Source organism: Methylosinus sp. R-45379 (genome assembly GCF_001644125.1).
GTDB lineage: Bacteria > Pseudomonadota > Alphaproteobacteria > Rhizobiales > Beijerinckiaceae > Methylosinus.
The window spans coordinates 1-56,154 of the sequence record NZ_LUUM01000268.1; the positions used below are offsets into that span (position 1 = coordinate 1).

Below are 56,154 nucleotides of genomic sequence, written 5' to 3' on the forward strand. Positions count from 1 at the left end.
AGGTGGGACAGGTGGGACAAGCGAAGCGAATACATGCGTTTAGCGCGTCCCACCTCTTCTTTTCTCGAATGAAGAGGTGGGACAGGTGGGACAGTCGGCGACGGAGGGCGAAATGGTCGAGCGCTGGTATGTGGTCGAAGCCTACGAGGGGAAGGATGAAGAGGTCGCGCTGCGGCTTTGCGCTGCTGGCTTCAAGATGCTGCGGCCTGTGGACGTCAAGCGCTCTCATGTGCGGGAGAAGCTGGCGAGGTCCGGCCGTCATGTGCGGCGCGTGACGAAGCGCCCGCGCTTCGGCCGCTACGTATTCCTGCGGGCGGAGCTCGACGGCGAGCAAGGCGCTTGCACCATCCGCGCGGTGAAGGACATGCGCGGCGTGTTCGGGTTTTTGGAGAGTGGCGAGCGGCCGTCGCCCGTGCCGGATGCGATGATCGACTTCTATCGCGAGTTCAATCCGGGCGCCGCGAGCGAGACGGAGATCGCGCGCTATGGCGCTGGCGATCGCGTGCGTATTCTCGTCGGGCCGTTCGAGGGGCTCGTTGCGGTTGTCGAGGGCGTTGACAAGATCGGCTTGCTGCGCGTACTGCTCGACATATTCGGCCGTCCGACGCCTTTACCGATCGAAGTCGGACATGTGGAGCTTGTGGAGCAGGGCCGACGGCCTCCGATCAAGTCCGCATCCAAGCGCTGCGCCAATCGCGAATTGGCGCAAATGGCGTAGCTATCCCTGTATCAATGCATCGATATCGCCCCATCCCCTCCGCCATGGCGGCGGGTCCTTCCCGCCCGATCCCAAGACGGGCAGGCAGGGGTGCGGGGGTGGGGATGTATTCGGTATTTTGAACAGGGTTGACGTTGTCGACAGTTGACGATGCAAACCGATCTTTTGACAACCTCAGTTGACGACCGAGACTGGGCGAGCCTTTCTGATCTGGCTCGCAGTCGAGGCGTCTCGCGCCAGGCGATCTCGAAGCGCGTGAAGTCGTTGTCCGACCAGCTACCGATGCGCGGTGAGGGAAAAGCCCTCCGTGTGCATCGCCCTACCTTCGATGAGCTTACGGCGGCGAGCTATGATCCGGCGCAGGACCTGCGCAATCGGCACAATAAGGCCGAGGTCTCCGACGCTCCGGCGAGCATTCGGCAAAGCGCAGCAAAACCGTCTGCCTATGACGACGCCTCGACTCGCGAGAAGAACGCGAAAGCGGAACTCGCCGAAATGGAGCTGATGCGTCGTCGCGGGGAGCTCGTCCCGGTCCGCGACATCGAAACCGCTGCGATCGAGACTGCGACCGCGATTGCGCAGTCGATCGCAGTATTCAAATCGAAATGCGGTCGCTTCTACGCCGTCGCAGTTCAGGGCGGACAAGAAGCGCTCCGAGTCGAGATGACCTCCGCTCTCGACGAGACGCTCGGCCAGATCGCCGAGAAAATGGCCATTCTCGCCGCCCGAGATCAGGATCGCACCTGAAGATGAAAAACGGCTACGCCTCCGCACTGGCCATCATCGCTGGCGCGATCGCCGAGGCTCTCACGCCGGCGACGACGATCACGCCGTCGCAATGGGGCGCAGCCAATCTCTTCCTCGTAGAAGGTCCGCGCGCCGGACAGCTGTGGGATCCTGCGCAGAGCCCTGCTGTCTGCGCGGTCATCGACACGGTGTTTTGCGGCCCTCATACAAAGGGCGCTGTGCGAAAATCAGCGCAGGTCGGCTTCACCGAGGGGATCAAGGCGATCGAGGGCTGGATAGCTTGCGAAAGCCCAGCGCGCACGCTTCACGTGTTGCCCACGACTCAAGACGCGCGCGACTACAATCGTGAAAAACTGCAACCGGCCATCGATGCCTCCCCGGCGCTCGCGAGGCGCGTGCTCGACATCTCCAAGCGCCAGAAGCAGGGCTCGAGCGCGCTCTTCAAGGCCTTCCCCGGCGGCTCGATCGCAATAACGGGCGCGAATTCCGCTTCGGCGCTACAGATGCGCACGATCAAGTTCGCGCTCTGCGACGAGATCGACCAATGGCCAAAGGATCTCGCCGGCCAGGGCTCCCCGATGACAATGGTCGACGATCGACAGATCGCCTTCCACGCGACGGGCGATTATCGCAAGCTCGTCGGCGGCACGCCGACGCTGGAAGGCGAGTCCCTCGTCGACGAGGAGTTCGAGAACGGCGATCAGCGCTATCAGCGTCTGCCTTGTCCGCATTGTGGCGAACGTATCCGCCTCGTCTTCGGTGGCTATGCGGACGGAATGGGCACAGGCCTTCGCTTCAACCGAAGCGCTCCATTCGACGCGCATTATATCTGCCAGCAGTGTGGCGTGCGTATCGAGCACTACCAAAAAGAACAGATGATCGTCTCGGCGATGCACCTGCCGGATTACGGTTTTATCGCCGAAAAGCCGGAGCCGGGGCGCTATCCATCGTGGCACATAGACGCGATTTCCTCGCTCTTCACGACATGGGACAAGATTGCAGAAACTTTCGTCAACGCCGGAGATGATCCGCAGAAGCTCAAGGGCTTCTTCAATCGCTGGCTTGGCGTCACCTACAAGGAAGAGTCCGGCGCTCCCGATTGGGAGGTCCTCTTCAAGCGCCGCGAGCTTTACGCCGAGCGCGTCATTCCGGCCGATGCTCTGCTCTGCGTCATGGGCGTCGATGTCCAGAAGCGCGGCCTCTATGTCGAGATTACCGGCTGGACGGCGGATCGCCGCAGCTACACTCTGCTCGCCATCTACCTCACCGCGGGCACGATCGAGAAGCCCGGCGACACGTCCGATCCGGACGATCCGTGCTGGACGCGCCTCTCCGAGCTGCACGAGACGCCGCTCAAAGACGCCTTCGGCGGAACGCGGCGCCTCGATGCGACCGGCGTAGATTGCCGCTACAATGCGCCAGTCGTCTATGACTGGGTCCGCCGTCACCATGGCGCCTATGCGGTGCGAACCGAGGAAGGATGGGGTCGCCCGGCGCTCGGCGCGCCGCAGCTCGTCGATTTCGACTGGCGCGGTAAGCGCATCCGTAAGGGCGTTCAGCAATGGAAGGCCGGCTCCTATAATCTCAAGAGCCGCTTCTATGCCTATCTCAATCGCGAGACGAGCATAGACGTCGATAGCCAGATCGCCGCGCCCGCCGGATACTGTCACTTCGGCAGCTTTCTGTTCGAGAATTACTTCCGGCAGATCACCTCCGAATATGTCGGGACCGACAAAGCCGGCAATCGCATCTGGAAGGCCAATGGCGACAATCATTGGCTCGATTGCCGCATCATCGCCATGGCGCTCGCTTTCGGCGCGCCGACCTTCGACATCGGCAATCGACCGCCGGAGTTCTGGCGCGCGCTGGCGCATGAGCGCGGCGCTCCAGAGAGCGTGATCGCGCCGCTGCTGCGCGCGGCCGAGGCCATAGGCGTCGCCGCGGAGATTGCGGCGGAAATAGAATCTACAACGGAGCCGCAGAGCGAGCGCGAGCCGCCCGCGAGCGAGTCCGATTGGTCCTATGGCGGAGGCAGCTGGCTGTGAGCATGACCTCGGAGCAGATCACGGCGGCGATCGGCGCGCTCGAAGTGGCGCTCGCATCGGGCGAGCTGACGATCGAATATAGCGGCCGCCGTGTGACCTATCGCTCGACGACGGAGCTCGTCGCAGCGCTCGATTACTTCCGCCGCGCCCAGCTCGGCGTTCCAGCCTCGGGCCCGGCGCCGGCGAGCGCCGACCGCGGAACATATGCGGCTTTCGAGCGGGATTGAACGTGACCTTCCGCCCCACATTCTTCGATCGCGCGCTGCTCGCCGTCGCGCCTATGGCCGGCTTGCGCCGGCTCCATGCGCGCGCTGCCGCCTATGAGTTGACGCGCGCCTTCGATGGCGCATCGCGCGATCGGCGGCTCGGCAATTGGCGCACGCCCTCGACCGGGCCGAACGCCGAGGCCGGGCCAGCGCGCCAGGCGCTGCGCGATCGGGCGCGGGATTTGGTGCGCAACAATAAGACGGTCGCCGCGGCAGAGCTGCAATTCCGGGGTCAGACGGTCGGCACGGGGATCAATCCGCGCGCCGTCGACTCGCGCAAGACGATGCGCGCCCGCGCCAATGACGCTTGGAAGCGTTTCGTCGACAATTGCGACCCGGAGCGCCAGCAGGATTTCCACGGGATCATGTCGACGACCGCGGGGTCGCTCTTCGTAGACGGCGAATGCCTGCATCTTTGGCTTCCCGACGAGAATGGCGTGCCCTCGTCGCAGATTCGCGTGCTCGAGGCGGATCATCTCGACGAGAGCCGCACGGCGCTGGCGCAAACGCAAAACGACCGGACCGCGGAAGGCATAATATTCGACAATTGGGGCCGCAGGCTCGCCTATTGGCTCTACCCCGTGCACCCGGGCGAGACCAATGTCATCCGCATCCCGGGGCAGTCGACGCGCATCGAGGCGCGCGATGTGGATCATTACTTCCATATTCAGCGGCCCGGCCAGATTCGGGGCGTATCCTGGCTCGCGCCGAGCATGATGTCGCTGCGGGGTCTCGACGACGTCAATGAGGCGATCATCTGGCGCAAACGGATCGAAGCCTGCATCGGCGTGCTCATTCGTTCGCCGGAGACACAGGGCTCGGTCCCAGTTCTCGGCAGGCAGGAAGCGAAAAACGGCCGCACCGAAGAGACGCTCTCGCCCGGCAAGATATTGCGCATGGGGCCCGGCGAGGACGCCATAGCGTTCCAGCCGTCGACGAGCGGCGACACGATCGATTTCATCCGCTCGCAGCTCTATGCATTCTGCGCGACGACGCCGATCCCCTATCACGCCGTCACCGGCGATGTGAGCCAGGCCAATTATTCGAGCCTGCGCGCCGCGACGCTCGCGGGCCATGTGCTGCTCGACATGCTGCAATGGCTCACGCTGGCGCCGCGCATTCGCCGCGGCTGGGGGCGTGTGATGGAGCGAGAAGCCGCCCTCACCGGCGATCGGCGATTTATCCAGGTCGGCTGCGAGCTCGCCATGCCGGTGCGGTCTTGGGTCGATCCGCTCAAGGAAATAGCCGCCAAGGTGATGGAAGTCAGAGCCGGCCTGCAGAGCATGCCGGACGCGCTCGCAGAGCGCGGGCTGAATTGGGAAGATCAGCTCGCCGAGCTCGAAGCCTTCCTGAAAGCGCTCGACGCGGGCGGAATCGTGCTCGACACGGATCCGCGGCGCATCAATCACGCCGGCGCCGCGCAGGCGGTCGCCGATGCCGCTCTGGCGGACCCCGCCTCCTCCACCAAGAACTGAAGGCCTCTCACATGCCGCAGATGTTCCGTGGCGCGTCCGCGCCGGCGGCCCCGCCGCAATTTCAGCCCGGCGAGAGCTTCGCCCGCGAGTTGCGTTTTGCGAGCGCGGCGTCGAGCTATGATCCAGAATCGCATACGGTCGAAGGCGTCTTCGCGGCGGGCTCCGCCGTGCGGCGTTTTGGTTTCGTCGAGGTCCTCAATATGGACCCGAGCGCCGTCGATCTGTCGCGCGTCGCGCAGCAGCAATGCAAGCTGCTCAACTCGCATAATTCCTATGACATCGGAAATATTCTCGGTGTCGTCGAGGAAGCTCGCATCGAGGGCGGCCGGCTCGTCGGACGCGTGCGCTTCGCGCAGACGCCGCAAGGCCAGCTCGCCGAGGGGATGGTGGCGCGCGACGAGCTAAACGGCTTTTCGGTGGGCTATTCGATCACGCGCTGGGTCATGGTGCAGGAGGACGATACGGGCCTCCAGACCTGGCGCGCCGACCAATGGACTTTGCTGGAAGTGTCGCTCTGCGCCACTCCGGCCGACCCGGCATCGTCGACGCGGGGCGTCGAGCCGAGCGCATCTCACCCGCGAGAAGAGGAAGACGATATGACTCGATCCGCTGCACCGGCGGCCCCTGCGGCGGCCGTCGAGAATCCTGCTCCGCCGGCGGCTGCGCCCGCCGCTCACGAGAACCGCTCCGCGCCTCCGGCACCGTCGCCCGCCGCAACGCCCGCCGCCGCTCCGGCGCAGACGCCGGCGGAGCGCGCCGCTCCTACCGGTCTCACCGGCCAGCAGGCGATTCTGCTCGCGCAGCGCGCCGAATATTTCGGCCAGCGCGAGCTCGCCGAGCGAATGATCGGCGAAGGCCTCGCCGAGCAGCCGATCATGGATGCGGTGATGGCCGCCGCTCGCGCGGCGGCGCAGGCCAGCGGCGGCAATCATCACATCGGCGGTCCGCGCGCGACGATCGGGCGTGATGAGAGCGAGACGCGCCGCCTCGGCATGGAGGATGCGCTCGCCATTCGCCTCGGCGAGAATGCGCAGCCGAACGAAGCGGCGCGGCAATATATGGATGCGCGCGACCTCGTCGATCTCGCGGCGGATCGAATCGACGTGCGCCGCGTCCCGCATGACTTCGCCGCTCGCGAGGATCTGCTGCGCCGCGCGCTGCAATCGACGTCGGATTTCCCGATCCTGCTCGAGAATGCGCTGAACCGCGCCTTGCGCGCCCGTTATGTCGTCGCCGAGCCGACCTATCGCCGCATTGCCCAGCAGCGCACCTATGTCGATTTCCGCGACCATATCTCCGTTCGCGACGGCGATTTCCCGCAGCTCAAGGAGGTAAAGGAAACCGGCGAGCTGCAGGCGGGAACCTTCAGCGAGTCGAAGGAAAAGACGGCGGTCAAGGCATATGGCGTGCGCGTCGGCTTCTCTCGCCAGCTGCTCGTCAATGATAATCTCGGATCGATTCAGCGTGTGCTCAACAGCCGCGCCACCGCCGTCGCGCGCTTCGAGGAAGAGACCTTCTACGCCATGATGCTTTCGGCGACGGGCGCTGGCCCGACGCTGATCGAAACGGGTCGCGCCGTCTTCAACACGACCGATAAGACGCTGGCCGCCGCTGCTGGGGCGATCGGCAATCCCACGCTCGGAATCGGCCGTGCGGCTCTGCGCGGAATGAAGACGAAAGATGGCACGCTGCTCAATATCGCGCCCTCTATCCTTCTCGTGGGGCCGGACAAGGAAACCGAAGCGCAGGGCGTGCTCTCGCCGCTCTATGCGGCGGTCGCGGCGAATGTGCCGATTTTTCAGAATCAGTTGTCTCTCCTCGTCTCGGCGCAGATCACCGGAAACCCCTGGTATCTATTCGCCGATCCCGCCATGGGCGCGAATTTCGAATGGGGTCTCCTCGAAGGCTATGCAGCGCCGCGAATGCGCATAGACGAACCTTTCGGCCGGCAGGGGATGGAGGTTTCTCTCGAGCACGATTTCGGCTGCGGCGCCATCGACTATCGGTTCGGCTTCCGCAACGCGGGGCTGTAACGCTCGACAAAGCAGCAAGGCCGCGCACGCGCGGCCCTCCCCAGCTTCGGAAGGATCATGACATGGCGAAGAATTTTGTGCAGCCCGGCTGCAGCCTTACTCTCCTCGCGCCTTACGACATCACTTCTGGCAAGGGCGCGCTCATCGGCGCTATTTTCGGCGTTGCGCAATTCGATGCGCTTTCGGGAGTGGATTGCGTATTCACGACTGATGGCGTGTGGGAGCTGACCAAAGTCTCCGCGCAGGCGTGGGCGATCGGCCAGAAAATCTATTGGGACGCCGCCGCGAAAAACTGCACCACGGTCGCGGCTGGAAACGCCTTCATCGGCGCGGCGACGGCCGTCGCGGCCAATCCGAGCGCGACCGGCTATGTGCGGCTGAACGAAGTGGCCTCGGCCGGCGTCGGCGAGCCCGTAGGCGTTTCGATGGCGGCCGCCGCTGGCGGCGCGAATGTGACCGAGGTCACGATCACGGCGAAGGACGCTGCGGGCAACACGGTCGCGGCGCCGTATAATTTCGATCTCTGGCTTTCGGACGATGCCGCCGGCGCGGGACTGACTGCGACGACGGCCTCCGGTGCGGTCGGCGCGAAGACGTCGAGCGGAGCTGACCTCGCCGCCTACACCGCGAAGAAAGCGTTGCGCGTCCAGACGCTGGCCACCGGCGTCTATATTCTCTCGATCACCGATACGGCGAAGACGGCTTTCAAGGTCTGCGCGCAGATCGGCGGCCGCACGATCGTCGGCATGACGCTCGCCGCCGGCAATTACGGCTGATCGGCGCAGGCTCATGTCCTTTGTGTCGCTCGCCGCGCGCGCGCTCGAGGCGAATTTCCGGCTCTGGGGACGGGACGCGATCTATCGTCCCGCCCCTGGCTCCTCCGTTGGCGTTCCCTGCCGCATCATCGTCGATCGCTCGTCGGATGCGGCAGAGATCGGCGCGGCGAATTTCGTCGCCAAGCGCGCCCGCGTCGAGGTTCGGCGGCTGCAGGTGGCCTCGCCAGCGAAATCTGGCGTCTTCGAGGCCGCCGCTGTCGTCGAAAACGCTCAAACGCTGGTCGCAGGCGAGACCTTCACAATCGTCGCGGCGCCACGCTGCGAAGATGACGACGCAGCCGTCTGGACATGTCTCTGCGACCCCTCGGGGCCTTTGTGAGAGCGCATCATGGCCGATCTGATAGATCTGCAAGCAGATCAAAGCGGGTTCGCTGTCGGCGCCGTGAAGGCGGAGCTGGCGCGCAAGCTGCGTCGCGCTGTTTCTGGGACGGGTCGCGACACGCTCGCGGCGACAAAAGACGATACGAAATCGGCGTTCTCTCTGCGCACACAAAGCCGCAGATCGCCTTTCTCGCGTCTCGCCAATGCATGGAAGCTCCGCGTCTATCCCAATGACGCGCGAAGCGACACGCTCTCGCCAACTGCGCTCGTCTATACCAAGGCGCCCGAGATCATATCCGCGCATGAGTTGGGTGTGACGATCGCGCCGAAATACGCGAGCTTCCTGGCCTTCCCGACGATCGAAGCCGCACGCTACGGAAGGCGCATTTTCGCGGCCATGCTCACGCCTGCCGTATGGATGAAGGAAAACCGCGTGCCGCTGCGCTTCGTCCCCATGCCTTACGGCGGCGTCCTCATCGCCGATCTCTTTCGCGTCTGGACACGCAAGAATGGTCGCAACAAGAAAGCGCGTCTCGCCGTGTTTCGGCGCGAGCGGCCGCAGGTCATGTTCGTCCTCATTCGGCAGGCGACGTTGCGCAAGCGCCTGCACGTCGCGGAGATCGCGCGGCGCATGGGCGGCTCGCTGCGCGTTGCGATAGAGCGAGAGGTTTCCGCCTCGTGACTGCGACAGAAGCCGCGCTGCAAGCGCTCATCGCCGCTCTCGATTCCTCGCCGGGCCTGCCGACCGTGCGTCGCTCGGCGCTGCTCGACGACACGCTCGAATCCGTCGATAGCGAGGATATCGTTTCCACCGCTCTCGTGCTGCAAGATGGCGACGCCGAGACGGAAAATGGCGAGCTGTGTATCGGCTTCGCTGGAAATCGTTTTGCGCTCGTCCATCACGCCGAGTTGGAATGGATCGTGGCGTCGAATGACGCAACGCTGCTCGGATCCACGTTCGACGCCGGCCTAGAGGCGATTGCGGCGGCGATCTCCGCCGATCGCACGCTCGGCGGCGCCGTTCTGCTCGCCGATCTCCGCCGGCCTCCGGAGCGCGGCCTACGGCCGCTCGGCGCGCGCACCGCGAAAACCGCCTCAATCATCGTCACGCTCGAATTCACTTCGTCGCAGCCGTTCTGAGGAGCTGAAAATGTCGGATCAATCGGACGCGCCGGAAAACCCGGCGCCTATCAGTGAAGCTCCGCCCAAACGCACCTTCGTCGTCATCCTCGGCGATGCGGAGGCGGCGGGCCGCCGCGGCGCTGTCGTCAATCTGGACGGTTCGGCCGCGCTTACGCTCATCGGCAATGGCGCGGCGCGTCTCGCGAGCGCGGATGACCTCGCCATCGCCTATCCTGCAGCAATCCCGGAGGTATGATCCATGTCCACGACGGCGATCGGCAAAGGCCGGCTGACCAAACTGCTGTTTTCCGACGCCGGCTCCTTCGGGACGTTCGCGTCGACCGGCTTCAAGCCCACGGTCTATTACACGCATACCCTCATGCAGAAGCGCCCGCTCGAAGACAATCCCCTCATCGGCGCGGGCCTCAACAATGGCAATGACGCGGCGGCGCCCTTGCAGGGCCTGCCCGATCTCTCGGGCGATATCGTCGTGCCGGTCGATCTCGCCCATTTCGGCTATTGGCTGAAACTGCTCCTCGGCGCTCCGACGTCGACAGGCTCGACCAATCTCTCGCACGCCTTCGCGTCGGGCGCGGCGACGCTCCCGACGCGCGATATCGAAATCGAAATGGGCTCGTCGGATTTCTGGCAATATATGTCGCTCGGCGCGAAATCGCTGGCGCTCGATATCAGCGATCAGCCGGGGCAGCAGCGCGCGACGGTCTCCCTGCTCGGCAAGAAGCGCACGCTCGCCTCCAGCACCGGCGCCGGCACGCCCGCCTCCATCGCCGCCCAAGACCCGCTCGCCGCGGCGATCGGCCAGCTGCTCATCGATGACGTCGCGGCGGGCTCTATTTTGTCGGCGCGGCTCAATTACGACACGGGCGCGCAGATCGAACGCTATGTGGACGCGGATGATTTCGCATCGGCGATCATTCTCGCCGACGACGCCAAATTCACCGGCGAAATCCGCGTGCGCTACTCGGGCCAGACGCTGGAATCCATCGCCGACGCGATGACGGCGAAGAAGCTCGAATTCAAATGGTCGAAGGGCTCGAATAATGCCCTCTCCATCGTCGCCGGAGCCGCCTATCTCGAGCCGGCGGGCGCGGCCATTCAAGGTCCTGGCGGCGTCGAGGCGAGCTACGCCTTCCGCGCCTCGCAGACGTCGGCCGCCGCCATGTTGGCCGTCACCCTCAAAAACCAGATCGCGAGCTACTGACATGCTGAATATTTCGACCACTGCGAAAAATGATCCGGTCCGCGTGCCCCTCGGCGGCGCTGCGGCGCTTTTTGTGCGGCGCGCGCTGGGGAGCGATGAGCAGGCGGCGGAGGCCGCAGCCTATCGGCTCGTGGCGGCCCTTCGTGGCGCCGGCGACGAACCAGGCCTCGCTGAATATGGGCTCACGATCGATGACGAGGCTGCGACGTCCGACGCCGAGAACGACTATCTCGGCTTCAAAAATGTCGAGCTGGCGATGCGGACCGTCTCCGCGGTCGAGGGCGTGGCGATCGACGGCGAGAACGCTCCAACTCCAAGCCGTCGCCTCTTTGCTCTGCTGTTCCGGGAGCCGCGCTGCCTTCGCGCGTTCCTTTCGATTGCCGGCGCCGATCTGTATGAGCGGAACCGACTGGGAAACGGGTCCGCGAGCTCGCAGCCTGGCGCGCCTCCGGCGGCGTAGATTACTGCCGGCGCTGCCGATCTCTCGCCCTCCCCTGCGCCTCTGGTAAGCGCGGCGACGACGGTAACTTCTGCCCAGAGCGAGAGCACGGCGAGCTGACGCCGCTGTCGCGCCGCGCGCTCGACGCGGCGTTGCTGCCCGGAAATTGGCGTCGAGCGGGATTCGCCGGCCAAATCTGCGGGCTGGACTATAGCGGCGCGCTGGTCTTTCTGCCGGCTCCGCCGAGCCGCGACGATTTCCTCTACTTCCTGCAATGCGCCGAGGCCGGCCTGCTGAAGGCCGCCTCGGAATCCGCGGATGGTGTGAATGGCGACTGACACGGTTGCAATTCGGCTGACGTCGCAGGGCGGCGATCAGATCATGCGCGCGCTGGAGCAGATCGGCGCGGCGGCGCAGACGCAGTTTCGCCGCGCTGCCGAGGAAGCGCGGAATTTCTCGCGCGAGGCCTCCAGTCTCGCCCGCAATCCCGTCTCGCAGACGCCATTTCAGATCGCCGCCAATTCCTTCGCTGGAATGGGCGGCGGCTCTGATTATGCGGCGCGCGCCGCCGATATCGCCGCCTATGGCGCCGAGCTGGACCGCGTGCGCGCGAAATTCTCGCCGCTCTATGCGGTCGAGCGCCAGCATGTCGCCGTGCTGCGCGAGATCGACGAGGCCGCGCGATCGGGCGCTCTCAGCCATGTCGAGGCGGCGTCGGCTGCCGATCGCCTGGCGGCGGCCTATGAGCGCCAGCGCGCCGCAGCCGTTGCGCAGCTCCAGGCGCCGCTCAACGATCGTCTCAGCGTGCGCGACGATTTCGACAGCGAGCGCCGCGCCGCCGATATCTCCGCCTATGGAGCCGAGCTGGACCGGCTGCGGGCGAAATATGCGCCGCTCTACGCCGCCCAGCGCCAATACAAGGATTCGCTCGACGAAATTCGCAAGGCGGCCCGCGCCGGAGCGCTCTCGCAGCAAGAGGCCGCCGCCGCGATAGAGCGGGTCAAGCGCGCCTTCGCCGAAAAAGTCCCGGACCTCGTCGGAGGCCCGTCTGCACCGACAATCGACCCGATGATCGCGAGCCTGACGCAATGGAGCGCCGAGGCTGGCACCATGTCCGGAAGGCTCGACGCGTGGTCGCGAGCTAATCGCGTGGCCGCCTCCGACGTCGACGCACACGCCAAGAGCGTCGGCCTCGCCCGCCACGAATGGATCAATCTTTCGCGTCAGTTTCAGGATGTCGGCGTCTCGCTCGCCGGCGGCCAAGCGCCGCTCACCGTCCTGATTCAGCAGGGCTCGCAGATCGCCGACGTATTCTCGTCGAGCCGAGGCGGCGCTGGCGCGACGTTGAAAGAATTCGGCGCGACGGCGCTGCGCATTGCCACGTCGCCCCTCACTCTGCTGACCGTGGGATTGGGCGCCGCGTCTTACGCCGTCCATCAATTCGCGCAGCAGAATGTCGCCCTAGAGCGCTCGCTCAATGGCGTCGGCCGTCTCTCCGGAGCCTCGGTCGGCGATTTGCGGCAGCTGGCGAATGGGGCGGCTTCCTCGGGGCAGCTGTCGCTGTCGCAGGCGCTCGGCGGCGCGACGACTTTCGCCGGCGCCGGAATCGGCGTCGAGAACATGCCGCGCCTGCTCGCCGATTCGCAGCGCTTCGCCCATGCCTTCGGCCTCGACCTCGACGCTGCCCAGCAGGAAATCGCCCAGATCGTCGGCGGCGAAGGCCTCGCGGCGATGGAGAAGCGCTTCGGCCCGATCTCCTTCGGCGTCAAAGAGATGGTTCGCAGCCTCGAGGCGACGGGCCATTATTCGGAAGCCGCGGCGCTGAAGACGCGCCTCTTCGACGAGGAGACGCAAAAGGCCAAGGATTCCGCGACCGCGCTGCAAAAGACCTGGGAGGATATCAAAAGGCTCTTCGATGGCGCCGGAAATTGGGTCGGCCGCGTCATTGCTCCGACAGATGAGCAGGAACTCGATCGGCTGAAGAAAGTGCGGGCCGCCATGGACGCCAAGCCGGGCGGAATTGCCGGTCTGCTCGGCATGGCGCCGCTTGGTCATTCGCCTTATCTCGATCAGCAGATCACGGAATATGAGCGAAAAATCGCGGAACGCGACGACAATGCCGCGCGTGAGCGGCGCTCTCTCGAGCTCAATCGCCTTTCGGATCGCGCCGGCTCAATCATCGACGAGCGCAACCCGGACCTCGGGCAGCTGCGAGGCCTGCGCGAGTCGCGCGATGCGCTGCAAAAGCTGCTCGGCTCGGATGACGGCCTCGCCAAGCTCGGCGATCGCGCTGGGGAGGCGCGCAAGACGCTTGCCGATCTCGAGACGCAAATCGGCTCCTGGCGCGGTGCGCTCGATCGTATGCGCGAGGATTCCGCGCTGCAGGTGCGCGAGATCATGGCCCGCACCTTCGCCGAGCGGGAGTCCGTGGCGATGGATCGCGCGCGCCTGCAAGTGCTGCGCGAGAGTGGCGACGCTGCACGGGCGAGCGTCGCTGCCGAAACAGAGCGCGCGCGTCTGCTCGCCGAGAGCGCGCGCAAGGTGGACGATTACACGCGCGCCTCGCGCGATCAGCTGCAATTGGCCGGCATGACGAGCTACGAGCGCGGCCGTCAGCAAATTTTGAACGATGCGCGCGACTTCCGGCGGGAAAATCTTCCAGCGGCGGCGGCTCCCATGGCGCGGGAATTCGACGTCGCAGCAGCTGCGGCGCGAAAGGTCTCGGAGGCTTTCCAAGGCCTCGCGGGGGCGATCGGCGGAAAGATCGGGGCGCAGCTTCCGATCTTTGCCAGAGCTGGCGCTGGGGGGCTCGCGCTCGCCGGCGAAGCGGCCCCCTATGCGGCGATTATGAGCGCCGAGGGAACAAGCCGTTTCGGAGATCCTTACAATGTCTCGCTCGGCTATCGCCGCTCCCCCAGGCCTTTGACGACAATGACGATGGATGAGGCCATCGCCTGGGGCGAGGAGATCGCGCGCCAGGAAATGAGCCGCACAGGCCTATCGCGCCGCGAAGTCTCGTCGGCCAAAGGCGCATTCCAGATCGTCAATTCGACGCAGCGCGACGCAATGCGCGCGCTCGGCCTTTCAGGCTCCGATCAATTTTCCGCCGAAAATCAAAACAAAATGGCGGACTGGATCATGAAGACGCAGGGCATCGGCGCATGGAAAGGCTTCGACCGCCCTGGCGTCGCTGCGCCCGCGACCGACGACCTCGGCCGCAAATATGACGCTGGCGTCGCCGATCGGCTGAAGGCCTATGACGTCGAGCAAATCGACAATCGCCTGCGCGACGCCAATAATGGTCTGCGCGAGCAAAATTCGCTGCTCGATGCGCAGCGCGAATTTTTGACGGCTGACAACGCCACGCTTTCCGGGGTCATCGAGTCGCAAAAGCAGCTCAATTACTTCACGACGCAGCGCATCACGATCGATGATGATCTGAAACGTAAGATAGCGGAAGTCGGCGAGGCGGAGGCGGAACGCGCGCGCAAGGAAGAGGAGCTATCTCAGGCCAAGCGGCGCTATACGGAAGACCTGGACTTTGCCCGCAATGGCGTCTCCGGCACGCTGTCGAGCGTCGCTAAGGCGGCGGCCAATGGCCAGGACGTCGGCAAAGCGGCGCTGCAATCACTCACACGCCTTCGCGACAATGCGATCGACATGGTTACGGGGCGTTTCACCGAGGATCTGCTCGGTCGCACAGGCACGACGAATGGGGGCATTCTCGGCGGGCTGCTCGGCTTCGGCTCCAAGCAGAATGTCGCGACCATGCAGGTTCAGGCGGCCAATGTGATGATCGGCGGCGGCGTCGGCGGCCTGCCGATCGGGGGCGGAAGTGGCGGGCTCTTCGGCGGGCTGTTCGGAAACAATAATTTCGCTGGCCAGCCTGCCGGCGCAATCGGACCATTCCCGCAGGCCGAAGGCGGCGGCTTCTTCAGCTCGCTGTTCTCCAGCATCGGAGGGCTGTTCGGCTTCGCCGATGGCGGCGTGATGACGTCCCGCGGCCCTCTGCCGCTGCGGCGCTATGCGGACGGCGGCGTGGCCTCATCGCCGCAACTCGCAATGTTCGGCGAGGGCTCTGGCCCCGAGGCCTATGTCCCCCTCAAAAACGGGGCGATTCCGGTTCGGCTCGCGCAGCCTCGCGCGACGCCGATCAGCGGGGCCTATCGGAGCGGAGTGACGGTCAACGTCACCAATAATCGCGGCCACGACACGGATGTTTCAGTGGAGCGGATGAGCGACGGCGATATCAACGTGCTCATCAATCACAAGATTTCCGGCGCGTTGCAGAACTATAGCCGAAATATTCTCGACATTGTGCAAGATCGGCAAAATCGCGCATGACACCTATCGATCCGGCGCTTCCCCGCTGGCCGCGAGAGCTTGCGCCTGCGGGCGTCGAGCCAATAGTGGAGGCTCCATTCCTGCAAGGGCCTCGTCCCGCCATCGGCGCCGCGCCGCGCGTGCGCAACGACTCCGGGGCTTGGGTGTTCCGTCTCGTCGACATGACCTTGCACGATTGGAAAATCCTCGCCTATCGGGCAATTCTGCTGCGCATCATGGCGACGAGCGGCGCGCTCTATCTGCCCTTGTGGGATTGGCGGCGCGCGCCGGTGTCGCCATTGCCCGGCGTCGGCTTTTCCGACGGCGCGGACTTTTCCGATTCCTCGCTTTTCGCATCGGCCGCGCCGGCGGGATTGGTCGCGGCGGCGGCCGAGCAAATGACGACGCGCTTTCGCATGACGCCGCCGAGCAGCGCGAATCTTTCCGCAGGCCAATTCATCGGGCTCGGCGAGCGCGGCTATGGAATATTCGATCTAGAGGATATTGCCGGCGGCGATGACAAAATGGTCTCGATATGGCCTCCGCTACGCGAAGCGTTGGCGGTCGGCGACGAGGTCGAGCTCTATGATCCGGTGATCCGCGTGCGCGTCGATATTACGCAAGCGCGCACGTCGCTCGGGGCGCTCAACCTCGGCCGGCGCGGCGTCGTCACACTCGAATTCGTCGAGGATAGCTGGTGATGATGGAGTTCGATGACTGGCTCGCCATGCAGGATAAGCATGCGACGCCGCATATGACGCTCGGCTTCACCTTTTATTTCAAGAGCGAGACGATGCATGTGTGGCCCGGGCGATATTCGCTCGACGCCGGCAGCCGCGTTTTTCTCGGCGCCAACGCCACAGGCGCCATCGGCTCGATCAGCAATCTCGAATTCGGCTATGGACGCCCGAAAGAGACGACGACGCTCGTCATGTCCGGGCTCGACCAACGCTATTTCGCGCTCGCCGAAAACCAGGATTCGGAAGTGCGTGGGCGCAAGGCCGAAATATTCATCCTTGCTTTCGGGACTGGCGTTCTCGGCGAGGAATGGAAGCTCGCCGCTGTGAGCCTCGAGGCGACGCGCGAAATGGACAAGCTATCCTCGTCCCTGAACCACGACGAGGGAACGTCGACGATCACGCTCACCATGCAGCCGCTCGGCTCTATGCGCTGGCGGCCCGCGCATGGCCTCATCACCGATGAAGATCAACGCGCGAGATTTCCGGGCGACCGAGGACTCGAGCGCGTGGGGCTGGTGCAATATTCGCGACCGCTCGATTTCTCCTGACGCCGCCGGCGACGTGCTCGCCTTTTTCGAGGCCTACCCGCTTCGTCCGGACACTCTTTGCAGCGAGCCCGTCGCGGACTGCCTGCGGGCGCGGGGCGTCGTTGTCCCCTTCTCTCGCCGGCGGCAGGCCGCGCTCTGGCGCCGAGGCATGCTGCTCGGCGCTCACGCCGCTGCCAGAGCGCTCGGCGCTCGCGAAATCACGCCGAGCGACGCCTCAGAGGGTGATGTGGCGCTCATCGCTCAGCGCGACCAGGCGCCCGCGCTGGCCATGCGTGCGCGCCATGCCTATGTCGCCGCCTCTTTCGGGCGTCTGCTCATTATTTGCGAGCCCGTCGTGCTCGCCACATGGAGAATCGGCTGAAATGCCGCAGCTGCTCGTTCCATTGATCGCCGGCTCGATCGTCACGGCGTTCGGCGCCGGCGCGGCCGTGATCGTGCCGATCATCGGCGCGTCGATCGCGGAGATTGCGGCCTCGGTCATCGTCACCGGCGCGCTCGCCGGCGCCGCGTTGGCGCTTACGCCGCGCCATCGCCAGCAGGGCCAGCTGCCGCAAGTGCCGCCATCGCAGACGATGATGACGCGCGCCTCGCCTGTCGCCAATCGCTTCTATGGCTTCGGGCTCGTTTCGGACGGCGGCGACTTCACGGTCTACGAGCTGGAAAATGGATGGCTCGGCATGGCCGCCGTCGTCGATTGTGGTCCGATCGATGGCATAGAGGCGTGGTACTGCGACAATGAGCTGTTGCCGCTCTCCTCCGGCCCTGCAGCCTATGCCTATGGCGCGCCAATAACGGGGATTGGAAGCGTCGACTTCGGCGAAGGCGTGCAGTGGCCGCACTCCGGAATCAAATATACGCAGCGTTTTTCCTACATCTATTGGCAGGGCCAGGTGCAGCAGCTGCCGATCGGCTGGGCTCCGAGCGTCTTCGTCGAGTTTCGAACCGCGACCGCCGCCGGAAGGCCCTCGACGCTTTTGCGCGAGTTCTTCGGCGATCATCCGCTCGGCGTGCGGCCCGATTACGCCTCGACCGTCATCAATTGGGGCGCCGACCATAAATGCTGCGGCCTCTCGATGGCCTATATGGTGGCGACGAAATATCAGACGATCGACCGCTTCAAAGTCTACCCCGAAGGCTTCCCGAAGTGGCGTTACGTTCGGCGCGCGGCGCTCGCTTATGATCCGCGCGACCCCGAGCAATCCTTCGCAGATAAGTCCACGTGGAAATATTCGCGCAATCCGGCGATCTGCCGCGCCTGGCACCGCACGCATGAGGCGGGCTTCCGCAACACGGAAGATGAGATCGACTGGGATAGTTTCGCTGTCGCGGCCGATCGCTGCGATCAGCCCACGCTAGATTTCTACGGCGACAATGAGCCTTGGGCGCGCTGCGACATGCAGTTCAACACAGCGGAGGAGCGTCGCGCCGTCGAGGATCGCATCGATATCTCTTGTGATGGATTCTTCTATCAGAACGAATATGGGAAATGGGCTTATCTGATCTATGACGATCAAGAGCCGGACGTCGTTTTCACCATGCGTGACATCTCCGCAGTCATGCGCGACCCGTCTGGCGGCGCTTATTCGACCTCATCCAAATTCGTCGGCATTTATGTCGAGCCGCGAATGAATTTCCAGAACAATGACGCGCCGGCGGTATTCGATGACGCCGCCTACGCCGACATTGGCGAGCAGGTGTCGCAGCTTCAGCACGAAGCGATACAGAGCTTCTCGCAGAGCTTTCGCCTCGCACATCGCACGATGCGCCGCGTCAATTGCCTTTCCAAGCGCACGATCATCGGAGGCTGGTCTCTGCTTCGGGCAAGGCGCAAGCTCGTCGTTCGTTTCGATTGCCCGGAGATCGGACTTGTCGGAAAGTTTTGGATCGATGGGCCGCTCGATATGACCCCGCAGCTCCATCGCGTCACGTTGAAAGTGATCGGCCTCGCCGATGATGCGTTCAGCAATGTCTCTCCGCCGAATGATCCTGTGAATCCGACTGTGGCCGTGCCTGTTCCGGCCGGACCCGCGATCGACAAGGCGGACACGCCGACGCTTTCGGAGGTGACGGTCGCGGGCCAGAAATTCATCCAAATGTCGATCTCCGATCCGGGGAACGACACGCTTATCCCGCATTTCCACTATCGCCGCGTGACGACGCCGGAAAGCGCGTGGTCGATCGCGGACACTGTCCTCGGCCGCTGGGAGCGCGAAACCGATGCGCTCGTGCTGGGGACCTATCAGGTCGAGGCCTGGCTCTCGTCTCCCTATGGCGAAGTCAGCCCGATTTCGGACATGGCGACGATCGTCGTCTCCTGACCGTCCCCTCTTTTCCTTGTCGCCTCCATAATCCGAGGATCGCATGTCGACGCGCGAACAAACCGCCAATCAGGTGTTCCGGGATTACAAAACCGATGGCGTCCCGTCGAGCGGGCCGCACGAGCCGCGGAAGCCGGAAATCCGCGCCTACGAAAATCTGCTCAACGCAGCGATCGATATGGCGCTCTCGGGGCAGGTCACCGCGTTTCTGCCTCACGAGACGGCCGCGGCGCTGAACGCCGACCTTGCGCATGCGGCCGACGCCTACGCGGTTGTCTTCGCGGATTCGACCGGCGCCAATAATGGCGTCTATAAAAAAATCGGCGCGTCCGGCTCTGGCAGCTGGTCGCAGATTTCGAGCTTTGTTCTCGGATATGTGTCGCCGCTCGCGCTCGGCTCTGTGTCGCTGGTCACGGATCCGTCGAATATAGTGGTGTCGATCACAGGCCCAGTCACAGCGCCGATGCTCAATTTGGCGCTGTTCCGCGGGACGAAAATTTGGCCGATGAACAATGCGGCGCCGTCGCATGCCATTGGCGTCGACGGCGACTTTGCGATCGATATCGCGACTTATGCTGTTTACGGGCCAAAGACCAGCGGAGTGTGGCCTGCCCCTATCACTACAGCCGCTGCCGCTGCAGTAGCCGCCCAGGGGAGCGCCGCTACTTCAGCGAGCTTGGCGAACGCAGCGGCGTTGAGCGCCGCAGCGTCAGAATCGATGGCGGAGCTGGTCGCGGCCTACGCATCGGCGGCCGGGATTGCAGGCGTCTTCCTGTCAAAATCCGATGCGGATTCGGGCGTCGCTCCCTTCGCAAATGGCCAATTCATCGAGGTCTTGGTCGATGAAACGCACGGCGACGCGCGCACGATCTATAAGAAGGTCGCAGGATCGTTGTCGTATCAAGTGACGATTAGCCAGTATCTCGACAATAGATATCCGATAGTGCTCACCCCAGAACAATTTGCCAGCGCCATGGTCGACCCGACGGATTGGGGTCCGGCTTTCACGGCGGCTTACGCAACAGCAGAAACGACCAGGGACGGAGCGCACTCCGCCGTGGAGATATCGCTTAAGCCCGGTAAGTCCTATCGAATAAAAACACCCGTCACCGTGAAAGAATACGTCGCGGTGGCCGGTAATGGAGCCATTATCAAGGGACCGATCGTTGGCGCGGAGGTTATATCTGCATCGAACAGCCCCGCAGTCCCCGCGGCGAATGATGTCGCGGGCCAAACTGCAGGTGCATGCTTCATCGACGGACTTACGGACGGAACAGTCTACGGGCTCAAGTTTAAAAACCTGCATGTGCAAGGATTCCGGTATGGCATGTGCTCGACGGCGCTGAGCTGGACTGGCCCCGTTTTTGAGGATGTCTTTTTTGAAAATTGCAATATTGGGTTCTTCCCCTACCAGGGCTCTATGGGCGCCGTGTTCAAACGATCGCAGTCTGGCGGGCCTGCAGGTGGAACGACATTTGTCGGCGGAGCTACCTGTTTCGATGCGACGCACCCGTTTAAAAATCGTGACAATTATTTTGTCGATGGACTTTTCTACGATAGCGACGGTGTCCGAGACGAGTCGCATCGCAACCCGACATTTGACGCATGGTTTAGCGCGGCGGTCTTTCGGCCCGGGGCCACGTCTGTGACGGCAGGCGGCAACTTCGTTTATCCGTGGAGCGATGAGGCCTCCGTTTCGGTTTCCGGTCGCAACATTTTTGCGCCGCAGCGCAATAATCGCGGCCAATACGGCTGGCATATAGGTTCGGCGACAGCTACGGTTGGCGATTTCGGTTTCGCAAACATCGCCAATCCACAGTTCTGCTCGATTGCGAACATCGGAGGCGAGTTATTGTTTTCGGCCGGCCCGGAGGCGGTGCTCTATGTGCCGTTGACGGGAGTTGGGCCACTGGAGTCTGAGTTCAGGAACATCGACGCTACGTCGGTTACAAACACTGCTTCGGCTGCTATCCAAGTAGTTGCGGCGCCCGGCGCGCCGACTAGCAACTTCACCGGGACCCGCATCAGTGGCGGCATCATTGGAGCGGAGCATTTTGGCGCTCTCGATCCGCAGGCCATAGACAGATATCGAGGACGCTACGACGCGCCAATTTGCACGCTCCCGCTTGCGGCGATCACCTCGACGACGGTGTCTCCATCTGCCAATAAGACTTATTATTTTCGATTGGATCGCGGCGGGCAGGTCAGCAATTTCGGCATCCACTTCGTCAATTCTGTCGGAAACTTCTCGCTAGCGATCCACCGGAATATTGGCACTGACGTCGACGCAAAGCCAGGCGCTCCGCTTTATCTGACTGGATCGCAAGCAGTGTCTGTCGGGTTTCATCAAATTTCGATGGGTGCGACATACACGCCGCGGGAGGGTGATTGGGTGTCGGTCTCGTTCGACAACGCGGGCACGCAGGTCGTGGGCATGGCGTTTAATCTCTTGGATTCAGGACTATGCCTCGGCGCATGTGGATATGAAAGCGGGTTCAAGACGTCGTCGTGGACCCCAAACCCGGCATATGGCCTGGCGATCGTGCCGGCAATCACGCTCTTTTGAGAGGGAGTCCCATGCTCAGTCTCAGGCTATCTCTGCCGTCTGTGGCCACGCTTTCTCAGGGCGTGCGGCTGGCCTACTGGGATGCTCTCACGGTCTCCGCGCTCCCGTCGTGGCTGACGCTCACCCGCGCGACGACGGGGACCTATTTCGACGCCTCGGCCGTGATGCAGAGCGCGGCGATCAATGCAGCGAGGTTCGACCATAATCCGTTGACGGGCGCGGCGCTCGGTGTCCTATGCGAGTCGAGTCGGACAAACTTGATGGCGAATTCCGATGAGCCTGGGTCCTGGACCCCGTCATATCAGAATGCGACCAAGGGGAGCGTGATCGTCGGCCCCAATGGAGCGACGAGCGCACGGAGGATCACTTTTGGCGCTGCGGATTATTTCTATGGCCGCACGAGCGCGAGCTATGCGCCTGCGGCTTATACGGGCAGTGTTCATGTGCGTTCGGCCGGCAAATCATCTATCTGTGTCCGCATAGACGCTACCGCTAATGGGTCAAACGATTTCAGGGCGCAGGTCGCCATCGCCTCCGCGTGGGTTCGACCGGCGCGGACGTTCGCGCTGGCGGCGACAGATACGATCGATCTAGGATTCGACAATAGGGTCGGCAACGGTGGCGACGGAATAGCCGGCGCGCTCGACGCGTTCGGCGGTCAAATCGAGGCCGGCGCATTCGCGAGCTCATATATACCGACATCTGGTGTGCCGGTTACGCGTGCTGCCGATGCGCTCTCTATCGCCGCCGGCTACTCCGGCAATCCAATCATCGTCGAGACGCAGAGCGTCGCGACAGGGGCGCTCTCTCGCACGCTCTACAATCCCGGCTCGGGCATTTCGGCGCTCGCCGATGTGTGGCTGCGCAAGGCGGCGGTCTACAGGATTGGCGCGCCAGCCGGCGTGCTCAACGCGATCGTCGCGGGAGGCGCGTGGTGACAGATTATCTCGCATGGGCGGCCGATGAGGCCGCGATGATCGCCGCCTTCGAGCTGCTCGGTGTATGGCGCGATGGCGCGCTGGTGACGACGGGCCGCTCGACCGCGGGGGCGACATGGGCGATCGACTATTTCCGCGACTGGCCCGCACCGACGGGCGAGACGACGCCTGGGCTCGGCGGAGAGCTTGTGCCGGTCATGGCCGCCAAGCCGGGCGTCTATGCGCTGCTCCGCTGGCTGCCGGCGGATGGCGAGGGGTCGCCTCCGCCGCCGCCGGGGATCACGTTGACGACGCCGCTCCCGGACGATTGCCCGCGTCGCTGGGCTGACTGAAGCGACGTTCCCTCAATGGATTAAATTGGTTGTCCAGCCGTAGTTTTCCTCAAGCTGTCACTCGCCAGGCTCCGACCAAATTCGATTGTTGGTTTTTCCAAGAAGATGTAGGAGAGCGAAGCCAATGCAAGAACGAATAATCCCATCAACGGCAGAACGATAACAAAGGCCAATGTGTCTAAGGAGTTCAGTAAGCCAAGCTTCTTGGACATGTAAAAGGTCGACCAAAGAACAAGTCCGTGGATCAGATATATGCCATAGCTTATGTCTCCCATCCAAATTGCCGCTCGTGTCTTGAGTAGGCCGAAAATCGACAAGCCACCAACTGCTGCGAGAAAGAAAAACAGGGTCACGGCGATGGCAATCGCGTTACCGCTATCGGTCATAAAGCCCAAAATCACGAGCGAGAGAGCCGCCGCAATATGGAACGGTCGCGACGAAATCAACAGCCGTCCTGTATGGTTCTCATAGGTGAAGGCCGCTATAATGCCGCACAGGAAATGCGCCAGACAAAGCGGGCCGCCGTGCAAACCGCCACGCAACTGGCCGAAGGCGACGAGTCCGATCAGAGATATAAAATAGAAGACCAGCAACCGATTGCGAGACAACACTCTCGAGGTCAAGAATATCAAGGGCAACCCGACGACATAGAATATCCACTCAAAACGAAGTGACCAGTTCACGCCCGCTATGAGCGTCCAGCTATTTTCCATGCCGTTGATTCCCGGTCGGCCGAAGCAGACGAATGCGAGCCATTGACCAAATTCCATCAGGAATTCTGATGGCGGCACATGAAGCTGGAAGCCTGATAGGGCAAACACCGCTGCAAACACAACCACAACGACGACGGCGTAAAGAGGTGTGAGCCTTGCGACGCGCGAGATGTAAAGTGCTTGCCACCTGACGGTGGGAGCAGAACATTTTTCTGTAAACAGGAAGCCTGTGATCATAAAAAACAGGGCGACGGTCGATTGTCCGAGCTGGTTTAAAACAGGGTTTTCACTCCACTGCCAGGTTCCGGTATTGAAATAGACGAAGCCAACAATTGAGTGATGAGCCATAACGCCAAATGCAAGCAATCCGCGAAGCCCGTCTAAGGAGACATATCTATTACCCGATTGAGTAGACGCAAGTCTGACGGATTTAGATGCTCTACACAAAATATTAGAAGACATCACCATAATTGCATAAAAAAATACAAACAACAAAAACATATAAAGAGATGACGCGTATACATCGCTAATGATTTTCATAATTCGATAGCCTTCATATTTAACTCAGTTTCTCGACCGAAGAAATTAAGACACTCCCATCATAAATGCAAGCCGCCATCAACCCACACGCCCAACAACGGAAGCTGCGAAAGGTGAACCATGTCCGTCGACCATTTCAACGCTCATGCGCAGGGCCTCTCGAGCCCCGCGACGAAGCATTTCACGCTCGTCGCGTCGGACGCTAACGACCTCGCGGTGATCCCGCGCGCGGTCTACGTCAATGTCGGCGGCGTCGCGGTGATCCGGGACGTCGCCGGAACCGAGATCGCCTACAACGTCAACCAGGGCCAGGTGCTCCCCTTCCGCGGCGTGCGGCTCCTCTCCACCGGCACGACGGCCACGCTCATCGGGTGGGAGTGACCCTTTTTCAGTTTGTGGGGGTCGAACTCGTGCAAATTCTGCATGGGTCGGCGCGATCGAAGTAACGCGCGCGCCATAGCGTCTTTCAAATCGCATCGCTGAATTCCTCGCTCCGCTCACGCGCCGCGTGAGCGCTATCGCGCGCCTATGCGCGCTCTTACCAAAGGTGAAACATGACGAATTTTTCCGGCGTGGCGCGGCGGATGTCCGCGCTCGACATCGAACAGGCGGCGGGCAAGATCGGATGCGAAGTCGCCGCATTGCGTGCGGTTCTCGCGGTCGAGAGCCGCGGCTCCGGGTTCGACGCGAAGAAGCGGCCGATCATTCTTTTCGAGCCGCATGTGTTTTGGCGAAACCTCACACCCAACGATCAGCGCCTGGACGCGTGGCGAGCCGGACTCGCCTATGAGAAGTGGGGCACGAAGCCCTACGCGAAAACGAGCGATGGCAATTATGATCGCCTCGCCCGCGCCATCGCGATCGATGAAGAGTGCGCCTATCGCGCCGTCTCGATCGGTCTCGGTCAGGTGCTCGGCGAGAATTACGACGCCGCCGGCTATCCGAGCGCGCGCGCGATGTTTGCGGCGGCCACGGAAAGCGAGGCGGCGCAGCTCGGGCAGATGATCGGTTTCATCGAACACAATCACCTCGACGACGAGTTGCGGCGCAAGGACTGGAAGGGCTTCGCACGCGGCTACAATGGGCCGGGGCAAGTCGAAAAATATTCCGGGCTGCTCGCCAAGGCTTACCAGAAATGGGCGAAGGTCGCCGCCGTGCCGCGCGAACAGACGACGGCGAAAGAGCTTCGCGCCTCCGGCTCGCGGACGATCGCCGGCGCCGATCGCGCGCAGCAGGGCGTTTCTGGCGTCGTGGTGACGGGCGGCGCTGCAGCCGGTCTCGAAGCCGCGCCAGCCGTGCTCGATAAGCTACAGGAGGCGGCGACGGCGCTGCAAAGCAACGTCGGCGTGCTGGAGGTCCTGCAGACATACTGGAGGCCCTTGGCCGCGATCACGCTCATCGCCTTGATGGCCTATTTCGTCTGGCGCGCCTGGCGCGGAGCGTCGCTGGTCAAGGCGGCGCGCGTCGACGACGCCGCCTCCGGCCTCAATATCGGGAGGTGAGCGCCATGCTCGAAATCGTCAAAACCGCGGCCGAGATCATCGGAGAATTGGTTGCGATCGGCCTCGCCGTCTGCATAGGCGGCCTGCTGCTCTACGTCGGATGGCTCGCCATCCGCCGTAAGTCGATCAATTGAGGGCGCGCCATGCCGATCCTCGCCCTCCTCCCCATGCTGCTCAAAGGCGCGCTCGACGCGCTCTCGGCGGCGGTCCGCACGCCGATCGGCGCGGCGGCGCTCGCCGTCGGCCTCACCTGGCTCGTCGTCGGCCATAATGAGCGGGCCGCCTGCTCGGCCCGTGCGGATGCGCTCCGCCTCGAGCTCCAACGCGCCGCCGATGCGGAACATGCACGGCGGGAATCTGCGATCGGCGCGGCCGAGGCCGCCGGCCGCGCCGAATCAGAGGGTCTCGCTCGCAAAAATCTCGATCTCGAAATCAGACTGAAGGAAGCCGCCGATGCGTCCGCCGCTCATGATCGCCGCCCTTGCCTCGATGCTGCTGACGTCATGCGCCTCGACCGGCTCGCCCGATAGCAGCCGGACCGAGCCCGTGCGCGAGCTGGCTACGAAGGAAGCCAACGCGCCCGGCGATCTCGACAAGCCCTGCGAGCGCCCGACCAGGCTGCCGCCGCGCGCGCTCGCCGCCGGCGAGGTCGAGCGCCTGTGGGGGCGCGACCGAGTGGCTCTGGTGAGCTGCGGCGATCGCCATGCGGCGAATGTTCGGTGGCGTGAGCGTCGGGATTTGGGGCTGGCAGGCGAATCGAAGTGAGGGCTGGACGGTGGCGCATGGCGAGGGGGATATGATCGGAATGCTCGATCGCGCGAAAGATTGGCTATTGCCGCTGGCAAGCGGGGCGACGCCGGCGGCCATCTTTGGATGGCTGGCGGGGCGCAAAAAGGCCGAGGCGGAAACGGCCAAAGTCGCCGCCGACGCAACCAAGGCGACGGCGGAGGCCTCCAAGGCGGAAGCCGAGGCCGATGCAGTCTATGCGGGCATTTTGAATGAGCGTTTCAAAGCGTTGATCGATGGCTATGAAAAGCGGATCGCCGATCTCACGGCCGAGGTCCACGGCCTGCGGGACGAGGTCAAGGCCTTGCGCCAGGTGCTCGACAGTCGCACGCGCGCCGAGGCCGAAGACGCCCGTCGGCGGGCGGGCCTCGCCGGCGGCGCGGCGGCGGTCTCAGCCGATGGCGATGTTCGAGATCTCGGCCGCATAGTCTGACGTTCCCGCCGAGCCGAAATCGAAAGCCCCGCTGGTCCGCCGGCGGGGCTTTTTTCTGTCTCGGGCCGACCGGAACAAGAGCAGAATCCCTGCGGGACTTTCTGCGGGACTTTTTGCGCCGCTGCGGGATTTTCGGGCGGTTATGTTCCGCTTTCGTGCGGAACGCCCAGCCTCTTCATTGGTCAGAATAACGCTATATTTCAAGCGCTTATATGGTCGGAGTGGCGGGATTCGAACCCACGACCCCTTGTCCCCCAGACAAGTGCGCTAACCGGGCTGCGCTACACTCCGATGGTCGCCCTTATAGAGGCCGGCGAAGCCGCTGGCAACGCATGACAGCGCAGAAGTAGCGAGGAATTCACCGCCGCGTCAGCTCCAGCATGCGCCGGCATTCGGCGAGATCGGCCAGAGCCTGCCGCAGCAGCCGCTCATCCTGCGGGCGCAGGCCGGCGGCCGGCGCCTCGGAAAGGCGCACGGCGGGCAGCGTCAGCATGGGCGGCGGCTCGCGCGCGGCCAGCGCGACCAGAGAGGTGGAGGCTCTCGGCGCTTCCTCCTCATCGATTTCCGACGCGTGAAAGGCGGATGGCGGCTTCGCCCGCGTCGGCGATTCGCCATAAGAGAAGAGCGGAGCCTCGGCCGCGTGCGGCTCGGGCTCGTCGAAATCGCCGCGCTCCGGCCCGGCGCCGCCGCGGGCGCTCTCGATCACCGCGCGCACGCCCTGCTCGCGCAACAGGCGCTGCACGCCTTTGATCGTATAGCCGCGGCCATAGAGCAAATGACGAATCGCCGCGACCAGCTCGACGTCGCGCGGCCGATAGTAGCGCCGTCCGCCGGCGCGCTTGACGGGCTCGATCTCGGAAAATCGCGTCTCCCAAAAGCGCAGCACATGCGGCGGAAGGTCGAGGCTCTCCGCGACCTCGCCGATCGTGCGGAAGGCGCCATCGGTCTTGGCGGTCAAAATCTGCGCTCCGCTCCCTGCCCGCGCGACGATTCGCGCGCTTCTATTTTCCTCCCTGACGTGGCGTTTTTCAGCCGGAAAATTCTCGCCCTCGGCGTTTCGGTCCCGCGGCCCCGTGGACAAGGGCGCGCGGCTCCCCTTAATTGGCATGCGAGAGCCTCTCACATCGAGCCGCCCCATGACCGACTGGATCCAATTTCCCGCTCCCACGCCCGCCATCGTCGCGCCGCCGAGCGAGGAGAGCGCGACCGATGTGCGCCTGTGGCTGCTCGTCATAGCGGCGCTCGTCTTCGCCATGGTGGTGGTGGGCGGCGCGACGCGGCTCACCGAATCGGGCCTCTCCATTACCGAATGGAAGCCGATAACGGGCGTTCTTCCACCACTCTCCGAGGCGCAATGGACAGCCGCCTTCGAGGATTACAAAAAAATCCCGCAGTATCGCGAGATGTTCCCGAACATGGACCTCGCGCAGTTCAAGACGATCTTCGCCTGGGAGTGGAGCCATCGTCTGCTCGGCCGCATCATCGGCTTCGCTTTCGCCGTTCCGCTCGCCTGGTTCTGGCTGCGTGGACGGCTGCCGAAAAGCGTGAAGCCGAAGCTCATCGGAATATTGGCGCTGGGCGCGCTGCAGGGCGGCGTCGGCTGGTGGATGGTGTCCTCCGGCCTCGTCAACCGCGTCGAGGTGGCGCAGGAGCGGCTCGCCATTCATCTGCTGCTCGCGGCCTTCATCTTCTCCGCATGTCTGTGGGTCGCGGGCGGGCTCGGCTATGGGACGCGCATCATCGTCGCGAGCGGGCGCCGGCGGCTCTCGTTTTTCGCAACGCTGCTGCTCATTCTCGTGCTCGTGCAGATCGGCGCGGGCGCGCTGGTCGCCGGGCTGCGCGCCGGCTACGCCTACAACACTTGGCCGCTGATGGACGACAGCTTCGTTCCGCCCTCGGACGAGCTGCTGCGGCTCTCGCCCTGGTGGAGCAATCTCGTCGACAATGTCGCGCTGGTGCAATTCGATCATCGCATGATCGCTTATGTATTGCTCGCGCTGTCACTGTTTCATCTCATCGACGCGGCCGGCACGGCGGGCGGCCGCGCCGCGCGTGGCGCCGGGCTTTTGTTCGGCCATGTGAGCGCGCAAGTCGTGCTCGGCATAACGACGCTTCTGCTCGTCGTGCCGCTGTGGGCCGGCCTCACGCATCAGGCGCTGGCGATGGGCGTGCTGGCTGTAGCGACGCTGCATGCGCGTCGTCTGCACACGGCCGAGGCCCCGGCAGACGACGACTGACGTCGAACATTCAAAACCGCGCCTATCGCTCGGCGCGGTCGAATGAAGTCAGCTCACGCTCTCCGACAGCATCAGCGACAGATTCTGCACGGCGGCGCCGGACGCGCCTTTGCCGAGATTGTCGAGCCGAGCGACGAGCAGCGCATGGCGGCTCTCCTCGCGCGCGAAGACGAAAATTTCGAGATCATTGGTTCCGCTCGAGGCGAGCGGATCGAGCCGGCCGGACTTCGGCGCCGGCATGACGCGCACATAAGTCGCGCCCGCATAGTGCCGCGCCAGCGCCGCCTCGAGATCCACAGCGCGAGGCCTCGCAGCGAGAGACTCGAGCTGGAGCGGAATCGAGACCAGCATTCCTTGATGAAAATTGCCGACCGAGGGCACGAACAGAGGCGGCGCGGCGAGCCGCGAATAGGCGGCGATCTCCGGCAAATGCTTGTGCTCGAGCGTGAGGCCGTAGAGCTCGAAGGCCGGCGCCTCGCCTTTCTCATAGGCGGCGATCATCTGCTTGCCGCCGCCGGAATAGCCGGAGACGGCGTTGATCGTCAGCGCATCCTGCGCGGCGATCAGCCCCGCATCGACGAGCGGGCGCAGCAGCGCGATCGCGCCCGTGGCGTAGCAGCCGGGATTGGCGACGCGACGCGCTGAGCGGATGGCGTCCGCTTGGCCGCGCGCGAGCTCGGGAAAACCATAGGTCCAGCCGGGCGCGACGCGATGCGCGGTGGAGGCGTCGAGAATGCGCGGGCCGGCGTCGCCCAATTCATCGGCGAGCGCCACCGTCTCCTTGGCCGCGGCGTCCGGCAGGCAGAGAATGGCGACATCGACGCGCGCGAGAATGTCGCGCTTGGCGGAGACCTCCTTGCGCAGCTCGGGCGCGATGGAGACGAGCTCCAAATTCTGCGCGTCCGCGAGCTTCTCGCGGATCTCGAGGCCCGTGGTGCCGCTGTCGCCGTCGATGAAGATTTTCGCCATTGGTCTTGGTTCCGATTCCCGTGAGACAAATAAAAAGGGCGGCTCGCGCCGCCCTTTGTCGCCCGTATCGCCGATCGAGAGATAATCAGCGCTTCGAGAACTGGAAGCTGCGGCGGGCTTTGCGCTTGCCGTATTTCTTACGCTCGACCACGCGCGAGTCGCGGGTCAAGAAGCCCTCGCGCTTCAGCGCGCTGCGGAGCTCGGGCTCATAATGGGTGAGCGCCTTTGCAAGACCATGACGCACCGCGCCGGCCTGGCCGGAGAGGCCGCCGCCGGCAACCGTGACGACGAGATCGTATTGGTCGACGCGATTGGCGACGCCGAGCGGCTGCTGCAGGATCATGCGCAGCACCGGACGCGCGAAATAGACGGCGACGTCGCGGCCGTTGACGGTGATCTTGCCCGTGCCGGGCTTGATCCACACGCGGGCGACGGCGTTCTTGCGCTTGCCGGTGGCGTAGGCGCGGCCGTATTTGTCGAGCTTCTGCTCATATTTCGGCGCGTCGGAAGCTGCTGCGACCGTCGCCTGATTGAGCTCGGAGAGAGAGGAAAGCGTGGTCTCGGCCATGGTCAGGCGCTCTTAGCGTTCTTGCCGTTGCGGGCATTCTTGGGATTGAGGGCGGCGACGTCCAGCGGCTCGGGAGTCTGAGCGACATGCGGATGTTCCGGCCCCTTGTAGACGCGCAGATTGCCGAGCTGCTTGCGGCCGAGCGGGCCGCGCGGCAGCATGCGCTGCACCGCCTTCTCGACGATGCGCTCCGGGAAACGGCCCTCGAGGATGAACTTGGCCGAGCGCTCCTTGATGCCGCCCGGGAAGCCCGTGTGGTGATAATAGACCTTCTGGTCGCGCTTGCGGCCGGTGAGGATCACCTTGTCGGCGTTCACGACGATAATGTTGTCGCCGTCGTCGACATGGGGGGTGAAGGTCGCCTTGTGCTTGCCGCGCAGACGCAGCGCGATGAGGCTGGCGAGGCGGCCGACGACGAGGCCCTTGGCGTCGATCAGCACCCATTTCTTCTGCACTTCGGCGGGCTTCGCCGAATAGGTCTTGCCAAACATGGGAGAGCTATTTCCGTTCTTTACGGGTCCACGCCCGTGGGATCGCTGCGTGATAAGCGACCGCGCCGCCCCTGTCAAACGGAATCGGGCGCCCGTGAGCGCCCGAAAAGCCTGCATTTCCCGGCGATAGACCGAATAGGTATTATCATACCTGCGATCTCACGGCATGACGATGGGCTTGCCGCGCGGGAATTTGGCGATCGTCGCCTCGTCTATGTTCAAATGCTGGGCGACCATGGCCGGCGGCGTATGGGTCAGCCAGTCGGTGAGCGATACGTCGCGGAAATGCGCGGCGCGGAACACCTCGAGAAATTGCAGCTCCGTATCGCCGACATTCTGCACGTAATGCCCATGGGCGCGCTTCACATAGCCTATGTCGCCGGCGTGGAAATCCTGCGTCACCGCCTTCGGCCCGGCGTCGAACAGCGTCATGCGGCCATGGCCTTTGATCCAATATTGCCATTCGTCGCCATTGGGATGCCAATGCATCTCGCGCAGCGCGCCCGGCGCGAGCGTGACCAGCGCCGCAGCTATGGTGGAGGAGACCTTGAAATTGTCGCTGTCGGCGACGCGCACCTCGCCGCCTTTGGTCTTCTTGGCGGCGGCGCTGCCTTTCAGCGAGAATGTATAGGGATAGGGCGGCGCCCCCTCCCCTTGCGCCGATGAGGCCTGATCCGCGGCCAAGGGACCGGGGACCTCGCCTTGGAAAATATAGAGCTGATTGAGTGGGATATTGGCGAAGGTCTCGGCCGGCAGGCCGAAATTGGCGGCGAGAATCTCGGGCGGCGTATGGGCGATCCAGTCGGTCACGAGCAAGGTGTTGTATTCGGTCGCCTTGCCGTCGTCGAAACAGAGCAGGAACTCGCAGCCGTCCGGCCCCAGCCCCTGCAGCGAATGCGGCTGGCCGGCGGGGAAATACCAAATGTCCCCTTCCTTCACATCGGAGACATAGGCGCGGCCCTGATCGTCGAGCACGGTGATGCGGCAGGAGCCATAGGAGACATAGCCCCATTCGGCGGCGAGGTGCCAATGCATCTCCCTTATCCCGCCGGCCGTCAGCCGCATATCGACGCCGGAAATCTCCTCGGCGATGGCGAAATCATATTGCGTCACCTGCCGCGCCCAGCCGCCGTTCTGCACGCGCTTCGGCGCATTGTTGAAGGAGGCCCAGAACATGGGCATGTCGCTGACGTCGGTGGGCGGCGGAAACTGAGCCGAAGGAAACTGCCCGCCGATCGCCTCGCTGCGGGGGCCGGGATCGGTGAGGCTGGCCTTGTTCTGCGCATTGATCGCGCCCTGGGGCGGAAGATCGGGATTGCCGAAGGAGGGGATCGGGCGGCGCGCGGCGGTCTCGCGCTTCGATGCAGTGGCCATGTGCTTCTTTCTCCGGGGAAAAGGGAAGGCGACCGCTTCTGTCAGATTGCGCCGATAGCGCGAGGGTCAACGGCACGGTGAAAAACGCGGCGATCGCTAAAATCCGAGCGTTCAAATTGGCGGGCGGGCAAAAAGGCCTCGCGCATTCTCGGCCTCGATGGCGAGGGACGCCGCGGCGGCGGGCTGCGGCGCTCCACGCCGGCTTCGGGGGGTCGCGTGGCCTATTTCCTCATTCGCGTCTTGAGTCCGCTCGCTCTGGCGCTCATCGTCTTCAGCGCCTCGGCCGCGCGCGCGGAGGTTCCGCGCGCGAGCTTCGTCGTCACCGGCGAGCCGACCTCCATTCCCTATGGCTGGATGGATTTTTGCGGCCGCCAGCCGCAGGAATGCCGACAGACGGTCCTGCCCGCCGCCGATCTCGATCTCTCGCGCGAAGCCTGGGCGCGGCTGAACGAGATTAATCGCGCGGTGAACGCCGCGATCCAGCCGCTCTCCAATCTAGAGCATTGGGGCACGATGGCCGATCATTGGGATTATCCCATCGACGGCAAGGGCGACTGCAAGATCTACGCGCTGCAAAAGCGCCGGCTGCTGATGGAAATGGGCTTTCCCCGCCAGGCGCTCTTGATGACGATCGTGCGCGACAAGAACGACCAGGGCCATGCGATTCTGACGGCGCGCACCAATCGCGGCGATTTCATCCTCGACAATCTCACCGACGAGCTGAAGCCCTGGGACGCGACCGGCTATCGCTTCGTGAAGCGCCAGTCGCAGCAAGACCCGAATGTGTGGGTGACGATAGAGACGCGGCGGCGGGTGGGCGCGCGATAACGACCGCAAATTCCCTCTCCCGCGAGTGGGAGAAGGAGACTCGCCTCTTTTTTCAAGGACTCTTATTTCGGCTACTGCTCCTAGCGTATAGTCCCCCTGCGCCTCTCAGCGCATCGACGCAATCGGAGCCCGATTCTTTGACCACCCCTCCCCGCCGGCTGGTGACGCCCGAAAAACGCGACGACGATCCGGATGTCTCGCTACGTCCGCTCTCGCTCGGCGATTTCACCGGCCAGGAGGCGGCGCGCAAGAATCTCAAAATCTTCATCGAGGCGGCCAAGACGCGCGGCGAGGCGCTCGATCATGTGCTGCTCGTCGGTCCGCCCGGCCTCGGCAAGACGACCATGGCGCAGATCGTCGCCCGCGAGCTGGGGGTCAATTTCCGCTCCACCTCCGGCCCGGTCATCGCCAAAGCCGGCGATCTCGCGGCGCAGCTCACCAATCTCGAGCCGCGCGACGTTCTCTTCATCGACGAGATCCATCGCCTCAATCCGGCGGTCGAAGAAATCCTCTATCCGGCGATGGAGGATTTCCAGCTCGATCTCATCATCGGCGAGGGGCCGGCGGCGCGCTCGGTTAAGATCGATCTCGCCAAATTCACCCTCGTCGGCGCGACGACGCGCGCCGGCCTGCTGACGACGCCGCTGCGCGATCGTTTCGGCATACCGATCCGGCTCAATTTCTACACGGCGGAAGAATTGGAGCTGATCGTGCGGCGCGGCGCGCGCGTGCTCGGCGTCTCCATGAGCGAGGATGGCGCGCGCGAGATCGCGCGGCGCTCGCGCGGCACGCCGCGCATCGCCGGCCGCCTGCTGCGCCGCGTGCGCGATTTCGCCATCGTCGAGAATGCGGGACAAATCACGCGCGAGCTCGCCGACCGCTCGCTGGCTCTGCTCGAGGTCGACAGCATCGGCCTCGATGTGATGGACCGTCGCTATCTCGAGATGGTGGCCGTCAATTTCGGCGGCGGCCCGGTGGGGATAGAGACGATCGCCGCCGCGCTCTCCGAGCCGCGCGACGCGATCGAGGACATCATCGAGCCGTTTCTGCTGCAGCAGGGCTTTCTGCAACGCACGCCGCGCGGCCGCCTGCTGACGCCGCACGCCTTCCGCCATCTCGGCCTCGCCGAGCCGTCGCGCCCGCCGGCGCAATTCGGAATGTTCGACGAAGAGGAAGATTGAGCGAGGGCCGCTTCCCCAAGCTCTCAATCATTCACTCACGCACGGCCGCCGCGTCGAAATCCAGCAGCTCGTTCGTATAAGTCTCGCGCACTTCCGAGATCGGCTTGCCGTCGCCGCCATGCACGATGGCGCGATGCTCGAACAGCGCGTGCGGCGGATCGAGGTCCGCCTTCTTCGGCCGCGCACGCATGATCGCCTCGCGCGTCTCGCCCTCCCAGCCCGGAGGCAGCGGCGACCATCGCATCTCCGCCGAGAATGTGCGGCGGAAAGGACGCAGCGGCGCGATCACCTTGCCGAAGGGCGCGTCGCTCGTCTCGAGCGCGCGATTCATCTCCGGCGTCAGCCGCGACGGCACATACCAATTATCGGCTTCCGAAAGCGTATGCTCGCCGCAGCGCAGCGCCACGCGGCGATATTTCACGGGCTCCTGCGCGCCGACGGCCAAGCGCTCGCGCTGCTCGGCGCTCGGCTCGGTGATGGCGCCCGACGCGACGCGCGCGACGATCTTCGGCTCCGCGGCCATGTGATGGTCGGCGCACCATTTCTCCAGCACCAATGTGGCGCTGCGGCCGGCGAGCAGTTCGGCGTTCAGCGTCTCGACCAGCGCCAGCGCCTCGAGACGGCCGACGAAATCATCCGGCCAGGGCGCGCGCGCCAATGCCGGCGCCGCCGACAGAAAAGCGAGCCCCGCGAAAGCCGCTCGTCTCATCCTCGCTCGCATCACAGCGCTCCTCCGCCCGGTCTCGATGTGAATAGCGCAAGCAGCCGCCCCTGTCCCGCGCCGCAGACGGCGGCGATTTCGCGGCGGCCGTGTCGCTGCGTGGCGACTCTGTGACGCTTCGAAGGTATTCCGGCGAAGTCCGTGTTTTTGCTTACTGCCAAGCTTGTGAACCGCAATGCCCTCGCATAGTCCTAGTCACGAACGAGACAAGAGGACGCGATGAAGAACGTCGAATATCGTCTTTTCGCGGCTGCCCTTTGCTTGGCGGCTGCGCCACTATCCTCCTCCACCGCGGAAGCCGGCGTCACCCAGCAGGCGAAATTCTCCGCCGCCGCGCGGCTGGAGCCGACGAAAGTGCTGGTGCTCGGCTCCGAGCGCCGCGCCAACGCCGACCAATACGCCGCGCGTCAAAAGCTCGACGCCGGCTCGCTGAAGCAGTCGCACGCAGCTTCCGGACTCATCCAATGCGGACGCGCGCATGGCGCCGGGCAGCTGACGCTCTCCAACAATGTCATCACCACTGCGGCGCATGTCTTCTTCGACGAGCGCGGCGCCAAGCGCGCGCGCGTCTGCCAATTCGTCACCGAGGTGGATGGCAAGAAGCGTCGCATAGCGGTTGATATGTCGTCGATCGTCGCCGGCTCCGCCAAGCCCTACGCCGTCAAGGCGATCAATGATTGGGCGGTGGCGCGGCTCGCGCAGCCGCTCGACGATGTGAAGCCCTATGAGCTCGCCGATCAGCTCGCCGTCGAGCAGACGGTGGAGTTCGTCTCGCGCGGCCATTCCGATTGGCGCGACGCCGAGACAATGTCCTTCGAGGCCTGCCGCCTGCGCGCGCAGACCAATCAGCTGAAGGGCGGCGCGCGCGAGTTCGCTTTCGATTGCGGCACTGGCGACGGCGCCTCCGGCGGCGCGGTTCTCGCGGGCGAGCAGCGCGCCAAGCTCGGCGCCATTCTGGTCGGCTGGCGCAGCAATGATCCCTCGCACATCGGGCCTTATTCGACGTCGAATTACAATTTCGTCGTCTCGGTCGAAGGCGCCTTCCGCGAGGCGGTGCTCGCCGCCGCCGGCAATGGAACGCCGCCCGCCACCGCCAGCGCGACGCCCGCCGGCGAGAAGGCCGAGGGCGACAAGGCTGCGGACAGCGAGCAGCGCCGCTCCGCCGGCCGCGACTGACAGCAAAGGGATTTGCGAGCCTGAAGGCTCGCGGTCCAGGGCGCGGGTCGGACCGCGAGCCTTCAGGCTCGCATCCCGGACCACGCATTCAAAACGCCCGGCGTCGCTCTCAGCGGCCGCCGGGCGTTTCGATTCCGCCCCCGATTCCGCCCCATGAGTCCTTCACCGCATCGAAATGCGCGGAAGCGTCATAGGCCGCGACGGAGAGGCCGAGCTGCTGCGCCGACAATCGGCCCATCGCCGCCAGCACGGCGTAGGAGGCGACGACCCGGTCCCGCTGCGCGACCACCAGCGCCAGACGCGCGCCGAGCAGCTCCTGCTGCGCGTTCAAAATCTCCAGCGTGGTGCGCTTGCCGGCCTTGGCCTCCTCGCGCACGCCCTCAAGCGCGCGCTCGGCCGCGGCGATCTGCGCGCTGGCGGCGGCGATCTGCGCCTTGGCGGCCTGCAGCCCGCCCCAATTGGCGCGGGTCAGCGCCATCAGCTCGGCGCGCGCGGCGTCGACGTCGAATTTCTTCTGCCCCGCCGTCTCTTTCGCCTGGCGCAGCCGCGCCGAGGTCCCGCCGCCGGAATAGATCGGCACGGATAATTTGCCGAGCACTTGCGCGCCGAGCGCGCGATTGCCGCGGCCGTCGATATCGGACTCGGTGTAGACCTTGCCGACCATGGAGAGGCTGGGCAGAAAATCGCTCTCGATCACCCTTATGTCGAGATCGGCGGCCTCGGCGTCATGCTGCGCCGCGCGCACCACCGGATGCTCGGCGAGCGCGATGCGCTCCGCCGCCTCGCGCGATTTCGGCAGCAGGCGATCGATCGGCTCGGCCGGCGCGAGGCGCCGCGCCTCTGCTCCCATGATTTGCGCATAACGCGCGAGGCCGGCGTCGAGCTCGGCGCGCGCCGTCGCGGCTTGCGAGCGGCCGGCGGAGAGGCGCGCCTCGGCTTGCGCAATGTCGGTCGGCGTGATCTCGCCGGCCGCATAGCGCTCCTTGGTCTGGCGCAGCTGCTCCTCGAGCACGGAAACATGGTTCTGCTGCAAGCGCAGCGCAGCGGTGTCGCGTAGCACGTTCATATAGACGGAGACGGCCTCGAACAGCAGGCGCTGCTCCATGAGCCGCAGCCGCTCGCGTCCCGCATGCACATTGGTCTGCGCGGAAAGCGCGGCGTTATGCGTGCGAAAGCCGTCGAACAATGGCTGCTCGACGCTGAGCACGGCGGAACGCGGCGGCCCGCCGCGATTGTTCTGAATGCTCTCGACCCAGAGCGGCTCGAGACGATTGCCATTGTCGTATTCGAAGGACTTCTGCACCGAACGCCGCCGCTCGACGCCGAGAAAGGCGTCGGTCCTCACGCTGGGGCGGAATTGCGCGAGCGCGCGCGGCACATTCTCGTCATTGGCGCGCTGGCCGGCGCGCGCGGAATTGATCGTCGGATTGAGCTCATAGGCGCGCGCCAGCGCGCCGGCGAGGGTTTCTCCCGAGGCGGCGGCCGGCGTCAGCAGAGCGAGCCCCAGAGCGAAGACTGAAACGCCTCTCATGCGTCGGCGCCTCGCGGCTCGGCGACGACATCCTCCTCCGGCGCAACAACCGCTTCATCGCGGCCGAACAGCGCATAGAGCGCCGGCAGCACGAAGAGCGTGAGCACCGTCGCGCTGACCAGCCCGCCGATCACCACTGTCGCAATGGGCTTTTGCACCTCCGCGCCCGTGCCGGTCGCAAAGGCCATGGGCAGAAAGCCGAGCGAGGCGACGAGCGCCGTCATGGCGACAGGACGCAAGCGCGTCATCGCGCCTTCGACAATGGCCTCGCGTGGCGCGCGCCCCTGCTGCACGAGCTGCAGAATATAGCTGCGCATGACGAGGCCATTGAGCACGGCGACGCCGGAGAGCGCGATAAAGCCGACCGCGGCGGAGACCGACATGGGCATGCCGCGCAGCCATAGCGCGGCGACGCCGCCGGAGAGCGCCAAAGGCACGGCGCTGAACACGATGAGCGCGTCGCGCGCCGAGCCGAGCGCCGAATAGAGCAAGAGGAAAATGAGGAAGAAGCACAGCGGCACGACGAGAACGAGCTTTTGCCGCGCGGCGGCGAGATTCTCGAACTGGCCGCCCCAGGAGAGCCAATCGCCGGCGGCGAGCGTGACTTTCGCTTTCACCTTATCCTGCGCCTCGGAGACGACGGAGGCGATATCGCGCCCGCGCACATTGGCGGTGACGACGACGCGGCGCTTGCCATTCTCGCGCGAAATCTGGTTCGGCCCCTCATGGAAGGAGAAGGAGGCGACCTGCTTCAGCGGCACGGTGCGCGTCTGCCCCGTGTCGTGTCCGCGCACGGAGACGGGCAGATTCTCGAGCGCGCGAATGTCTCGGCGCAATTCGTCCTTCAGACGCACGATGATCGGAAAGCGCCGATCGCCCTCGAAGACGACGCCGGCGCGCTGACCGCCGACAGCAGCGCCGATGACGTCCTGCACTTCCGCGACGCTGAGGCCGAGATGCGCGATCTCGGTCTTGTCGATCTTGATCTCGAGGAAGGGCAAGCCCGCGATCTGCTCGACCTTCACATCCTCGGCGCCGGAGACGCCGCGCAGCACGCCGGCGATCTGCTCGGCCTCCTTGACCATAGAGTCGAAATCCTCGCCGAACACCTTCACCGCCAGATCGCCGCGCACGCCGGCGAGCAGCTCGTTGAAGCGCAGCTGAATGGGCTGCGAAAACTCATAGAGATTGCCGGGCAGCTCGGAGACATGGCCGTCGATGCGGCGGATCAGCTCCTCCTTGGGGAGCTTGGGATCGGCCCATTCGTCGCGCGGCTTCAAGAAAATATAGGTGTCGGTGAGATTGGGCGGCATGGGGTCCGTCGCCGCCTCCGCCGTGCCGGTCTTGGAGAAGACATAGGCGACCTCGGGCGCGCGATGAATGGCGTTCTCGACGTCGTTCTGCATCGCCTGCGATTGGGTGAGCGAGGCGCTCGGAATGCGGCCCGCCTGCATCGCGAGATTCTTCTCGTCGAGCGTCGGGATGAACTCCTGGCCGAGACGCGCGGCGAGCAGCAGCGCCAGCAGAAAAGCGCCGGCGCCGATGGCGATGGGCCTGCGCGGCGACGCGATGGCGCTCTGCAAGCGCGGCAGATAGGCGCGCTTCAAGGCGGCGATGAATTTGTTCTCGCTCTCCTCGACGCGGCCGGAGACGAGAATGGCGATCATCGCCGGCACGAAGGTGAGCGAGAGAATGAAGGCGGCGGCGAGCGCCAATATCACCGTCAGCGCCATGGGGTGGAACATTTTGCCTTCGACGCCCGAAAAGGACAGCAGAGGCACATAGACGAGAATGATGATCGCCTGGCCATAGACGGTCGGTCGGATCATCTCCACGGCGGAGGCGATCACCGTCTGCAGCCGATCCTCGAGCGAGAGCGCGCGGCCGAGCGCATGGCGCCGCTCGAAGAGATGACGCAGGCTGTTCTCGGCGACGATCACCGCGCCATCGGCGATCAGGCCGAAATCCAGCGCGCCCATGCTCATGAGATTGGCGCTGATGCGGCCATAGACCATGCCGGTGGCGAGCAGCAGCATGGTGACGGGAATGACCAGCGCCGTAATCAGCGCCGCGCGGAAATTGCCGAGCAGCAGAAACAGCACGACGATGACCAGCAGCGCGCCCTCGGCGAGATTGGAGGCGACCGTGCGGATCGTCGCATCGACGAGCACGGTGCGGTCGAGAATCGTCTTCGCCTCTATCCCCGGCGGCAGCGACGCCCTTATGACGTCGAGCTTGGCGCCGACGGCGGCGGAGACCGAGCGGCTATTGCCGCCGATCAGCATCAGCGCCGTGCCGATGACGACCTCCTCGCCATCCATGCTGGCGCTGCCGACGCGCATCTCGCGGCCTATGCCGACCTCGGCGATGTCCTTCACGCGCAAAGGCACGCCATTGCGCGTCGAGACAACGACGCGTTCAATATCGTCGATCGTCTCCAGACGGCCGCCGCTGCGCACCACATAGCCTTCGCCATTGCGCTCTATATAGCCGGCGCCGCGGCTCTGATTGTTGCGCTCGAGCGCCGTCGCCACATCGCCGAAGGAGAGGCCGAGCGAATAGAGCTTCATCGCATCGGGCCGCACGTCGAACTGCTTCACAAAGCCGCCGAGGGAATCGATGCTCGCTATATTGGGCACGGTTTTGAGCTGCGGCTTGACGATCCAATCCTGCACCGTGCGCAGATAGGCGGCGCGCTCCAGCTCGTTGCGCAAGAGCTGCCCATCCGGCGTCAGATAGGAGCCGTCATTCTGCCAGCCCGGCTCACCGTCGAGATATTTGCGGCCCGGCGTCTTCGGCGCATAGCGGATCGCCCACATGTAGATTTCGCTGAGGCCGGTGGCGATCGGCCCCATGCGCGCCTCGACGCCGACGGGGAAATTCTCCTTGGCTTCCGCGAGCCGCTCATTCACCTGCTGGCGCGCGAAATAAATGTCGAGCTTCTCGGCGAAAACGGCCGTCACCTGCGAGAAGCCGTTGCGCGAGAGCGAGCGCGTATATTCGAGGCCGGGAATGCCGGCGATCGCGTTCTCTATCGGGAAGGTGATCTGCTTTTCGACCTCGGTCGGCGACAGCGCCGGCGCGATGGCGTTGATCTGCACCTGATTATTGGTGATGTCCGGCACGGCGTCGATCGGCAGGCGATCGAGCGATGAGGCGCCAATGAGGCAGGCGAGCAGAGTCAGCAGCGCGACGAGCCAACGCTGGCGAACCGAAAAGGCGATGCAACGCTCGATCATCTACTGTCACACATTCCCCGTCGCGCGCCGCCGTCATCGACGAGGCGGGCGGTCAGTCCAACCCTTCGAGCCGCGACTTGCCGAGCTCCGCCTTCAGCACGAAGACATTGGTCGCGGCCGCCTGCTCTCCCTCCTCGATCCCGGAGACGATCTCGATCGCCTCATTGTCGCTCGCCCCGGTCTCCACCTTGCGCTTCACGAAGCCTTCGGGCGTGCGCACGAAGATGACCGTCTCGCCCTCGAAAGTGAGCAGCGCCGAGCGCGGCAGGCGCAGCCGCACGTTCTTCTCCTCGAGGGTGATGCGCGCCGTCATCGCCGTGCCGGGACGAAGCGCGAAATCCGCATTGGCGAAAGAAGCGACGGCGCGGCCGGAATGCGTCTCGTGATCGAGCATGGGGCCGATGAAGACGATGCGGCCCGCGGCCTCCTCCTCGCCGTCATGCGAGAGGCGCACGCTCTGCCCCTCGCGGGCCGACGGCAAATCGGCGATGGCGACGGCGATATCGGCGAAGACGGTGGAAAGATCGGCGACGACATAGATCTGCGCATCACCGCCGACCGGCTGGCCGAGATCGGCGCGGCGCTCGATCACCTTGCCGGCGATGGGCGCGCGAATCTCCTTGCGGCGCAATTCGCCGACCGGCTGGCCGGCGAGAGCGGCGATCTCGCCTTCCGAGAGATCGAGCGCGGCGAGCTTCTGGCGCGCCAGCTCGACGCGGAGCCTCGCCTCCTCATAGGCGCCGCGGGCTTTCAGGAAATTCTGCTCGGCGGAGATCTTCTTGTCGAAGAGCCCCTTCTCGCGCTGGAACAGCGCCGATTGCAGATCGAGGCCCACTTTGGCGGCGAGATAGTCGCTCTTGGCGTCGGCGACCTCGCGGCTCTCGACAATGGCGATCACCTCGCCTTTCTCGACCGGATCGCCGAGCCTCTTGCGCAATTCTGCGACCGCGCCGACGACCTTGGCGGCGACGCGACCGATGCGGTCGGGATCGACCGAGACGACGGCGGGAGCCGCTACATCGCGCGTCAGCACGCCGGGGGCCGCCGCGACCGTGGCGATCTTGGCGGCGGCGATCTGCTCGGCCGTCAGCTTGACGAGGCCCTCCGCGCCCTTGGCGGCAGCGCTCTCGGCGGCTTTCTCGCCAGCGGCGAGCAACGCGCGAATCGGCGCGGAGATTTGCGGAAACAGCGAGCCGAGCATGGCGCTCGCCAGCAGCGCGGCGACGAGCCGCAGAGCGCGCGAGCGCCCCGAATTAGAAGTGCTCCAAACGGGAATGACGCTCGGCCGTCGCGCTTCTGCGTCGGTCGGAACGACGTCGGATACCGCCAGTCGGCGGAGCAAGTGGGCCAAGTCTCGCGCGCGCATCTCAAGACTTCTTTAACCCGTACGGCCGGCTGCGTCCACGCCAGAGCGCCGGAAAAATGGGCGCCGCGCCTGCTTCTCGAACAGGAATCACGCGCAGGACTCACGCGAACGAAAAAAGCCCGGCGCGATGCGCCGGGCTCCTCTCCCCCAATCTCGGAAGAGATCAGTATTTCGCGACCACCGGAGCCGGCGCGCCGAACAGATTGCAGTGATAGTTCAGGCCGACGCGAACGGAGTGGAACGTGTTCTCCACGCCGCGCTGGCCGACGAACAGCACCGGCGGGAAGGTCGGGGTTCCGATCGCATTGCCGCGCTCGAGCTCCGTATAGAGATACTCGACCTTGGCCGACCAGCTCGGCAGGAAGGCCCATTCCACGCCGCCGCCGGCGGTCCAGCCGGTGCGCGTGCCGGACTCGGAGCCGAAGGCGGCGAAGCCGGCGCCATCCGCATAAGAGAAGGTCGTCGAGCCCTGGCCATAGGCGAAGCCGCCCGTGCCATAGACCAGCAGGGTCGGCAGAACGGCGTAGCCGACGCGGCCGCGCACCGTGCCGAACCAGTCGAGACGCTGATTCACGGTCACGCCGGACGGCAGCAGGCCGAAGCCGAAGCCGCCGGTGGAGCCCTTCAGATCGGCGCCCTGGAAATCGGCCTCGAGGCCGACCACGAAGCCCGTGCCGGCGAACTGATAATTATAGCCGAGCTGCACGCCGCCGAGCACGCCGTCGGCGTTGGAGGCGCCATAGGACCAGGCCGAAACCGGCAGCAGGCCGAAGGACGACAGGCCGCTGACATTGTTATTGTCGGTCCAGCCATAGCCGATGTTCACGCCGGCGTAGACGCCGGTCCAGCTGAAGGCCGGCGCGGCCGGAGCGACGAAGGCGGGCGCGCCCTTCTGCGACGGAAGGTCGGCCGCGAAAGCCGGAGCGGCGGCGATGGCCAGCGCGATAGCGCCAACGGCGGAAAGAGTCTTCATAGGTTCCCCTCACAGGATCAGTGCGACCGTCGCTCGTGTCCGTTGCGCCCCCCCGACGCCGGAACCGAGCGGCCGCTGGTGTTGCCGATCGAGCGTGATCTAGGCCCCGGTGCAAAGCCGCGTCAACGCTGGCAGCGCCAATTTGCTTCGTCGCTGCTCCGATTTCATTATGGTTGTGACAATTTCGTCACATTGAATACGCTCTATCGAAATCTATGCTTGACATCTTCGAATGCGCAGATTTCCACTTGCGCGAATCGTGATAGTGTCTAATTTATATAATATTATCAATTATATAATACAGAGGCCACGACGCGCCGCAGCAGCGGAGGCGCAGAGGCGGCCGCCGAAGACGACGAGCGCCATAGAGGCTCGAACAGCGAATGTGAACAAGCGCTTGAAGATAAGTCGCGGCGCGATGGAAGCATCGGAGATGAATATCTCGCCCCGTGCAGCGAGTTTCACCATCCGAGAACGACTCTTCTTTCAATGATTTGCGCGCTGTCAGCCGCCGCGCCGCTCGCGCCGCAGCCGCTCCCAATAGTCGAGCCGCTTGGCGATCTCGCGCTCGAAGCCGCGCTCCACCGGGCGGTAGAGATTCTGCCGGCCGAGCGCCTCCGGCCAATAATCCTGGCCGGAGAAAGCGTCCGGCTCATCGTGATCGTAGCGATAGCCCTCGCCATAGCCTTCGCTCTTCATCAATTTGGTCGGCGCATTGAGGATGGTCTTGGGCGGCATGGGCGAGCCGCTCTCCTCGGCGAGGCGGCGAGCGGCCTTATAGGCGACATAGCCGGCGTTGGATTTGGGCGCGGTCGCCACATAGAGGACGGCCTGCGCGAGGGCCAGCTCGCCCTCCGGGCTGCCGAGAAAATCATAGGCGTCCTTGGCGGCGTTGGCGACGACCAGCGCCTGCGGATCGGCGAGGCCGATATCCTCCACCGCCATGCGGACGATTCGCCGGGCCAGGAACAACGGATCCTCGCCGGCGACCAGCATTCGCGCGAAATAATAGAGGGCGGCGTCCGGGTCCGAGCCGCGCACGCATTTGTGCAGCGCGCTGATGAGATTGTAATGGCCCTCCTGCGCCTTGTCGTAGATAGGCGCACGCCGCTGCACGATCTCGGCGAGCCGGGCGCGATCGAAGACCTCGCCCTCCCCCGCCGCGCGCCAGACATCCTCGGCGAGGGTCAAAGATGCGCGGCCGTCGCCATCGGCCATGGCCACGAGAGCGGCGCGGGCGTCCTCATCGAGCGGCAGGGGCTTGCCCTCGGCCTGCTCGGCGCGCTGCAGCAGCTTCTCGATCGCCTCGGCGCCCAGCGATTTGAAGGTCAGAACGCGGGCGCGCGACAACAGCGCGGCGTTGAGCTCGAAGGAGGGATTTTCGGTCGTCGCGCCGATGAGCGTGACCGAGCCGTCCTCCATCACCGGCAGGAAGGAATCCTGCTGGCCGCGGTTGAAGCGGTGAATCTCGTCGACGAAGAGCAGCGTCCCCTGCCCCATGGCGCGGCGGGCGCGCGCCGCCTCGAAAGTCTTTTTCAAATCGGCGACGCCGGTGAAGATCGCCGAGATTTGCACGAAGGAGAGATCGGTCTCATGGGCGAGAAGGCGCGCCACCGTCGTCTTGCCGGTGCCGGGCGGCCCCCAGAAGATCAGCGAGCCGATCGAGCCGGAGCGGATCGCGCGCGTCAGCGCTCCGTCCGGGCCGACGAGATGGTCCTGGCCGGCGACTTCCTCCAGCCGCTGCGGACGCAGGCGGTCGGCCAGCGGATGCGGCGCATTGCGATCGAGCCCGGCGGCGGCGAACAAATCACTCATGGGACGCCTTTATAGACGATCGTCGGCGCCGACGCCCCGCCCGCGCGCCCGCGCCGGCTTAGTTCGTAGTTTCCGAACCTTTACCTTTGCCGGGGCCTATTTAACCGCCGGTTAACCATTCGGAGGCTATTACGATTCTGTAAAATTCTAGCGACCTTCCCCTGTTCTCTCGTGGCGTCCTGGCGGCGTAGGAGCCCTAAACTTTCAACCACAGGTCGATCAGCATGCGCACTATCGCATTCGTCACGCAGAAGGGCGGCGCCGGAAAGAGCACGCTCGCTAGCAGCATCGCCGTCGCCGCAAGTTGCGCGGGCGAACGTGTTTTCATTATCGATTTGGATCCGCTCCAATCATTGGTCAAATGGTCGAAGGCGCGTGAGGCGACCGACGTTCCGGTCGAGCATGTGCCGCCGGCCAAGCTCGGCAAAGCGCTCGCCGCGCTCGAGAAGAAGGGCGTCACCCTCGTCGTCATCGATGCGCCCGGCGCCGACAGCGAATATTCGGACGCCGCCATTCGCGTCGCCGATCTCTGCATCATTCCCGCGCGCCCCAATGTCTTCGATCTGTGGGCATGCGAGCTGACCCGCGCCAGCATCAAGGACAAGAAGAAGGATTACGCCTTTCTTCTCAACCAGTGCCCGCCCGCGCAGCAGAACGCCCGCGTCGATCAGGGCGCGCAAGCGCTGCAGTCGATCGGCGCGCTGCTCTCCCCCATGGTCTCGGCGCGCGTCGATTATCAGGAGGCGGCCCGCCTCGGACTCGGCGTCTGCGAGCTCAATCCGGAGGGCGTCGCCGCCCAGGAGATGCGCGAATTGTGGCAGTCGGTGAAGCGCCGCCTCAAGAAGGGCTTCACGCCCGTGGCCGCCGCCAAGCCGGAGACGAAGGCGGAAGCTCCGGCCAAGGTCGAGGCGAAGCCTGCCGTCAAGGCGGAAGCCAAGGTCGAGGCCAAGGCGGAGGCGAAGCCTGCGGCCAAGGTCGCCGCCAAAGCGCCCGAGAAGGCCGCGCCCGCCAAGCCGGAGAAGGTTGCGGCCAAGGTGGAGCCGCAGCCCGCAGCGCGCAAGCAGACCGCCGCCGAGGCCGCTGCCGCCGAGAAAGCCGCCAAGCCGCAGGCCAAGCCCGCGGTCAAGAAAGCGGCCTGACGCAAAGACGAACCGCGCGGTCGCCGCGCGGTTCCTCGCCCAAAAGTCAGCCGATCTCGACGATTTTGGCGCTGTGGTGGATCACCTCGACGCCATCGCCGACGCTCTTGCCGAGCAGCGCCTTGGCGAGCGGCGCGACATAGGGGATGAGCCCTTTGGCGGGATCGGCCTCGTCCTCGCCGACCAGGCGAAAGCTCTGACGCTTGCCGGTCTCGTCCTCAATGACGATGCGATGGCCGAAGCGCGCCTGCTCGTGATCGGCGATCGGCCGCACGACCTCGGCGGTGGCGCGCCGCGCCGACCAATAGCGCAGATCGCGCGCCGCCCGCGCCACGGCGCCCTTGTCGTCCTTCGCCTGCGCCGCATCGAGCTCCCCATGCAGACGCGCGAGCTCCGCATCGATCATCGCGAGGCCCTCCGGCGTGACGAGATTGCGATACGGGCTGATGGGACGATCGGGCAGCTCCTGGCGGAGCTCGTCGTCGTCCTGCTCTTTGGTGAAGGCGCTGCTCATTTCATCACGTCCTGTTCGACGCCGCTGCGCGTCAACCGATCTCGATCACCAGCCGGCCTCTGATCTTGCCGGCGACGATCGATCGCGCGCGCTCGAGCGCCTGCGCGAAAGGCGCCGTCTCGGTCATTCTCGCGAGCAATCCTTTGTCGAGATCGCGCGCCAATCGTTCCCAGCCCATGCGTCGCAAGGGCAGACTGGGCCGAACGCTTTCGACGCCGATGAGCGAAACGCCGCGCAGGATGAACGGCGCGACAGTCGTCGGCAGCTCCATTCCCTGCGCATTGCCGCAGGCCGCGACGACGCCGTCGATCGAGGTCTGCGCCAGCACATTGGCGAGCGTCACCGAGCCCACCGTATCGACGCCGCCAGCGAAGCGCTGCTTTTGCAACGGCTTGCCGGGAACGGAAAGCTCGGCGCGATCGACGATCTCCGACGCGCCCAGACCTTTGAGATAGGATTCTTCCTCGGGACGTCCAGTGGATGCGACGACACGCCAGCCGAGCGCCGCCAGCAGCGCCACCGCCACGGAGCCGACGCCGCCCGCCGCGCCCGTCACCACCACCGGCCCGCGCGAGGGCTCGAGCCCCTGTCGCTCCAAGGCCATCACGCAGAGCATGGCCGTGTAGCCGGCGCTGCCGATCGCCATCGCCTGATGCGGCGTCAGCCCCTGCGGCAAATGCACCAGCCAATCGCCGCTGACCCGCGCGCGCTGGGCGAAGCCGCCGTAATGCTGCTCGCCGAGCCCGCAGCCGCCGGCGATCACTTGCTCGCCCGGCCGGAAATTCGGATGGCTCGAGCGCGTGACGACGCCCGCGAAATCGACTCCCGGAATCATCGGAAAGCGCCGCACCACCGGCGCCTTGCCGGTGACGGCGAGGCCGTCCTTGTAATTGACGGTGCTGTGCGTGACCGCGACATCGACGTCGCCCTCCATCAGCTCGCTGTCGGCGAGCTGCGCATAGGCGGCGCGATAGCCGGCCTCGTCCTTGTCGATGCGTATGGCGGTGAATGCGCTCACTGTTCCAAGTCTCCTCTCTCGCCGAGACGCGACGTGGCGCGCCGCCATCCGTGTCTATACGTAAAACTCTATGTAAACGAAAGGTTTCTAAAGCAGGACATTACCAAACATTAAGTTGCTTTTCGGCTGCCGAGAACGAATTGTCTAAGCGTCAAGTCCACCCATTCCCCCCAGGTGAACGCTCATGAAGAAACATCTCCTCGCCGCCGTCGCTGCGGTCGCTCTCACCCTTCCGCTCTCGGCTGGAGTCTTTGCAGAGCCGGCTCCCGGCGAGCATCATCATCCCCAATTCTCGCAGGAGGATCATGCCGCCTTCACCGACGCCAAGATCGCCGCTCTGAAGGCCGGCTTGAAGCTCACCCCCGCCCAGGAGAAGAACTGGCCGGCGGTGGAAGCCTCGCTGCGCGATATCGCCAAGGCGCGCGCCGCCCGCTTCGCCGAGGCCAAGGACAAGATGAAGGAAATCCACGAGCATCGCAGCGTGATCGAAGGCTTGCAGTGGCGCTCCAAGGCGCTCGCGGCGAAAGCCGCCGAGACGGAGAAGCTCGCCGAGGCGGCCAAGCCGCTCTTCGACAGCCTTGACGACGCCCAGAAGCGCCGCTTCGCCGTTCTGCTGCATACGATCGCCAAAGGCCCGCATCACGGCCATGAGTGGGGCGGCCCGCACGACGGCCCCGAGCACGACTGACGCTTCTCTAGAAACCTCGACGCCCCGCACGGCATTCGCCTGCGGGGCGTTTTCGCGTCAATAGGCGCGCTCGACGCAGAAATCGACGACCTCGAGCAGCGCCGACTTCCACGGCGAGGCCGGGAAAATCTCCAGCGCATCGCGCGCGATGGCGCCGTAGTGGCTCGCCCGCTCGACCGTGTCCTTGATGGCGTCGTGCTTTTTCATCAGCGCGCAGGCGCTCTCGACGTCGCCGTCGTTGATCTCGCCCTTCTCCAGCGTGCGGCGCCAGAACTCGCGCTCCGTCTCCGAGCCGCGGCGGAAGGCGAGCACGACCGGAAGCGTGATCTTGCCCTCGCGGAAATCATCGCCGACATTCTTGCCGAGCTTGGACGATTGTCCGCCATAGTCGAGCGCATCATCGATGAGCTGGAAGGCGATTCCGAGATTCATGCCATAGCTGCGGCAGGCCGCCTCGTCAGCCTTGGAGCGGCCGGTCAGCATGGGGCCGACCTCCGCCGCAGCGGCGAACAGCTCCGCCGTCTTGGAGCGGATGACCGCCATATAGGCGTCCTCGGTGGTCTGCGTGTCCTTGGCGGCGTTGAGCTGGAGAATCTCGCCCTCGGCGATGACAGCGGCGGCCTGCGACACGACGGAGAGGCAGGAGAGCACGCCGGGCTCGACCATCATCTTGAAGGCGTGGCCGAGCAGAAAATCGCCGACCAGCACGCAGGTCTCATTGCCCCACAGCATTCGCGCGGCGATCTTGCCGCGGCGCATGTCGCTCTCGTCGACGACATCGTCGTGCAGCAGAGTGGCCGTATGCATAAACTCTATGCCGGCGGCGAATTTGATGTGACCGTCGCCCTGATAGCCGGACATGCCGGCAGTGGCGAGCACGAGCATCGGCCGCAGGCGCTTGCCGCCCGCAGAGATGAGATGATTCGCGACCTCGGGGATGGTCGTCACGTCCGAGCCGGTGCGCTGCAGGATCAGCTGGTTGACGCGCTGCAGATCGGGGCCGATCAGCGAAAGCAGATTATCGAGGCCGGCGGACTTTTTTTCCTTTTCCTCCAGCGGTATGACGATGCCCACGTAGACCCCTTTGGCTTGCCTCTGTCGAATGTGAAGGGAACTTAAGGCTTTGCAGGTCTCGCGGCAAGCCGGGATGCGCGCAGGCGCCTCCCGCGCCAAAAGCCTCGCCCGCTCCGCGGCTCGTCGCTGCGGAGGCGGCGTGTCCTCCACGCGCAGACCAAATCGGCGCAGATCATGAGCGCGCCCGCCGCGCCGCGCGCCGACGGCTTTCTCGGCGGCAAATTGCGGCTGCTGCAGCCCTCGCGCGGCCATAGGGTGGGAACCGACGCCATTCTGCTCGCCGCCGCCGCGCCACGCGCGCTCGGCGGCCTTTTGCTCGACATAGGCGCCGGCGTCGGCGCCGTCGGCCTCATCGCCGCGCTGCGGGCGCCGCTGGCGACGATCGGCCTCGTCGAGATCGACGCTTTGTCCGCTTCGCTCGCGCGCGAGAATGTCGCGGCCAATGGTCTCGGCGAGCGCGCGCGCGTTTTCGAATGCGATGTCCTCTCCGCCGCCGCGCGCCGCGCCGCCGGGCTCGAGGGCGCGAACGCCGATCTGATCCTCACCAACCCGCCCTATCTCACGCCGGGCCGCGCGCGCGTCTCTCCCGATCCGCGACGCGCGCTCGCCCATGTGAGCGCGGGCGGGCTGGAGCCCTGGCTGCGCGCCTGCGTCGCGCTGCTGCGCCCGGGCGGCGCGCTCGTGATGATCCATCGCGCCGACGCCCTGCCCGATTGCCTCGCCGGCGTCGGCGCACGGCTCGGCTCGCTCGCACTATTGCCGATCGCACCGCGCGAGGGCGAAGCGGCGACGCGCATGCTGCTGCGCGGCGTCAAAGGCTCGAAGGCGCCGCTGGCGCTCTACCCGCCGCTGATTCTGCATGGCGCCGACGGCGCCTTCACGCCAGAGGCCAAGGCGCTCCATCGCGGCGACGGCGAGCTGCCTTGGCCGTTCTAGGCTATCACATAAGTATATACCACAGATGGACTAATTGTTGCGGCATAGCTGAGACTGTGGCTATATTCTAGGTATCTCTACGCAGTCGCGCTGCTCGGCAGGCGCTAAAATCACATTTTTCTAGTATGTTAGAGGCACTAATGCACTATAAGCGGCTCGTCGGACGCAATCCATCGCTCGAGGCTTCCAAGCTCGTTCTCGCTCTCATTCTCGCGGCTTCCGCCTCACGCGACGCTGCGCGCGCCCAAGCGGCGCCGGAAACTGCGCAAATCCAGGACGTGCGCGTCGGCGCCGACGTCAATGACGCAGGACTGACGCGCCAAGAGGAGAAGGTCCTCGTCAAGACGCCGCGCTCCGGCGATTTCGTCAGCGGCCAGAAGGCGCAGGTCGAGCATTTGGAGCGGCTGTCGGATTTCTCGCAGCTCGTTCCCAATTATCGTCCGAACGTCTCCAACCCGCAGACATCCCGCCCCGCCATTCGCGGCGTCGGCCAGGGCGCCGGGACCGGCAATGGCTCGGAGAACGACACCGGCTTCATCATCGACAATGTGTTCTGGAAGGCCGTCGGCTTCCAATGGTCCGATTTCGTCGAGATCGAGAATTTCGAGCTCGGCCTCGGACCGCAGGGAACCGCCGGCGGCAAGAACACCACTGTCGGCAACATCATCGTGCGCACGCAGCTGCCATCCTTCGAGCGCAAGGCGACATTCGAGACCTCCTTCGGCAATCACACGCATCTCATCGAGAAGCTGAATGTGACCGGGCCGATCATCGACGAGAAGCTCGCCTATCGCGTCACCTTCTTCTACGACAAGGACAATGGCTTCGTGAAAGACCAGGTCACGGGCGCAGGCATTTCTAACGCCAATCGCTGGGGCGCGCGCGGGCAATTATATTACGTCGGCGAGGACGTGACGGACAGGCTCATCTTCAGCTATGCGCGATCGGCCGAATACAACAATAACAATAGCGGCCCCTTCTCCGACTCGCTGCAGATTTTCGCCAATGGCACAGTGGCGTCGAGCTATTCCTCGACGCTCTTCAGGCGGCTCGGCCGCATGGTCCTCACTTTCGATCGCTATCGCCCCTATTACACTCATCTCGGCACGCTGAGCTCGCGCACGATCACCGCCTCCAACGAGCTGAATTGGCAGATCGGCGAGAACACATTCACCTCGATCTCCGCCTGGGGCGAGTTCCGCCTGCTTCCCTACAATAATACCGGCAATCAGCTGATCGACATCAGCGACAGCCACACTAATCAATGGACCGATCAATTTTCGCAGGAGTTTCGCCTCACCTCGCCCAAGGATCAGCCGCTCGAATGGAGCGTCGGACTCTTCGGCCTCTATGAGAAGGTCTTCAACTACAGCGAAACGGAATATGGCTCGGACGCCGCGCAATGGTTCGGCACGCCGACGACCGACAAAGGTCTGCTGTGGGGCGTCGATTATCATACGAACGGCAAGGCGCTGACGATCAACGGCGCCGCCTATGGACAGGCCACCTATCACGTCGACGAGCAGCTCGCTCTGACCTTCGGTCTGCGCAACGGCTATGAGGTGAAGGGCGGATCGAATTTCGGCTGGATACAGCCCGGCTATCTCAGCGGCAATTTCACCTTACAGCAATTGGCCAACGCCGTGCGCGGCGCCAGCTCGACCCAGCAATTCTTCGACACCGGCGGAACGTCGAAGGGCGCCAATCTGCTGACCGGAATCTTCAATCCGTCCTATCGCTACAACGACAATATATTGGTCTATGGGCTCGTCGGGCGCGGCGAGAAGGCATCCGCCGTCAATTTCGCCGTTCCGATCTACGAATCGACCAACGCCTTCAAAGGATTTCAGCCGATCCTCACCAAGCGCGAAGTCTCCTGGGACTATGAGCTCGGCGCCAAGACCAATTGGTTCGACGGCAAGCTCATCGCCAATATCAATCTCTATTGGAACGATCTCTATAATTTCCAATCCAATCAGACCGACACCAGTTATGTCGACGCGACCGGCGCGCCCATCCGCTCCACCTATCTCGGCTCCGTCCCGCATGTGCGGCTGAAGGGCGTCGAATTCACCGGACGGTGGAATCCGATCGAGCGCTTGTGGATCAACGCCTCCGGCGCCTTCACAGAGGCGCGCTATGTGAGCTATCCCGACGCGGCGCCGCCGGCGGACTGGATTTGGACGACCAATATCAACGGGGTGAAGCCGCCGCTCACCATCTCGCGCTCGAACACGCGCTGGGAGAATCTGCCGATATGGGCCTTCAACATCGGCGCGAATTACGAGCATCCGCTCGGCGCCGCCTTCGCCGAATGGGGCGAATGGACCAAGCAGCCTGTGACGGCCTTCGGCTATGTCAATGCGAGCTGGTCGGACAAGATCCTCTTCACCAGCCCGGTCGCGACCAATACTTATTGGCAGGCGCCCTTCACCATTCTCAACACCGGCTTCGGACTGCGCAGCGACGACGAGCGCTGGAGCATCTCGTTCTGGGTGAAAAACCTGCTCGATCGCCGCGAGGTCACCAACGCCACGACCTCCACCAACACCAACGCCGCCAACAACAATAGCGGCTGGTCGCCCGGCTCCGCGACGACGCCCGCGACGATGGCCTTCACCAATCAGCCGCGCAGCTTCGGCGGCAGCCTGCTGGTGAAGCTCTACTGAAGCGCAGCTCTCACGCCGCGAGATCGGCCACCACCGCGTCGAGCACGGGAAACCCTTCCGAGCTCACGCGGATGCGATTGTCGCGGGTCAGCTCCACGAGCCCGTCGCCGATCAGCTCGGCGACGCGCGATTGCGACAGCTTCTTGCCGGTGAGGGCGAAGAAGCGCGCGGGATCTATCCCCTCGCGCAGGCGCAGGCCCATCAGCAGAAACTCGTCACCCTCCTGCTCCGCGGACAGCAGATCGTCCTCGACGAGGCCATGGCCCTCCGTCTCGACGCAGGTGAGCCACATTTCCGGATGCTTCTCGGTCGCTTGGGCGCGGCGGCCGCGCGGCGTGATGAGCCGCCCATGCGCGCCGGGGCCGACGCCGGCATATTCGCCATAGCGCCAATAGACGAGATTATGCCGGCATTCCGAGCCGGGCCGCGCATGGTTGGAGACCTCATAGGCCGGCAGGCCGGCGCGGGCGGTCACTTCCTGCGTCACGTCCCATAGCGCGCGCTGCGTGTCGACATCGGGCAGATCGAGCTTGCCGGCGTCCACCATGCGCTCGAACATCGTCTCCGGCTCAATGGTGAGCTGATAGAGCGAGACATGCTCCGTCACCCGCCCCAGAGCGAGTTCCAGCTCCTTGCGCCAGGCCGCCGGCGTCTGCTGCGGACGGGCGTAGATCAGATCGAACGAGGTGCGCTCGAAAATCTTATTGGCGACATCGAGCGCGGCGAGCGCCTCCGCCACCGAATGCTGGCGGCCGAGCGCGCGCAATTCTATGTCGTTGAGCGCCTGCACGCCGAGCGAGGCGCGATTGACGCCAGCCGCCTTGAAGCTGCGGAAGCGCGAGGCCTCGACGCTGGTGGGGTTCGCCTCGAGCGTGACCTCGCAATCGGCGGCCATGGGCCAATGATCGGCGATCGCTCGGAGGATCGCCTCCAGCGTGGATGGGAGCATCAGCGAGGGCGTGCCGCCGCCGAAGAACACCGAGCGCACCTCGCGTCCCGGCGCCAGCGCGGCGCGATGGGCGATCTCCGTGCGAAAGGCGTCCACAAAGCGATCTTCATCGACCTCGCCCTTGCGGACGTGGCTGTTGAAGTCGCAATAGGGGCACTTCGACAGGCAGAACGGCCAGTGCACATAGACGCCGAAGCCCGGGTCGAACGCGTTTCGAATCGTCGCAGCCATGGGGGCTTTATGCCACGGTAGGCCGAGAAGGTCACGCTGCTGAAACGCGGCCGGAAGCTTTGCCGGGACGAATGGTTTCGCATTGCCGCATTGAAAGGCGTGAAAGCGGCGTTAATTGCCGCTTCGCGGGACGTCCCGCTCGAGATGCCGCGCTGGACATGACCTATTTTCTCAGCTTTTACGGACTTTGGCTCGCCAGCGCTTTCCTCGTCGGCGCCCTCTCCGGCCTCGCCAGCCTGCGCCGTGCGGACGACGATCCCTCGTTGCTGCGCGAAGGAGACTTCTTCCTCGCGCTGACGCTGTGCCTCGTCGCCATTCTCGCCAAGGCCGCGCTCGGCCGCTTCGCGCTCTATCTCGAGGGCGTGTTCGCGCTCTACGCCGCCTTTCTGGCCGGGCTCGGCGCGGCGGCGCTGTGGTCGGGGCCGATCGCGCGCGATCATCTCGGCTGGCGCATCGGCGCCGGCATGGTCGCCGTCATCGCCATTCTCGCCAATAGCGAGGCGGCCAAGAGCCTCGAGGATGCGCTGGGGCATCGCCTCGGCTCGCTGGTGCAGCGGGAGGGCGGCGATCCTTTGAATTTCGAGGTCAGCGGCCGCGATGTCTTCCTGCCCGCCGACGCTTCCGGCCATAGGGCGCTGGCCGAGCGGCTGGCGAGCGCCGCCGGCGTGCGGACGGTCTGGTGGGTAGACTCCCTCTCGCCAGACGCCGCCTCCCAGCGCGAGGAGGCGCTCGCCGCCGTCTCAGCGGAGCAGGACGCCCATCGCGCCGCCGCGGCCGCCTGGGCGGAGCGCGAGCAGGAGCGTGTCGCCGCCGCCCTCGCCGCGCGGCCCCGGCTGGTCGAGGCGCCGTCTCCCCCCAAAAAAGGCCGCAAGGACAAGATCGCCGAAGGCCGCTCGGCCGAGCGGTCCGCGCCCCCCGCCGCGCCGCCGCCGCCGCCGCCGCCGGCCGCGCTCGTCTGGAACAGCCCCAATGACCCGACGCTGCCGGCGCCGGAAGGGCCGAGCCTGCCGCCGCCCGCGTCCGCCGAGGAAAGCTCGCCCTGCCGCACGGCGCTCGCGGCGCTCGCCGCATCGGACAAAATTCGCTTCTCGGCCAAGAGCGTCGCGCTCGGCGCGGGGGCGGAGAAATTCCTCGCGCGGCTCGCCGGCTCGCTGAAGCAATGCCCGGATGCGACGCTCGAGCTGCGCGGCCATTCGGACTCGGTCGGCTCGCCCGAGGACAAGCGCGATTTGTCACAGCGCCGCGCTCGCGCGGTGTTCGACTATCTGCGCCGCATCGGCGTCTCGCGCGAGCGGCTGACCAGCGCCGGCGTCGGCGACGAGCAGCCCATTGTCGCGGGCGATGATCCCGCGAGCCGGGCGGAGAATCGGCGGGTGGAGATTCTGCTGCGCTGAAGCGCCCGCTTTTGTCGGAGCTTCGGCGCGAGCGACGGCCTCGCCGCTTCGCTCGAATCTCCCCAAAATGCAATGGAGCCTTGGATCGAGGCCAGGGCGCTCGGGTGAAG

The 56,154-nt window shown here is 64.7% G+C and carries 53 protein-coding genes and 1 tRNA gene; 37 read left to right on the forward strand and 17 right to left on the reverse strand.

The window, feature by feature from the left end; translation table 11 throughout:
• Nucleotides 1-112: 112 nt before the first annotated feature.
• The 22 genes from A1351_RS16085 to A1351_RS16190 all read left to right on the forward strand — a co-directional run bounded on the left by A1351_RS16085 (nt 113) and on the right by A1351_RS16190 (nt 22,989).
• A complete protein-coding gene (locus A1351_RS16085; RefSeq protein WP_157096339.1) occupies nt 113-718 on the forward strand; it encodes a transcription termination/antitermination protein NusG in 606 nt (201 codons plus the stop codon).
• Between the two features lie 309 nt (nt 719-1,027).
• Nucleotides 1,028-1,465, forward strand: coding sequence for a hypothetical protein (locus A1351_RS25460; protein ID WP_198162440.1), 438 nt, complete (start codon nt 1,028-1,030; stop codon nt 1,463-1,465).
• A gap of 2 nt (nt 1,466-1,467) precedes the next feature.
• Nucleotides 1,468-3,510: a terminase gpA endonuclease subunit gene (locus tag A1351_RS16095; protein WP_064033454.1), complete on the forward strand. Its 2,043-nt coding sequence runs from the start codon at nt 1,468-1,470 to the stop codon at nt 3,508-3,510.
• 2 nt (nt 3,511-3,512) lie between these two features.
• The gene (locus A1351_RS16100; protein WP_064033455.1) at nt 3,513-3,737 is read left to right on the forward strand and encodes a phage head-tail joining protein; all 225 of its coding nucleotides are present in this window, start codon (nt 3,513-3,515) and stop codon (nt 3,735-3,737) included.
• A 2-nt stretch (nt 3,738-3,739) separates the two neighbouring features.
• On the forward strand, nt 3,740-5,251 hold the full coding sequence (locus A1351_RS16105) for a phage portal protein (RefSeq protein WP_064033456.1): 1,512 nt from the start codon (nt 3,740-3,742) through the stop codon (nt 5,249-5,251).
• Between the two features lie 11 nt (nt 5,252-5,262).
• Nucleotides 5,263-7,284, forward strand: a complete 2,022-nt coding sequence (locus tag A1351_RS16110; RefSeq protein ID WP_064033457.1) for an HK97 family phage prohead protease — start codon at nt 5,263-5,265, stop codon at nt 7,282-7,284.
• Between the two features lie 62 nt (nt 7,285-7,346).
• Complete coding sequence (locus A1351_RS16115; RefSeq protein ID WP_064033458.1) at nt 7,347-8,060, forward strand: DUF2190 family protein; 714 nt, start codon at nt 7,347-7,349, stop codon at nt 8,058-8,060.
• A 13-nt stretch (nt 8,061-8,073) separates the two neighbouring features.
• Entirely contained in the window at nt 8,074-8,439 is a 366-nt protein-coding gene (locus A1351_RS16120; protein WP_064033459.1) for a hypothetical protein, read from the forward strand.
• A gap of 9 nt (nt 8,440-8,448) precedes the next feature.
• A complete protein-coding gene (locus tag A1351_RS16125) occupies nt 8,449-9,123 on the forward strand; it encodes a DUF6441 family protein (protein ID WP_064033460.1) in 675 nt (224 codons plus the stop codon).
• The gene (locus A1351_RS16130; protein WP_064033461.1) at nt 9,120-9,581 is read left to right on the forward strand and encodes a hypothetical protein; all 462 of its coding nucleotides are present in this window, start codon (nt 9,120-9,122) and stop codon (nt 9,579-9,581) included. Before A1351_RS16125 ends, A1351_RS16130 begins: the two co-directional genes overlap by 4 nt.
• 10 nt (nt 9,582-9,591) lie before the next feature.
• Complete coding sequence (locus tag A1351_RS16135; RefSeq protein WP_064033462.1) at nt 9,592-9,819, forward strand: hypothetical protein; 228 nt, start codon at nt 9,592-9,594, stop codon at nt 9,817-9,819.
• A gap of 3 nt (nt 9,820-9,822) precedes the next feature.
• Nucleotides 9,823-10,785 carry a phage tail tube protein gene (locus A1351_RS16140; RefSeq protein WP_064033463.1) on the forward strand — a complete coding sequence of 321 codons (963 nt, stop codon included), beginning with the start codon at nt 9,823-9,825 and terminating at the stop codon, nt 10,783-10,785.
• A 1-nt stretch (nt 10,786) separates the two neighbouring features.
• On the forward strand, nt 10,787-11,245 hold the full coding sequence (locus A1351_RS16145; protein ID WP_064033464.1) for a hypothetical protein: 459 nt from the start codon (nt 10,787-10,789) through the stop codon (nt 11,243-11,245).
• A 131-nt stretch (nt 11,246-11,376) separates the two neighbouring features.
• Entirely contained in the window at nt 11,377-11,562 is a 186-nt protein-coding gene (locus A1351_RS16150; RefSeq protein ID WP_064033465.1) for a hypothetical protein, read from the forward strand.
• Complete coding sequence (locus A1351_RS16155) at nt 11,552-15,568, forward strand: phage tail length tape measure family protein (protein ID WP_064033466.1); 4,017 nt, start codon at nt 11,552-11,554, stop codon at nt 15,566-15,568. The genes A1351_RS16150 and A1351_RS16155 overlap by 11 nt, the downstream gene beginning before the upstream one ends.
• Nucleotides 15,569-15,633: 65 nt before the next feature.
• On the forward strand, nt 15,634-16,248 hold the full coding sequence (locus tag A1351_RS16160; RefSeq protein WP_064033467.1) for a hypothetical protein: 615 nt from the start codon (nt 15,634-15,636) through the stop codon (nt 16,246-16,248).
• Nucleotides 16,248-16,835 carry a hypothetical protein gene (locus A1351_RS16165; RefSeq protein WP_157096342.1) on the forward strand — a complete coding sequence of 196 codons (588 nt, stop codon included), beginning with the start codon at nt 16,248-16,250 and terminating at the stop codon, nt 16,833-16,835. The genes A1351_RS16160 and A1351_RS16165 overlap by 1 nt, the downstream gene beginning before the upstream one ends.
• 148 nt (nt 16,836-16,983) lie before the next feature.
• Nucleotides 16,984-17,196 carry a hypothetical protein gene (locus tag A1351_RS24850; protein WP_157096343.1) on the forward strand — a complete coding sequence of 71 codons (213 nt, stop codon included), beginning with the start codon at nt 16,984-16,986 and terminating at the stop codon, nt 17,194-17,196.
• Between the two features lies 1 nt (nt 17,197).
• The gene (locus A1351_RS16175; RefSeq protein WP_064033470.1) at nt 17,198-19,153 is read left to right on the forward strand and encodes a hypothetical protein; all 1,956 of its coding nucleotides are present in this window, start codon (nt 17,198-17,200) and stop codon (nt 19,151-19,153) included.
• A gap of 43 nt (nt 19,154-19,196) precedes the next feature.
• A complete protein-coding gene (locus tag A1351_RS16180) occupies nt 19,197-21,719 on the forward strand; it encodes a hypothetical protein (RefSeq protein WP_064033471.1) in 2,523 nt (840 codons plus the stop codon).
• Nucleotides 21,720-21,730: 11 nt separating this feature from the next.
• The gene (locus tag A1351_RS16185; protein ID WP_157096344.1) at nt 21,731-22,657 is read left to right on the forward strand and encodes a hypothetical protein; all 927 of its coding nucleotides are present in this window, start codon (nt 21,731-21,733) and stop codon (nt 22,655-22,657) included.
• Nucleotides 22,654-22,989, forward strand: a complete 336-nt coding sequence (locus A1351_RS16190; RefSeq protein ID WP_157096345.1) for a hypothetical protein — start codon at nt 22,654-22,656, stop codon at nt 22,987-22,989. Before A1351_RS16185 ends, A1351_RS16190 begins: the two co-directional genes overlap by 4 nt.
• Before the next feature lie 20 nt (nt 22,990-23,009).
• Here the strand turns inward: A1351_RS16190 and A1351_RS16195 are convergent, their stop codons facing one another.
• Entirely contained in the window at nt 23,010-24,242 is a 1,233-nt protein-coding gene (locus tag A1351_RS16195) for an acyltransferase (RefSeq protein WP_083967374.1), read from the reverse strand.
• Between the two features lie 120 nt (nt 24,243-24,362).
• Here A1351_RS16195 and A1351_RS16200 point away from each other — a divergent pair, with 120 nt between their 5' ends.
• The 6 genes from A1351_RS16200 (at nt 24,363) to A1351_RS16220 (ending at nt 26,963) form a co-directional block, all read left to right on the forward strand.
• Nucleotides 24,363-24,623 carry a hypothetical protein gene (locus tag A1351_RS16200; RefSeq protein ID WP_064033475.1) on the forward strand — a complete coding sequence of 87 codons (261 nt, stop codon included), beginning with the start codon at nt 24,363-24,365 and terminating at the stop codon, nt 24,621-24,623.
• Between the two features lie 173 nt (nt 24,624-24,796).
• Nucleotides 24,797-25,744 carry an N-acetylmuramidase family protein gene (locus tag A1351_RS16205; protein ID WP_064033476.1) on the forward strand — a complete coding sequence of 316 codons (948 nt, stop codon included), beginning with the start codon at nt 24,797-24,799 and terminating at the stop codon, nt 25,742-25,744.
• A 5-nt stretch (nt 25,745-25,749) separates the two neighbouring features.
• Entirely contained in the window at nt 25,750-25,878 is a 129-nt protein-coding gene (locus tag A1351_RS26015; RefSeq protein WP_256388648.1) for a hypothetical protein, read from the forward strand.
• A gap of 9 nt (nt 25,879-25,887) precedes the next feature.
• Entirely contained in the window at nt 25,888-26,274 is a 387-nt protein-coding gene (locus A1351_RS16210) for a hypothetical protein (RefSeq protein WP_064033477.1), read from the forward strand.
• Between the two features lie 16 nt (nt 26,275-26,290).
• Nucleotides 26,291-26,509 carry a hypothetical protein gene (locus A1351_RS16215; protein ID WP_157096346.1) on the forward strand — a complete coding sequence of 73 codons (219 nt, stop codon included), beginning with the start codon at nt 26,291-26,293 and terminating at the stop codon, nt 26,507-26,509.
• A complete protein-coding gene (locus tag A1351_RS16220) occupies nt 26,469-26,963 on the forward strand; it encodes a hypothetical protein (protein ID WP_157096347.1) in 495 nt (164 codons plus the stop codon). Before A1351_RS16215 ends, A1351_RS16220 begins: the two co-directional genes overlap by 41 nt.
• A 213-nt stretch (nt 26,964-27,176) precedes the next feature.
• On the opposite strand, the gene A1351_RS16225 is transcribed toward A1351_RS16220, so the two are convergent.
• Both A1351_RS16225 and A1351_RS16230 read right to left on the reverse strand, forming a co-directional pair.
• A tRNA-Pro gene (locus tag A1351_RS16225) sits at nt 27,177-27,254 on the reverse strand.
• Between the two features lie 67 nt (nt 27,255-27,321).
• On the reverse strand, nt 27,322-27,921 hold the full coding sequence (locus A1351_RS16230) for a MerR family transcriptional regulator (protein ID WP_064033480.1): 600 nt from the start codon (nt 27,919-27,921) through the stop codon (nt 27,322-27,324).
• 178 nt (nt 27,922-28,099) lie between these two features.
• Between A1351_RS16230 and A1351_RS16235 the strand changes: the two genes are divergently transcribed.
• Nucleotides 28,100-29,200: a COX15/CtaA family protein gene (locus A1351_RS16235; protein WP_064033481.1), complete on the forward strand. Its 1,101-nt coding sequence runs from the start codon at nt 28,100-28,102 to the stop codon at nt 29,198-29,200.
• Nucleotides 29,201-29,248: 48 nt separating this feature from the next.
• Here A1351_RS16235 and argC read toward each other — a convergent pair whose 3' ends face one another.
• The 4 genes from argC to A1351_RS16255 form a co-directional block, all read right to left on the reverse strand.
• Nucleotides 29,249-30,169: an N-acetyl-gamma-glutamyl-phosphate reductase gene (gene argC / locus A1351_RS16240; protein ID WP_064033482.1), complete on the reverse strand. Its 921-nt coding sequence runs from the start codon at nt 30,167-30,169 to the stop codon at nt 29,249-29,251.
• 85 nt (nt 30,170-30,254) lie between these two features.
• Nucleotides 30,255-30,737 (reverse strand): 30S ribosomal protein S9, encoded by a 483-nt coding sequence (gene rpsI / locus A1351_RS16245; RefSeq protein WP_024880560.1) that lies wholly within the window; start codon nt 30,735-30,737, stop codon nt 30,255-30,257.
• Between the two features lie 2 nt (nt 30,738-30,739).
• Nucleotides 30,740-31,228, reverse strand: a complete 489-nt coding sequence (gene rplM, locus A1351_RS16250) for a 50S ribosomal protein L13 (RefSeq protein ID WP_024880561.1) — start codon at nt 31,226-31,228, stop codon at nt 30,740-30,742.
• A gap of 159 nt (nt 31,229-31,387) precedes the next feature.
• Complete coding sequence (locus A1351_RS16255) at nt 31,388-32,602, reverse strand: cupin domain-containing protein (RefSeq protein WP_064033483.1); 1,215 nt, start codon at nt 32,600-32,602, stop codon at nt 31,388-31,390.
• A 216-nt stretch (nt 32,603-32,818) separates the two neighbouring features.
• Between A1351_RS16255 and A1351_RS16260 the strand changes: the two genes are divergently transcribed.
• Both A1351_RS16260 and ruvB read left to right on the forward strand, forming a co-directional pair.
• Entirely contained in the window at nt 32,819-33,430 is a 612-nt protein-coding gene (locus A1351_RS16260) for a transglutaminase-like cysteine peptidase (protein ID WP_245291666.1), read from the forward strand.
• 137 nt (nt 33,431-33,567) lie between these two features.
• A complete protein-coding gene (ruvB, locus tag A1351_RS16265; RefSeq protein WP_064033485.1) occupies nt 33,568-34,611 on the forward strand; it encodes a Holliday junction branch migration DNA helicase RuvB in 1,044 nt (347 codons plus the stop codon).
• A gap of 31 nt (nt 34,612-34,642) precedes the next feature.
• On the opposite strand, the gene A1351_RS16270 is transcribed toward ruvB, so the two are convergent.
• Nucleotides 34,643-35,320 (reverse strand): hypothetical protein, encoded by a 678-nt coding sequence (locus A1351_RS16270; protein ID WP_245291667.1) that lies wholly within the window; start codon nt 35,318-35,320, stop codon nt 34,643-34,645.
• A gap of 231 nt (nt 35,321-35,551) precedes the next feature.
• Between A1351_RS16270 and A1351_RS16275 the strand changes: the two genes are divergently transcribed.
• Nucleotides 35,552-36,508, forward strand: coding sequence for a trypsin-like peptidase domain-containing protein (locus tag A1351_RS16275; protein WP_024880566.1), 957 nt, complete (start codon nt 35,552-35,554; stop codon nt 36,506-36,508).
• A gap of 109 nt (nt 36,509-36,617) precedes the next feature.
• Here A1351_RS16275 and A1351_RS16280 read toward each other — a convergent pair whose 3' ends face one another.
• From A1351_RS16280 to A1351_RS16300, 5 genes are all read right to left on the reverse strand, one after another.
• Nucleotides 36,618-38,039, reverse strand: a complete 1,422-nt coding sequence (locus tag A1351_RS16280) for a TolC family outer membrane protein (RefSeq protein ID WP_024880567.1) — start codon at nt 38,037-38,039, stop codon at nt 36,618-36,620.
• On the reverse strand, nt 38,036-41,278 hold the full coding sequence (locus tag A1351_RS16285; protein WP_024880568.1) for an efflux RND transporter permease subunit: 3,243 nt from the start codon (nt 41,276-41,278) through the stop codon (nt 38,036-38,038). The genes A1351_RS16280 and A1351_RS16285 overlap by 4 nt, the downstream gene beginning before the upstream one ends.
• Nucleotides 41,279-41,330: 52 nt before the next feature.
• Nucleotides 41,331-42,620 (reverse strand): efflux RND transporter periplasmic adaptor subunit, encoded by a 1,290-nt coding sequence (locus A1351_RS16290; protein ID WP_245291668.1) that lies wholly within the window; start codon nt 42,618-42,620, stop codon nt 41,331-41,333.
• 187 nt (nt 42,621-42,807) lie between these two features.
• Nucleotides 42,808-43,617, reverse strand: a complete 810-nt coding sequence (locus tag A1351_RS16295; protein WP_024880570.1) for an outer membrane protein — start codon at nt 43,615-43,617, stop codon at nt 42,808-42,810.
• A gap of 504 nt (nt 43,618-44,121) precedes the next feature.
• Entirely contained in the window at nt 44,122-45,432 is a 1,311-nt protein-coding gene (locus tag A1351_RS16300) for a replication-associated recombination protein A (RefSeq protein ID WP_064033487.1), read from the reverse strand.
• 224 nt (nt 45,433-45,656) lie between these two features.
• Here A1351_RS16300 and A1351_RS16305 point away from each other — a divergent pair, with 224 nt between their 5' ends.
• The gene (locus A1351_RS16305) at nt 45,657-46,571 is read left to right on the forward strand and encodes a division plane positioning ATPase MipZ (RefSeq protein ID WP_064033488.1); all 915 of its coding nucleotides are present in this window, start codon (nt 45,657-45,659) and stop codon (nt 46,569-46,571) included.
• A gap of 46 nt (nt 46,572-46,617) precedes the next feature.
• Here the strand turns inward: A1351_RS16305 and greA are convergent, their stop codons facing one another.
• The gene (greA, locus tag A1351_RS16310; RefSeq protein WP_024880573.1) at nt 46,618-47,085 is read right to left on the reverse strand and encodes a transcription elongation factor GreA; all 468 of its coding nucleotides are present in this window, start codon (nt 47,083-47,085) and stop codon (nt 46,618-46,620) included.
• A 31-nt stretch (nt 47,086-47,116) separates the two neighbouring features.
• Nucleotides 47,117-48,103: an MDR family oxidoreductase gene (locus A1351_RS16315; RefSeq protein WP_064033489.1), complete on the reverse strand. Its 987-nt coding sequence runs from the start codon at nt 48,101-48,103 to the stop codon at nt 47,117-47,119.
• A gap of 184 nt (nt 48,104-48,287) precedes the next feature.
• Between A1351_RS16315 and A1351_RS16320 the strand changes: the two genes are divergently transcribed.
• On the forward strand, nt 48,288-48,791 hold the full coding sequence (locus A1351_RS16320; RefSeq protein ID WP_064033490.1) for a Spy/CpxP family protein refolding chaperone: 504 nt from the start codon (nt 48,288-48,290) through the stop codon (nt 48,789-48,791).
• A gap of 57 nt (nt 48,792-48,848) precedes the next feature.
• Here A1351_RS16320 and A1351_RS16325 read toward each other — a convergent pair whose 3' ends face one another.
• A complete protein-coding gene (locus tag A1351_RS16325; protein WP_371441501.1) occupies nt 48,849-49,859 on the reverse strand; it encodes a polyprenyl synthetase family protein in 1,011 nt (336 codons plus the stop codon).
• Between the two features lie 180 nt (nt 49,860-50,039).
• Between A1351_RS16325 and A1351_RS16330 the strand changes: the two genes are divergently transcribed.
• Together A1351_RS16330 and A1351_RS16335 are read left to right on the forward strand one after the other, a co-directional pair.
• Nucleotides 50,040-50,801, forward strand: a complete 762-nt coding sequence (locus A1351_RS16330; protein WP_064033492.1) for a tRNA1(Val) (adenine(37)-N6)-methyltransferase — start codon at nt 50,040-50,042, stop codon at nt 50,799-50,801.
• Between the two features lie 140 nt (nt 50,802-50,941).
• Entirely contained in the window at nt 50,942-53,470 is a 2,529-nt protein-coding gene (locus A1351_RS16335; RefSeq protein WP_064033493.1) for a TonB-dependent receptor, read from the forward strand.
• 10 nt (nt 53,471-53,480) lie between these two features.
• Here A1351_RS16335 and hemW read toward each other — a convergent pair whose 3' ends face one another.
• Nucleotides 53,481-54,650: a radical SAM family heme chaperone HemW gene (gene hemW, locus A1351_RS16340; protein WP_024880579.1), complete on the reverse strand. Its 1,170-nt coding sequence runs from the start codon at nt 54,648-54,650 to the stop codon at nt 53,481-53,483.
• 158 nt (nt 54,651-54,808) lie between these two features.
• Here hemW and A1351_RS16345 point away from each other — a divergent pair, with 158 nt between their 5' ends.
• Nucleotides 54,809-56,044 carry an OmpA family protein gene (locus A1351_RS16345; RefSeq protein WP_024880580.1) on the forward strand — a complete coding sequence of 412 codons (1,236 nt, stop codon included), beginning with the start codon at nt 54,809-54,811 and terminating at the stop codon, nt 56,042-56,044.
• Nucleotides 56,045-56,154: the final 110 nt, after the last annotated feature.

Bases quoted from the DNA above. Each gene is read 5' to 3' on its own strand.
- A1351_RS16270 (WP_245291667.1), bottom strand. From the start codon at position 35,320: ATGAGACGAGCGGCTTTCGCGGGGCTCGCTTTTCTGTCGGCGGCGCCG.
- A1351_RS16110 (WP_064033457.1), top strand. From the start codon at position 5,263: ATGCCGCAGATGTTCCGTGGCGCGTCCGCGCCGGCGGCCCCGCCGCAA.
- hemW (WP_024880579.1), bottom strand. From the start codon at position 54,650: ATGGCTGCGACGATTCGAAACGCGTTCGACCCGGGCTTCGGCGTCTAT.
- A1351_RS24850 (WP_157096343.1), top strand. From the start codon at position 16,984: ATGCTGCTCGGCGCTCACGCCGCTGCCAGAGCGCTCGGCGCTCGCGAA.
- A1351_RS16345 (WP_024880580.1), top strand. From the start codon at position 54,809: ATGACCTATTTTCTCAGCTTTTACGGACTTTGGCTCGCCAGCGCTTTC.
- A1351_RS16125 (WP_064033460.1), top strand. From the start codon at position 8,449: ATGGCCGATCTGATAGATCTGCAAGCAGATCAAAGCGGGTTCGCTGTC.
- A1351_RS16115 (WP_064033458.1), top strand. From the start codon at position 7,347: ATGGCGAAGAATTTTGTGCAGCCCGGCTGCAGCCTTACTCTCCTCGCG.
- A1351_RS16100 (WP_064033455.1), top strand. From the start codon at position 3,513: ATGACCTCGGAGCAGATCACGGCGGCGATCGGCGCGCTCGAAGTGGCG.
- rplM (WP_024880561.1), bottom strand. From the start codon at position 31,228: ATGTTTGGCAAGACCTATTCGGCGAAGCCCGCCGAAGTGCAGAAGAAA.
- A1351_RS16155 (WP_064033466.1), top strand. From the start codon at position 11,552: ATGGCGACTGACACGGTTGCAATTCGGCTGACGTCGCAGGGCGGCGAT.
- A1351_RS16140 (WP_064033463.1), top strand. From the start codon at position 9,823: ATGTCCACGACGGCGATCGGCAAAGGCCGGCTGACCAAACTGCTGTTT.
- A1351_RS16320 (WP_064033490.1), top strand. From the start codon at position 48,288: ATGAAGAAACATCTCCTCGCCGCCGTCGCTGCGGTCGCTCTCACCCTT.
- A1351_RS16195 (WP_083967374.1), bottom strand. From the start codon at position 24,242: ATGAAAATCATTAGCGATGTATACGCGTCATCTCTTTATATGTTTTTG.
- A1351_RS16275 (WP_024880566.1), top strand. From the start codon at position 35,552: ATGAAGAACGTCGAATATCGTCTTTTCGCGGCTGCCCTTTGCTTGGCG.
- A1351_RS16295 (WP_024880570.1), bottom strand. From the start codon at position 43,617: ATGAAGACTCTTTCCGCCGTTGGCGCTATCGCGCTGGCCATCGCCGCC.
- A1351_RS16305 (WP_064033488.1), top strand. From the start codon at position 45,657: ATGCGCACTATCGCATTCGTCACGCAGAAGGGCGGCGCCGGAAAGAGC.
- A1351_RS16205 (WP_064033476.1), top strand. From the start codon at position 24,797: ATGACGAATTTTTCCGGCGTGGCGCGGCGGATGTCCGCGCTCGACATC.
- A1351_RS16095 (WP_064033454.1), top strand. From the start codon at position 1,468: ATGAAAAACGGCTACGCCTCCGCACTGGCCATCATCGCTGGCGCGATC.
- A1351_RS16255 (WP_064033483.1), bottom strand. From the start codon at position 32,602: ATGGCCACTGCATCGAAGCGCGAGACCGCCGCGCGCCGCCCGATCCCC.
- A1351_RS16145 (WP_064033464.1), top strand. From the start codon at position 10,787: ATGCTGAATATTTCGACCACTGCGAAAAATGATCCGGTCCGCGTGCCC.
- A1351_RS16085 (WP_157096339.1), top strand. From the start codon at position 113: ATGGTCGAGCGCTGGTATGTGGTCGAAGCCTACGAGGGGAAGGATGAA.
- A1351_RS16120 (WP_064033459.1), top strand. From the start codon at position 8,074: ATGTCCTTTGTGTCGCTCGCCGCGCGCGCGCTCGAGGCGAATTTCCGG.
- A1351_RS16285 (WP_024880568.1), bottom strand. From the start codon at position 41,278: ATGATCGAGCGTTGCATCGCCTTTTCGGTTCGCCAGCGTTGGCTCGTC.
- A1351_RS16210 (WP_064033477.1), top strand. From the start codon at position 25,888: ATGCCGATCCTCGCCCTCCTCCCCATGCTGCTCAAAGGCGCGCTCGAC.
- rpsI (WP_024880560.1), bottom strand. From the start codon at position 30,737: ATGGCCGAGACCACGCTTTCCTCTCTCTCCGAGCTCAATCAGGCGACG.
- A1351_RS16135 (WP_064033462.1), top strand. From the start codon at position 9,592: ATGTCGGATCAATCGGACGCGCCGGAAAACCCGGCGCCTATCAGTGAA.
- A1351_RS26015 (WP_256388648.1), top strand. From the start codon at position 25,750: ATGCTCGAAATCGTCAAAACCGCGGCCGAGATCATCGGAGAATTGGTT.
- A1351_RS16185 (WP_157096344.1), top strand. From the start codon at position 21,731: ATGCTCAGTCTCAGGCTATCTCTGCCGTCTGTGGCCACGCTTTCTCAG.
- greA (WP_024880573.1), bottom strand. From the start codon at position 47,085: ATGAGCAGCGCCTTCACCAAAGAGCAGGACGACGACGAGCTCCGCCAG.
- A1351_RS16165 (WP_157096342.1), top strand. From the start codon at position 16,248: ATGATGGAGTTCGATGACTGGCTCGCCATGCAGGATAAGCATGCGACG.
- A1351_RS16200 (WP_064033475.1), top strand. From the start codon at position 24,363: ATGTCCGTCGACCATTTCAACGCTCATGCGCAGGGCCTCTCGAGCCCC.
- A1351_RS16335 (WP_064033493.1), top strand. From the start codon at position 50,942: ATGCACTATAAGCGGCTCGTCGGACGCAATCCATCGCTCGAGGCTTCC.
- A1351_RS16180 (WP_064033471.1), top strand. From the start codon at position 19,197: ATGTCGACGCGCGAACAAACCGCCAATCAGGTGTTCCGGGATTACAAA.
- argC (WP_064033482.1), bottom strand. From the start codon at position 30,169: ATGGCGAAAATCTTCATCGACGGCGACAGCGGCACCACGGGCCTCGAG.
- A1351_RS16280 (WP_024880567.1), bottom strand. From the start codon at position 38,039: ATGAGAGGCGTTTCAGTCTTCGCTCTGGGGCTCGCTCTGCTGACGCCG.
- A1351_RS16330 (WP_064033492.1), top strand. From the start codon at position 50,040: ATGAGCGCGCCCGCCGCGCCGCGCGCCGACGGCTTTCTCGGCGGCAAA.
- A1351_RS16175 (WP_064033470.1), top strand. From the start codon at position 17,198: ATGCCGCAGCTGCTCGTTCCATTGATCGCCGGCTCGATCGTCACGGCG.
- A1351_RS16300 (WP_064033487.1), bottom strand. From the start codon at position 45,432: ATGAGTGATTTGTTCGCCGCCGCCGGGCTCGATCGCAATGCGCCGCAT.
- A1351_RS16235 (WP_064033481.1), top strand. From the start codon at position 28,100: ATGACCGACTGGATCCAATTTCCCGCTCCCACGCCCGCCATCGTCGCG.